Raw genomic sequence first — 57,671 nt, 5'->3', positions numbered from 1 at the left:
GATAAAAAGCTGCTACATTAGCGTCATTGAAATTGATGGAATAAGCGTAATGTTGCCTGCCGAAAAAGCTAAAGTCACCATTATTCTGGCGAATCTAGGTACGCCTGATGCGCCAACTGTGCCCGCAGTGCGTCGTTTTCTGCAACAGTTTTTGTCAGATCAGCGGGTGATTGAAATCCCGAAACCGATATGGCAAATCATTCTACGTTTGTTCATTTTGCCATTTCGACCAAAGCGTGTGGCGCATGCCTATGAAATGGTTTGGGGCAATGATTCGCCCATGCGTGAAATTTTATTTGAGCAAGTCGCCGCAGTAAAACAGCATCTCACAGCAAAATATCCAGAATTTGAACTAAATGTGATTCCGGCCATGACTTATGGTAATCCGGGGATTTCTGCCGCTTTAGCGCAATTGGCTGAGCAGCCACAAGACCACATCGTCCTGTTTCCACTATTCCCACAATATTCAGCAACATCGACTGCACCGCTATATGATGCGATCGCACAATGGATTCCGCAGCAACGCAATTTGCCGGGTTTGAGCATTATTCGTGACTATTACCAGCATCCTGTGTTTATACAGGCCTTGGCGCAAAGTGTGCGTGATTATCAAGCTAAACATGGTGTGCCAGATAAATTATTGATGTCATTCCACGGTATTCCACAGCCTTATGCCGATAAAGGTGATCCCTATGCAGATCGTTGCCGTGTGACGGGGCATTTGGTTGCACAAGCTTTGGGTTTAACTGCTGAACAGTATGAAATTAGTTTCCAATCGCGTTTTGGTAAGCAAGAGTGGGTGAAGCCTTATACCGATGCCACCTTAGAAGCATGGGGCAAACAAGGCGTGAAATCGGTACAGGTCATGAGCCCAGCATTTTCAGCGGATTGTTTGGAAACGCTAGAAGAGTTGGCGCTGCAAAATGCTGAAATTTTCCAAGCAGCAGGAGGTGGCGAATATGGTTATATTCCCGCATTAAACGCGCGGGATGATCATGTCGCATTGCTCAATTTATTACTTCAAGCTAATCTTGATGCCTTAAAGCAAACATTAGCCCATTCATCGCCTTGAGGTTTTCGCCCTATGTTGCAAGTTAAAATCGTTCCCGTCACGGCATTTCAACAAAACTGTTCCATTGTTTGGGACTCTGAGTCGAAAGAAGCGGTCTTGATTGATGCAGGGGGAGAGCCGGAAAAATTAAAAGCTGAAGTTGAAGCGCTCGGTTTAACGGTCAAAGCCTTGTGGTTGACACATGGCCATTTAGACCATGCAGGTGCGGTTGGCGCATTAACCCAAGCATGGAATGTTCCAGTGATTGGCCCGCATAAAGAAGATGCATTTTGGCTCGACATGATTCAAGACGTATCAGCCAAATATGGCTTTCCGATTCCTGAAAATGTCCATGTGACCCAATGGTTAGAAGGCGGCGAAACACTGAAACTGGGTGAAGAAGAGTTTGAAGTACGTTTTGCACCGGGGCATACACCAGGCCACGTTATGTTCTATAACGCTAAATATGGTGTGTTATGGACGGGTGATGTTTTATTTAAAGGTTCTATCGGCCGGACAGATTTTCCACGCGGTAACCATCAACAATTACTCGACTCCATTCAGCGTGAATGTTTTAGCTTGCCGGATGACACCCAGTTTATTTCAGGGCACGGTCCAATGAGTACCATTGGTTATGAAAAACAACATAACCCTTTCGTTGCTGGTAAAGCGGGTTAAGCAACAAGATTGAGAAAGCCAATAAAAAAAAGGAATCCACACGGATTCCTTTTTTATTTACCTAAATAACAGGTTTATGAACTTGAGTCCTTAGAATTGATCTTCTTCACGGCCACCATCAGCCTGAGGTGCATCTTGTGTCGGCAGACGATATTCATCATTGGCCCATGCACCGAGATCAATCAATTTACAACGATCTGAGCAAAACGGGCGATATTCATTATTTTCCCAAGTCGTCAATGCGCCGCAGCGTGGACAATTCATGGTGGTGGGCATGCTTAACTCCAGCAAAAACGGATGATTCAATTAGGCAAATACAGTCGCAGTTGTTAGACTTATGCCGTTCTGTTTAGTTTGATCTGTTTATGCCTATTCGTCAATTTCAAGCGCAGCGTATGCGAGCTCCCCGTGATTTTCAGCCGATTGATTCCACACCGATTTGTGTGGAAATTGGGGCTGGTAAAGGTAAACATGCATTATTATTTTCAGCCAATCACCCTGAATTTCAATTGATTGCTGTTGAGCGGACACGTGAAAAATTTGTGGCAATGCAAAAGCAGCATCAACTTGAAGGGCAAAGCAATTTAACTCCAATTCATGCTGATGCATTACCTTGGGTAGTACATGCCTTACATCCTGCGCAAGTACAGCAATTCTTTATTTTGTATCCAAACCCTGAACCGCATAATCCTGCACAGCGCTGGTTAAATATGCCATTTTTTGAATTTCTATTGTCGCGTTTGCAGCCGGGTGGTCAGATTACCTTGGCGAGTAATATTCCTGAATATATTGAGGAAGCACAGCAGCAGTTAATCGATGTTTGGAAGCTACCTTTTGTCAAAGAACGCATTGCAGAGACTTCAGCACGCACGCATTTTGAAATTAAATATCTAGAACGCGGTGAACTCTGTCAGCAGCTAATCATTACCAAGCCTGTAGATTACACCACACGTTTTGATGATTTTCAGCCGCTACAAGGTAAGCAACCCACCGAAGCATCTGCGGAATAATTGGGCATGACTCAGCGTATTGCAATCATTGGGGCAGGGCCTGCGGGATTGATGGCTGCGGAAGTGCTTAGCCAATTTGACTATGACATTCATGTTTATGAGCAAAAACCATCGGCAGCCCGTAAATTTTTAATGGCGGGCAAGACGGGGCTGAATATTTCGCATGCAGAACCCGTTGAACAATTTGTGCAGCGCTATGATCAAGTGGAATGGCTGAGTCCATGGGTTAAGCAGTGGGATGCAGCATGGATTCAACAATGGATGAAGGGGTTGGGCATTGAAACCTATATTGGTTCATCGGGTCGGGTCTTTCCTATTGAAATGAAAGCTGCGCCTTTACTGCGTTCATGGTTAAAACGTCTTAGTCTAGACGGGGTACAGTTTTATTATCGACATCAAGTTTTGGACTTACAGTCCAATCAGCTGACAATTCAAAACCTTGTTGATGGATCAAATCAAGCGCTTGGCTTTGATGCGATTATTATGGCGTGTGGGGCTGTGTCTTGGTCACGTTTAGGCAGTGATGGCGCATGGCAAAAATGGCTACAGCCTGAGAGCATTGAAGCTTTTCAGGCCAGTAATGCAGGCGTGGAACGCGTTTGGTCGAAGTTCATGCAGCCTGTGTTTGGACAGCCTTTAAAGCGAGTCAATGCATGGGTCGAGCAAGCCGAGCCGACCCAAGGCGATATCATCATTTCACACTATGGACTGGAAAGTGGATTGATCTACAAACAAGGTCGTGCGTTGCGTCAACAGGTGAAATCTGCTCAGCCCATGCAGCTGACTTTGGACTTATTGCCAGATCAAAGTGTTGAGCAATTGGCAAAGAAACTACAGCCTTCGAAGAAGCAGTCTTTAACCAATGTTTGGCGTAAAGCCGGTTTAGATTCGGCGAAAGCTGCGCTGGTCCGTGAACTGGTGGATAAATCTTTGTGGCATGAGCCGGCCTTACTAGCAGCGAAAATTAAACATTTAGATATTCACCTTGATGGATTTCGCCCGATAGATGAGGCGATTAGCTGCGCAGGTGGTGTGAAGCGTTCAGTCCTAAAAGATGGCTTACAATTGAAGAGCAATCCTTTTGTATTTGTCTGCGGGGAAATGTTGGATTGGGATGCACCTACTGGGGGCTATTTACTTACTGCATGCTTTGCAACGGGTCGTGCCGCAGGGCAAGGTGTACATCAGTATTTAGCTCATTCAGTTTAGGTTTTTTTTAACTGGATTGGGTTCCATTATTTTACCTAGGGCATCCATAAATTGTCACAAATGCGTTGGAGCAGTGTGCTATGTTGATGCTTCCCTAAAGCAAATGACATCAGAATAATGCGCATAGAACAACAATATACAGGCAGCTGTTTATGTGGTGCGGTCTGCTATGAAATTAATGGTCCGATTGGTGAGATCGTGCAATGTCATTGTTCTCGGTGTAGAAAAGCCAATGGTACAGCATTTGCGACCAATGCCCCGATTGCTAAAGCAGATTTTAAAATTGTGGCTGGTGAGCAGTTTCTGAAACAGTATGCGTCCACGGCCACCACGCAGCGCTGTTTTTGTAGTGAGTGTGGTTCGCCGATCATCAGTATTAAGGCTGAAACGCCTGATTATTACCGCCTACGTATAGGTACCTTAGATACGCCTCTGACGCAGAAACCGACCTGTCATATCTTTGTCGCATCCAAAGCAGAATGGGATGATATTGCAGGTGATTTACCACAATATGCTGAACGACCATAGCTTAAATCAAGATTGAGCAATCACTTCAAGGGCATGGATGTGCCCTTGAAGTTGAGTTTATGTTGTGTCTTTTAGCTCGTGTCACCTTCTCATTCATCCACGTTGAATTTCGGTAAATAGATTGCAACAGGGTGGATGATTAGGGTTGTCGAGTTTTTTGTAGTTCAGGATATTGTTCCTGCCAATGTCCCAATTGTTCTTGAGCATGAATAAACTGACCGAGACCTTTGACACTATCACTAGGATTTTTTAACTCACCATCGGCTGCTTGATTTTTCTCACGATAAATTTGTGATTGATTGTCCCAGTACTGATACATCAAGCCTTGAATATAACGGCCTTGCTCAGTTTTCATTTCGAGTTCTTTGAGCATATTCAGTGCTGACTGGATGTTGTCACGCTTACGCTGTGTAGCAAATTCATCAGTGAGTTTGCCTTCCTCACGCAGTTTCATCAGCTCATCTTCCATCTCATCGCTAATTTGACTAAAGCTCTCATCATATTGCGTCAGAAGCGTGAGGTCGTGTAGATCATCTGGGGTCTTGGCAAAGTTTTTAATAGGATCACTATTCAGTTCTTTCATGATTTGATCATCGGAACTGATTTCACTATTTTGTTCCACCGTTTTTGATGATTTTTCACATGCAGTGAGTCCTAGCACCGTACCCATGAGGAAGATGACACTGAGTTTCTTTAAAGAGATTGGCATGAGCATAATCGTGTCCTAATGTGTTTTTCTAAAGATATAGACATGCGTGATATACGGGAAATCAATGAAATCCTGTGCCGTCTTTTGGGTTGATTCAGCCACGATATTTTCAAATTGTTGTTTCAGTTTTTGTTGTTCATCCGTGCTTAACGCTGCAATAAAACTGGTGGACAATAATCGTTTGGAAACCACGTGTTCCACTGTACCATGATGCAATTGTTGAAAGGTGGTTTCGGCAATTAATTTAAATGTTTGCTGCTGCTCAAACACTTTTTGCCATTGCCCACTATGATAACGTGGTGTGTCACCTTCGAGTTCACTCAAGACATCAGCGAGTTGTTTGACCCAATTGACTTGGATATCACGCTGGTTCCAAATCAAAACAAGATCACCATTGGGAACCAAGATACGACTGATTTCATTGAGGGTTTCAGGGGTGGCAAACCAATGAAATGATTGGGCACAAAATACCGCTGCTACAGAATGATCATGCAGTGGAATCTGATCACTTTGGGCGGCTAAAGTTGCAATATGCGGATGTTTTTTCTGCAATTGTTGCAGCATTTCATGTACAGGTTCGATCGCGGTGATATTTTCACTGAGTGGGCGAATATACTCGAGAAATTTGCCTGTACCTGAACCTAAGTCCACCAGATGGGCTTGAGGGGCTAAAGCTAAATGTTGTTGTAGCCACGCACTGATTTCAATCGGGTAGTCAGGACGGGCTTGTTGATAGAGTTCAGCTGCAGAGCTAAAGCCTTGTTGTGCGGCAGGATGTATTGAATGTGTCATATTCTGCACTTTTTAATCTGTATGGCCTCTATAAAATAGCATATTCGGAACAAGATAAACTTTGAATGCAACAAGGAAGGAAAAGCGTGACGCAACAAGGACTGGAGCAAAGTACAATGGAAAAGCACATCATTTTTGAAGATGATCAAATTCGTGTCATTTTTCAGCCAGGCAGTTCTCGTGAGCTTATTTTCTCCTTCGGTGATTTGATTACCCGCGCCAAGGGCTTGAGCATTAATGCTGAGAAGTCTTTGCAAAAATATGATTTTAATGTGATCGGTGTGATGCCGAAACAAAAATCTTGGTTTCCAACAACGTCAATGCAACAGATGTATCAAGCCATCAAGCCGATCCTAGAGCAATTTGAGCTGCGAATTGCCTATGGTGGTTCCATGGGCGGCTATGCTGCCATTAAATATGCCAATTTATTTGGTTTTCAGCGCGTGGTCAGTATGGTGCCACAGTTCTCCATAGACCCTGAAGACATTGTCGATACACGCTATGGCATGTTCTTTCAACCTAATCTGCATGCCAATATGCGAGTACTTGCTGAAGATGTATCGACTACACGCGAATATATCGTGGTGTATGATCCTTATTGTCCAGAAGATCGCGCTCACTTTGAAAAACTACAGGCTTTAATTCCGCATGTGCATGTGTTGCATCTGCCGTTTACAGGGCATGATGCCATTGCGGTATTGGCGAGTTCAGAACTGTTAAATGATTTCTTGAGACATCCTTTTGATGCGCCGTATTTTTATCAAAAAATGCGTCGGGTTAAGAAAAACAGCAAATTCTATTATCGAAAAGTCATCGAAAATTTACTGACACGCCATCGTGATGCCTTGGGTGAAATTTTAAAAAGCAATTCGTTTCAGCTTGATCCACAATTTTTTGATGCCAAACAAAAACAAACCTTATTACGGGTATTGTTTAATAACAAACAAGTCAGTGAGCAAGATCTACAAAAGTTGGGGATCACGACCTTTTTGCCACAGGAAAATCGTAGCCTGCTACTCGACCAGTTTGAACATGGTTTAGTGTTTAATGTGATTAGCCAAAAAATTGAAAGCTATGCAGCTGGTGTAATTGCGCTGAATCACAAGTTTTTGATTCCTTTGCAGCCGAAGGGCACAGGTCTAGTTTACGTCCAAGTCCAAGATGAGCGTTACATGGTGGTGATGAATGACCGTCAGGTAATGAAATTGGTCTTAGCTCAAGATGAACTGGCGGCAGGTATGCATCCGATTTTAATGCAGAAATATGTGGGCTATTACACACTGAACTATAAAGAATTGCGTTTGAGTAGCGATGAATTTGGTCAAGTCTTCTTTGTGGAAAATGCCGATGCATCTTGCCAGTTTGTGGTGCAACCCGAACAAATTTAAGCTCGACATTGGGTTGAAAATCCAAAGCTTGCTAATTTGTAGGAAGAGATTATGATGAGAGAAAGGTAGTATAAAAAACAATCATACTACCTAAAACATCATAAGGAATATGAGGGTTATCAGTATGCATTCAACACAGATGCTTGCTGTATTATTCATCTTAGTGCTGACCATGGGTTCAGCCTATGCACAGGGGGTTAGTTCAAGCATACTGATTTTTAGCAGCAGTATGTTGTTACTTACGATACTGACCATTTATGTCATACTCAAAATTCGAAATTCACTGCAACATCATCTCGATAAACCCGCGAAATAGCGGGTTTTTTTATATGCTGTTCGATTGCACTTTGGTGCATCACAGGTTTTAATCATTCACAATCAAATCTTTATAATCGGCCAGAAGGGAAGCAGCCATGAAAGCGGTATTTCTAGATTATCAGTCTCTAGATAAACAGGACTTAGATTTTAGCGGACTAGAAGCACAGTTTGATGAATTGACACTCTATCCCGCAACAACGGCTGCAGAGGTTGCTCAGCGCATACAAGGGGCTGATGTGATTATCAGCAATAAAGTACACATCAATGCTGAGCACATGCAGCTCAATCCGCAATTAAAACTTATCTTAATTTCTGCCACTGGCACCAATAATGTTGACCTTGTACACGCACAGCAACAAGGCATCGTGGTGTGTAATTGCCAAGCTTATGGCACCGCTGCAGTCGCACAGCATACCTTGATGTTAATGTTGAACTTGGCGACATCATTTCGACAGTATGATCGGGCAGTCCAACAGGGAGATTGGCAAAAAGCAGATCAGTTCTGCTTACTAGATTTTCCAATTATTGAGCTGGCTGGTAAGACTTTGGGGATTGTCGGCTATGGCGAATTGGGTCAAGCCGTGGCCCATTTGGCTAAAGCTTTTGGCATGAAAATTATGATTGGTGCGCTACCGAATCGACCTATGTTGGCTGAGCGTGTGGCATTTTCTGAGATGCTAGCGCAGGTCGATTTTCTGAGTTTGCATTGTCCTTTAACTGATGAAACTCGTGATTTACTCAATTATGAAAGCTTGGCTCAAATGAAAGCATCGGCCTTTGTGATCAATTGTGCACGAGGTGGTGTGGTTAATGAATCGGCATTAGCCGAGGCATTAAAATTAGGGACGATCGCAGGCGCAGCAACCGATGTCTTGACGGTTGAGCCACCCAAGCAGGGCAATGTGCTGCTTGACCCAAGTATTCCAAATTTAATTATTACTCCACATAGTGCATGGGGCAGCGTCGATGCACGACAACGCATTGTGCAGCAATTGGTGGAAAATGTAGAGGCCTTTAAAGCGGGGATGGTCATTCGGCAGGTGAATTAAAACGAGTTTAAGGAACCTTATTTTTGAACAAAGCTCTATATAAATAGGGATGTCTATGCAGGTCGATCTTGCCAATAAAAAAAGTTTAAGAATATTTTGCATGCTGATTCTCTTTACCGCATGCATTACTTGGGCATGGTACAGTTATGTACTAAATATCAGTGAAAATTATTTATTCCAGAACCCCGATTTTGAAGTTCATAAATTTATGCCGACCTTACAAGTTATGCTGGTTTCGGTATTTTTTATTGCGCATTTCGTCTTAGCACTTATTGATTTTTTAAATCGCTATTGGTATTGGGGACTATGGCTGGTTGTAGTACCTATTATTGTGGGACAGGTCTATTTTTCTGTCTTTGGATTGGTTGCGCATATTGATCGTTTATCAGTCTGGGTTGACTATCCATTTTGCCTGTTGATGCTTATTCAAATCTGTACAGCATCGTTTGTACGTAGGCGATATCTCAAACCTGCTCCTTAATGCTTAATTTAATAGCTAAATTTGAGTTGATGAAATTCACCTATTCGCTAGGTAGATCTTAGAGAATATGTAAAGGAAGCTTCTAGCATTTTTTCAAAAATTTAGCATTGAAATGATTTTTGATTTGCTCAAATTCAAGTTCAGTCTTGATATTGTTTGGCATCATGATTTGTAAATAACTTTTTTCAAGTTTAAAAGGCTCTTTGGTATTGGGTTCAGCGTAAAAGCCACCGTTTGGATAGGTCAGATATGTTTCATAGGCACGTATAATCTGACCTTTGTGAAAATAATAACTTGTTAGGCTTTGATAGGATTCACCAAAAACATAGAGGTTTATTTTGCATTGATCATCGAGTTGATACAGTGTCGCTTCATTGCCTTCAGTCGATTTGTATTCTTCATCATCTAGCATCTCTAAGGTTTGTAATAATTTACCTTCGGCATCATGGTTATATTGGTATGAATCGTACAATTGGGGAAAAATAGTCTGCAACTGTGGATAACTTTTCAACAATTGTGGAAAACGTTGTAAGCCAATCACAGAGCCAACGCAGAGCAGAATACCAAGCAAGATACCAAATAAAATTCGCATTTTTTTCTCATTAATTCATTGTTTTTATAGTCATAGGCCAAAGACCAAAAGCATTCAATTTTGGTTTTAAAAAAGCCCAACCAAAGTTGAGCTTTTAAATGTAGTGTTAAATTATAAATCAGTCACAGGATAGGTTGTAGACGTCGAACTCGAAGGATAGCTACTTTGAGGATATTGATTGTTATTTTGCCCCGCATTGTTGCTTGGAGCCGTATTAATCGTATTGCCTGAAGACGGTTCGCTCAATGACTGTTGGCTAATGGGCGCAGGTTGGCTGGTTTTGCCTGTGATACTTTCACGGGTTTGCTTCAATTTTTCATTGACGTTTTGGGTGGCTTGCTGTGCGCCCTGATCAACCTGTTGTACTGTATTTTGAGTAGCAGTTTTCGTATTGTCCCAAACTTGGTCGACCGAAGGCTTAATTTTAGAAATCCCGCGTTCAGTCATTTCACCAATATTTTTAGCAGCACCGACAACGCCTTCTTGGGCTTTATAGGCCCACACATGCAATAAATTTGGATTATCACCATAAGGGCTCACAGGCTTTTTCGCTTGTTGCTCAGTACTTTGCGCTGCTGTGTTTTCTTGTGCCCAAAGCATGGGTGTCGTGAATATTAAGCTTAGGCATAACGTTGCTTTTAATGAAATCTTCACAGCTTCACCTCTGAATTTTATAGATTTTCTATCTGATGAACGGTTTTAACGCATTATAGGAAAAATTGCAGCGAAAAAAACTTGCCGTAGCAAAATCAATACAGCAAATGACAGCTTTGTACACGTTTGTATTTTGCATAAGGTAAAAAAGGCCCACCGAAGGGTGAGCCTACTCTCTGGAGGAGAGGGGATGAAAGCCAGTTTATTTATTTGTGAGCACCTAAGCTGGCTTCATGTGAGCTATGGACTTCAGCTTGTGCGACAGGCGTTTGCAACTGTACATTGCTACTGCCACTCACATTGGCTTGTTGACCTTTTTGGAAATTCGCCTTGGTTTGTTGCCATTTTTCACTGGCAAATTGGCGACCTTCCTGAGCTTTTTCACCTAAATAGCTCTTGGTTTGATCAACTTTATTGTCGACATTGCTTTTACGTTCATCGAGTTTTGCTTTGTCTTTTGCAGCTTTTTCATCGAGCTGTGCTTTACGCTCATCAAGCTTAGCTTTATTTTGCTCAGCTTTGGCATCGATCTTGGCTTTCGCTGCATCTGATTTTTCATCTTTAGACTGTTTTAGGTCAGCCCATTTATTTTTAGCATCTTGCTTTTTGTCTGCACTGAATTCTTTGGTGTCTTGCCATTTTTCTTGGGTGAAGGTTTTGGTCTTATCGACGCCTTTCTCAATTTTGTCACCCGCTGTATGCGCAGACTGATTAATGTCTTGTTTTAGATTTTGCAGTACAGACGGTTGCTGTGTTTCAACTTTCGCATTGGCTTCTACTGCGGTGTTCGCAAATAGTGGAGTGGTTGCGAATAATGCTGCGGTGATCAGTGTTGTTTTAAATAAAGGTTTCATCTTTGCATTTGTCCTCTTTTATTGAACGCTGCTGTTGCACTCAGCATTAGCGCTTTTGGAGCAGAGGACATCTTAAGAGTAAAAAAAAGCAAAAAGTGGTTTTGTGCGATAAGTCACACAATGCGATAACAGCTCAGATACGCGGAAGTTTGAAGTGTGGAAACTTGGTTAAGTTAATGCAGTATTGTAATTTTATGAAAATACAGTGGCTTATGTGTGTTTTGCGCGTTGCTGTGGTGTGGTTCTAGTTACGATTTTCATGATTAAAAATTATGGGTTTGAACAGATTATGGTTCAAGATTCAACGAAAAATGAAACCATACCTCCATTTTGGAGATATGGTTTTTATTATTTATTCACATTGTGTAAGCGCATCTTTTGCAAAATGACCGCGTAATGCAAGGAAGTTCTTTTGTACATCCGCCGCATTTAAATCAAAATTGTGCGCTGAACTTGTACCATCTTTGGCAAAGGTTGCTGTACCACCTGAAATAAGGGTTAAGCCTTTAAATGACCACTGTTCAACCGATTTTGCTTCTTCTAAATTGCCTGTAAATTCAATCACGCATTTATCTACAAATTTAGTCAGTTTTGCTTTGTTATCTGTGGTATCTGGGTAGACATCAATGTTTTGAACTTCTTGTAATACACCTGTTTCAAGTTGCGGAATTGTTGGTGCAGATGTACATGCAGAAAGTGTTAGACCCGCAAGACCAGTCAAAAGGAATGCTTTCAATTTCATAAGTTTCATTCTTGTTGAGTGTTGTTGGATTGAGTATAGGGATTTGAGTAAAAATTGGCTATATTAAATTTTACTTTAGGCAATATCTTGATCCAATTCATCTTCGTCTACAGGGATGAGTTCTGATAAGGCTTCAACTATCTCAACAATGCTTTGATTAGCAGTATTTAGTGCGACTTTGTTTGCAAGGTTTGGGCTAAAACTAATTATTTGATCTTTTGATACTCCATGCCATATAGGCAAAATTCGTTTTGTGCCACTATCCATTTCTTGGGCTACTAAAGATTCAAATTCATAGCGTGTCCAGTTTTTTCTAATAAAAGCTTCGGATGCTACAACGATGGCAAACTTTGATTTAATTAATCCTTTATTAATTTCAGCTGTTAAGCTATCTCCAATTTTAAGTGTAATTTCGTCAAACCAGACTTTATATCCTACATCAATTAAAGCTTGATAAAGAGTACGAACAAATTCTTCTTTATCCTCAGATGCATGAGAGATAAAGAAATCATATTCTACATCGGGCAGGCTATCCTGATTTTGTACACCAGCATTTGAAATGACTTGGGTGATTGCTTTTTTATTTTGTATTTGTTGTAAGTTTAACTTTTTCTCTAAAGCCATTAATTTTTTGTTCTCATCTTCCTGCTCCTTAGATAATTTTTGTCTTGTTTTAAGAAGGTTTGTCTCCGCAATAGCCAATTTTTTTTGTAGTTCAGCTTTCTTTTGTTGACATTTAGCTACTTCGGACTGTTTTCGATTCATATCTGAAGTTTTGCTGCTGAGAGTGGTTAGGCTTATATTTTTAGAGTGTAAGGATTTTAGAATCTGATTAATTTTATCATTCAATGTCGCTTCTTTTTTATTTTCTTGGCTAATTTTTAAATTTAAGTCAGCAATTTCTTTTGTAAAGCGATTGATATTTTGAACTGTTAAATTACTAACCATTTGTATTCCTAATCTTCTTTTCAATTTTATAATTACATTAACATCTAACTTTCAGATTTTCAAAGTAAAAAAACCCGCTCTAAAGCGGGTTTTAAATTTAGTCAGCAATTAGTGCTGTAACACTGAAATATCAGCCACTTTCGTGAACAAGTCACGAAGTTGTGCAAGCATACGTAAACGGTTCGCTTTTAGGTCAGCATCATCGGCCATCACCATCACACCGTCAAAGAACGCATCGACTGGTGCACGAAGTGCAGCAAGTGCAGAAAGGGCAGCGGTGTAGTCCTTCGCAGCAAATAACGGCTCAACTACAGGTGTGATTTTTGCAAGTTCAGCGAACAATGCTTTTTCAGCATCTTCAATCAAGTTCGCTTCAACCACAGCGCCTTCAGGTGCAGCTTCTTTCGCAAGAATGTTTGCAACACGCTTGTTGGCAGCGGCAAGTGCAGCAGCTTCAGGTAAGTCACGGAAATGATTTACCGCATTTACACGTTTATCAAAATCAAGTGGTGATTTTGGAGAAAGCGCTTGAACAGCTTGAATCACATCGACAGCCACGCCTTGGTCTTCGTATTTAGCACGGTAACGACCTTCAAGGAATGCAACAGCATCCGCTAAAGTCTTATCGTGATCTTTCAATACATCGCCATAAGCAGCAAGTGCAAGTTTGATTAGATCTTCAATCGAAACGTCTAAATCATTTTCAGTCACAAGACGCAAGATACCAATGGCTGAACGGCGTAGTGCAAACGGGTCTTTAGAACCTGTAGGCGCCTGACCAATACCAAAAATACCTGTGAGCGTATCTAAACGGTCAGCAAGCGCAAGCGTAGTACCTGTTTTGGTTTTAGGTAAAAGGTCACCTGCAAATTTAGGTAAGTATTGTTCACCTAAAGATTCAGCGACTTCATCATTTTCGCCTTCAATACGTGCGTAGTAAGTACCGGCAATACCTTGAAGCTCAGGGAATTCACCCACCAACTCAGAGGTTAAGTCGCATTTTGCAAGGAGTGCAGCTTTTTCAGCATCTGTTGGGTTTGCACCAGTGATTGCAGAAAGTGCAACAGCCAAAGTCGCGATACGTTCAGACTTGTTCCATAGGGTACCCAATTCAGCTTGGAACACCATGTTTGCAAGTTTCTCTTTACGAGTTGCAAGCGGTTGCTTTTGGTCTTGTAAGAAGAAGAATTCAGCATCTGACAAACGTGGACGAACGACTTTTTCATTACCTTCAATAATTTGAGACGGATCTTTCGACTCAATGTTTGACACGGTAATGAAGTAAGGTTGAAGTTTATTGTCGCTATTCACTAAGCAGAAGTACTTTTGGTTGTCCTGCATCGTCGTGATGAGTGCTTCTTGAGGAACAGCAAGGAAGCGTTCTTCAAAGCTTGCACGAAGCGCAACTGGCCATTCAACCAATGCTGTTACTTCGTCACGTAAGTCCGCAGGGACAATCGCAATGGCATTCACTTCATCAGCCAAAGCTTTGACTTGTTGGTCGATGATGGCTTGGCGCTCTTCAAAGTTTGCAATCACTTTTGCAGTACGCAGAGCATCAAGATAAGCATCGGCATTTGCAAGTGTAATTGCTTCAGGAGCATGGAAACGGTGACCATAAGTCACGTTACCTGCTTGGTGATCCTGAATGGTTGCTTCAATCACATCGCTGTCTTTCAACAACACAACCCATTTTACAGGACGTACAAACTCAGTACGGCTTGCAGCAGAACGCATGCGTTTTGCAATTGGCAAGTTGTCTAAAGCGGCTTGTAAAATTTGTGGAAGTAAAACATCAAGGCTTTGACCTTTTACATCTTTTAAGTAGCACACTTTTTCAACTTTACCTGCTTGGAAAGTTGAAACTTGATCAACCGTAATGCCTTGACCGCGCATAAAACCTTCAAGTGCTTTAGTCGGTTTGCCTTCGGCATCAAACGCTGCTTGTTTAGCAGGGCCATCAAAACGTTTTTGTGTGTCGGCTTGCGCTGCATCAACATTCACAATTTTCAATGCAAGGCGACGTGGTGCTGCATAAGCTTCAATCGCATCAAATGCAAGACCTGCGTCTTTTAAGCCTTTTAACGTTTCTGCATGTAGCGCATCACGTAATTTTTTTAAGCTTTTTGGTGGAAGTTCTTCGCAGCCTAATTCGAACAATACTGTATGTTTAGACATTATTTGCTCTCCTTAGATTCTACTTTTGCTTCCGCTTCAACTTGTGCTTTAAGTTGAGCAAGGACTTCGTCACGTAAAGCTGGTTCTGCCATTGGGAAGCCCAGCTTCGCACGTGCAGCGACATAGCTCTGTGCAATCGCACGCGCCAATGTACGTACACGTAAAATATAACGCTGACGTTCAGTCACCGAAATTGCACCACGCGCGTCTAACAAGTTAAAGCTATGTGATGCTTTGATTACTTGTTCATAGGCAGGCAGAGGAAGTTCAGCTTCCATCAAGCGAGTTGCTTCAGCTTCGTAGAAATCAAATAGCTCAAACATTTTTTCAACGTTGGCATATTCAAAGTTATAGGTAGATTGCTCAACTTCGTTTTGGTGGAATACGTCACCGTAAGTTACTGTACCGAATTGACCTTTAGTCCAAACCAAGTCGTAAACTGAATCTACGCCTTGAAGGTACATTGCTAAACGTTCAAGACCGTAAGTGATTTCGCCAGTCACTGGGTAGCATTCAACGCCACCGACTTGTTGGAAGTAAGTGAACTGAGTCACTTCCATGCCGTTTAACCAAACTTCCCAACCTAAGCCCCATGCGCCAAGTGTTGGAGATTCCCAGTTGTCTTCTACGAAACGAATGTCGTGAACAAGGGTATCAATACCAATGGCTTTTAATGAATCTAGGTACAACTGTTGGATGTTGTCTGGGTTTGGTTTCAACACGACTTGGAATTGGTAGTAGTGTTGTAGGCGGTTTGGGTTCTCACCATAACGGCCATCTTTAGGACGACGAGAAGGCTGAACATAAGCAGCGTTCCAAGTTTCAGGGCCTAAAGCACGTAGGAAAGTTGCAGTGTGGAAAGTACCTGCACCCATTTCCATATCGTAAGGTTGAAGAATGACGCAGCCTTGTTCAGCCCAGTAGTTTTGTAAGGCAAGAATTAAGCCTTGGAAGGTATCAATATGCGATATGGCGCGACTCATGGTCATCCACTTAAAATTAGATAAAAATTGTGCTCAATTATAAGGATTTTGGGGGTGTGTGGCAAAGGGTTAATCATTCTTGAACCAAGCTTTGATGTTTTAATGATGCGCAGAATTTTATATTTTCCAATTGTACAGAATAAAAACGAAGTTACTTGTGGCATAAAGTGGATGAAGAAATTGAATGATGAGCGATAACAATGTTTAAGAAGTATTTTATTGTGATAAGTATGGTGCTATCTGCCTGTAGTACGACGCCTGTGGCTTTGCATTCAGATTCATCACTTCACGCTTCAAAAATTGCGACTATTACAAATTCTTGCAACGCGGAATGTAAGAAGGTGATTAAGCAGCAGCTCGTGGTCAGCTCAAAGTATCAAATGAGCGAAGGTCTTTTGCTTGAGGTCAATGGTCAGCAGGGGACGCGAAAAGTCACACGAGGAATGGCTTTTGACTCACCTATTCACGGACGGTTTACCACCGCTGTAGAACAGGGAAAAACTGAGCTCGTCATTGATCATAATTCACAGCTAGTTATCGCTCGTCCAGCTCGATTCACAGTTGATTTATTGGGTGGGCATAATTATGTGATTGGACGTATTCGAGTTGAACGAATCCCTTCGGCTTACTATGAATGGTTTCCTATCGTGTATGATGAAACAGCTCAGAAAATTATTTATGGCAGTGAAGATTTGATTGATCAAGATGAATAAGCTGACCGCCTAAATGTTCCTTTATTTTAGTGAGTACAGATATGAGCGCTGATAGATTTTTTATTTTAAGTATCAGTAAAACATGATGAGCCTTTTAGGCTCATTTCTTGGGATAAAACTACGCAAGTAAGCGGCGTATTCATCATTCAAAAGAATCAAAAGTAAAATTTATAAGATAAAGATGTAAGTTGAATACATCTTATTGCTTGCATGGCTTTATAATTGCCACATCTCGCAAAACAACAAACAAGGCATCTCGTGTTTCACGCAAAATCAGCTTGGCTCAATACGCTTAAACCCAACTTTAAAGTTCTGCCTTTAAAAGACCGCATCCTGTGTGGGGTAGGTGCTTTGCTGGGCCTGAGTATTTCTTCGCTGATCAGTTGGCTGGCGCTAGATGACTTAAATGCGTGGTATATCGCCCCGATGGGCGCATCGTCCGTACTGCTCTTTGCGGTACCTGCCAGCCCATTGGCACAGCCGTGGAATATGGTAGTCGGTAATAGTCTTGCGGCCTTGATTGGCGTGACGTGTGCGATGTTTATTCCTAATTTAACCGAAGCATTTAGTATCGCGGTTGCATTAGCGATCATCTTAATGATGACCACAGACTCATTGCATCCACCAAGTGGAGCCGTGGCGATTACAGCGGTATTGGGCGGAGAGGCAGTCCATGATTTAGGCTATGCCTTTCTTTTTTATCCAGTCCTTTTAAATTCGGTCCTCTTGATGGTGGTTGCTATCATTTATAACCGATTACTAGGCAAGCAGTATCCACAAAAAGCACAAGTCAATACTCGGACGACAGATCCAACACCGACACAAAAAGTGTCGATTCAGCCAGCGGATATTCAGCAAGTCTTAGAACAGCAAAGTCAGTTGCTTGATATTAGTGAATATGACTTACAAAAAATTATTTTAGAAGCACAGCAATTAGCCAGTCGTCGTGGCCTAAGCCAGTTTCATTGTCGTGACATCATGAGTCAGCAAGTGATTACCCTGCGTGCAGAAGATGATATTCAGTCAGCATTGGAAAAGTTTAAACAAGTCAATTTGATGAGTTTGCCTGTGGTGAGTGATTTGGATCGCTTGGTGGGAAATTTGGCTTTATATGATGTAGTGGAATGGTTTAAACGTGCCGCAGACCCCAAAGCCAGTTGGGAAAATCACGTTTATCAAATTATGAATCCCAAAGTGGTGACCGTGCAGCCGGATCAACCCATTCAAGATTTAGTGCCTTATTTTGTGGAAAGATCTTTTAATTATATTCCAGTCGTTGAGCAAAAACGGTTGGTGGGAATGATTAGCCGTGCCGATATGATTGCCGCCTTATATCAACAGCTAAATCAGCAAACAAAATCTTAAGCCTTAAACTTTGATTTAAATTCATCAGACTTAAATATGGCTTTGCCAATATATAGGCAAAAAAAAGCTACGGAATCTTGGGGGAGAAACCGTAGCGACTAAACTGGGTCAAAGGATTTTAACGTCTGTCATCATTCACAGTACGAATAGGGTCTGAATAGCCATTGGTACGGAAAAAGTTATCTTGTGCTTTAGGCATGACTAACCATAAAACCAAGTACACCAAAATACCGGGAAAGGCTGCGCTTAAGCATGATACAAAGATAAAAATAATACGCAGTAAATTTGCGTTCCAACCAAAACGTTCAGCAATACCCCCCATCACACCAGCAATCATGTTAGAGCGGTTTGAGCGATATAAACCAACATTGGCCATTCAGGTCTCCTTCAAAAAAAGAATAAATTTGAATATTTCCAAATTCATATTATAGAAATGGTGACAAGCTTTGCGATTTAAAGGGTGCAGAAAAAAAATTAAGTAAAGTTATGTAATTTGAAGAATTGGTTTGATTAGTTTGCCTTTAAAATAGCTTGATTATTAATTAAATATCAACGATAACAATGAGATATGATTAACATATATCGCAAATATATGTATACAGCGTTGATTTTTTGATTACAATATTAAGTCAGCAAGAACTGAAAAAACCAATGAATGATTGGTCTTGGCACATTATATGAAAACATCGGCTTCACCTTTTTTGATGAAATTTGCATATCTTTCAGTGTTTGCAGGAGTGTTCAGCCTCTCTTTTAGTGGTTGTAGTCCCACGTCTCAACCCGCAGCGGATAAGGGTGAAAGTTCAGCATCAGCTATCGCATCGGAAGTTCATGCGAAGCAAGATCATGGAAAAAAATTAACCCAAGTGGCAGGGCAGGCGACATTGCCGAATGACGATGACATAAAGTCAGCTCCTGTTCCTGAGCATGCCAAAATTTTTATTGGACGTTTTCATGCCAAAGTAAAATGCGATGACAGTTTTATTCCATGCCCAGAAGGCGATGCGGAGTTCATTCTTAACTTATTGCCAGATGGCACGGTACACCGCAGTATTATTCAAATTGGAAAAGTATTTGCTGAAAAAACCAATACGCCAGGCATTAATGTGAAATACCGTAAGGATACGTGGAGTGTCAATGAAGCACATACCGAGCTGGTGGTTCATCGAAAAGAAGGCGTGAATTTTTATTATCACGTGATTAATGAAAATAAAATCACTATGGATTTAGACAAAATTCGTCAAGGTGAAGTCGATCGAAATCAGGAATTATTTTCTAAAGGTTATCCTCAGCCTCAACATGCCTATACTTTGGTGAAAGACCCAAATTAAATACTGCGAATGAAGTAAATAAAATTATAAATTGCGTTTGAGTATCGGCGTGAAATTCGTAGTTCTTGGCTAATCGAATGCAACTAGCTTATAAAAAATTGAATTATTAATACGATATAGAATTGGTGGGTTGTGTGGGGTTCGAACCCACGACCAATAGATTAAGAGTCTACTGCTCTACCAACTGAGCTAACAACCCTGAGAAAATTTTAAAAGAGCATTTTAAAATTTTAGCAAGATAAACGAAGCGTGTAGTTTTGAATACTAGGGAATATTTGTTATCTAAAATTTTTCAGGTCAAATACTTCATCTAGCAAGACAAGAATGATACTTCGCAACATCGCTATAGCAAAATTTCGAGAATGGCGAATCAAAACCAATAATGGTGATGGTTTGTCTTGGTCGGAACCTGCAGGTTTCTTTTTCTTCAACTGCCGGAAGAAAGAAGCCCTAAGAAAGAATGGTGGGTCGTCCGCGACTCGAACGCGGGACCAATAGATTAAAAGTCTACTGCTCTACCAACTGAGCTAACGACCCTTAGGGGGTATGCACAAGATTGTAATCTAAAACTGGCATTTTAGAAAGATGGTGGGTCGTCCGCGACTCGAACGCGGGACCAATAGATTAAAAGTCTACTGCTCTACCAACTGAGCTAACGACCCATCTTGTGGTATCGAAGGAAATGGTGGGTCGTCCGCGACTCGAACGCGGGACCAATAGATTAAAAGTCTACTGCTCTACCAACTGAGCTAACGACCCATTTCGCTTGATGGTGCGTATTGTAGCAAGATCTGCTTCAAGCGCAAGTAAAAATTCATAAACTTGCTTGTGTTTGATTATAAATACAACAAAGTAGCTCATTTTAGCGGATATCTGTCGCTAAAATGAGCGCTATTTGCTTAAAAACGGTATTTATATGCCTGAATATTGGCATAAATTTCAGGAGTTAAATCACAGTAAGCAGTTGCATTTGGCAGCAATACCAATAAACGTTCATCAGTTTGCTTAGGATCAAAAGCTTGTTCTTTCAGCTTGTTTTTTTGGTATTTAAATGTGCCTGTGGTTTCGACTTTTTTCTGTACACGTAAAAATACTGGCACGGCATAAGCTGGTAAGCATTTTTTAAATTGCAGAACCATTTCACTACAATCTTGTTCGTTGAGTTCGGCACCATCGGTGAGCGTGATGGCAGCCATACCCGCACGGCCATTGGTATCTGGAATTTCTACGCCATAAACCACAGCTTCAGCAATTTTATCGTACTCACTCACCATGTTTTCAACTTCAGTGGTTGAAACGTTTTCACCTTTCCAGCGGAAAGTATCACCTAGACGGTCGACAAATTGTGCATGGCGGAAGCCAATGTCACGAACCAAGTCACCAGTGTTGAAGTATGAATCACCATGCTTAAATACATCTTTCATAATGACGGATTTGTTTTTTTCCGTGTCGGTATAGCCATCAAAAGGTGAGCGACGGGTAATTTTACCGATGAGTAAGCCGACTTCGCCTTTTTTCACTTTAATGCAGCGACCTTTAGCATCATGTACAGCTTCATTTTTTTCTTTATCAAACTGAATAATCGCATAAGGCGTTGGTGAAAAACCAACAGTGTTGTCAAAGTTAAACACATTACTAAAGCCGACGTTGCCTTCACTTGAAGCATAAAGTTCAAGGACTTCTTCGACTCCAAAGCGTTCTTTAAACTTATCCCAAATGTTTGGTCGCATGCCGTTACCAATCATTTTTTTCACACGATGGCCTTTTTCAAGGTCTGAATGTGGAGCATCCATCAAATAGCGGCAAAGTTCGCCCACATAGCCAATGGCTGACGCATCAAACTTTTGTACATCTTTCCAAAACGATGAGGTGGAAAACTTGCGACGCAGGGCAAGAGTGGCGCTACCGGCAATCACCCCACACCAACAAACTACAGTGCCTGTAGCGTGATAGAGCGGCAAAGTTACGTACATCACATCATCTTTATTTAGATTAAGGACGTGACCATATGTTCCATAAGCCAAAGTCCAACGGCTGTTGGTGAAAATCACCGCTTTAGGTAAGCCTGTTGTCCCAGAGGTGTAGATATAAAATAGGCCGTCTTTGCCTTTTACACTTGCAGTGGTGGGTGTGTTGAATTTTGGAAATTCATCAATCGCTTCTGCAAGGTTTAAGAAGCCTTTCGGTGCTTGACCGGCATCTACACGAGTGGCTTGATCTGCGAACCAATGTAAACGATCTGCAGCTACACTGAGATCACCACGAATCTCTTCTACGGCTTGGCGGCATTCTTCGCCCACAATTACCGCAATTGGGTTCACTAAGTTGATGCTGTGTGTCAGCACTTTGCCGACTTGTGAGGTGTTGACCAAGGCACTGGTGACGCCAATTTTGGCTAAAGCCACGATGGTTGCAACGAGTTCAGATCGGTTTTCGATCATCACCGCAATCACATCACCTTTTTTTGCACCGAGTGCAAGGTAATAGTGACCAATTTGATTGGCCCATTCATTGAGTTCGTTATAGGTATATTTTTGCTCTTCGAAATATAGCGCATAGCCTTTGGGATTACGCTTTACGGCTTTTTCAAATGCAATTCCTAAGCCTGCGGAAGTATTTGGGGTGCGTAAATAGGCTTGCTTTAGACCACTCAACAGGTTGGGTACTTTGCTAATGAACGCGGGAATTTTTGCTGCAACATCAGCAATCCCAATAAGGTCGTGTTGTGTAGTTTGGCTCATGTGAATCCTATTTATTTTTCGTAATCCGATACGGTCTATTTCTTTGCAATGAAATTTGCAGCAAATTCTACAATTGTCTTTTAATCGTTTCGATCTAGTGCAATCAACCTAATTTGACAAAAGTATCAAAAAAAAACCAGTCACCGAAATGACTGGATTTTTTTATTCACCTGCAAAATAGCAAATTACTGCTCAGTTGCGGTGTTTGCTTTTTTCGGTGGACGACCGCGAGGACGACGAGGGCGTGCAGGTTTTTCACCTTCAGTGGCCGAGTTCTCGTCTACAGGAACCTCAACTTTCTTTTCCGCTTCAACGGCTTGAGCTTTTTCTTCTACTGGTTTAGCAGGAGCTTTAGACACTTCTTCCGTCTTTTCAGGCTGCGCACTCACATCCAGTTCAGCTTGAACGGGTGTCGGTACTTCAGCTTGAACGGCTTCAGGTGCTTCAGTTTGACCTGCAACGTCGGATACATTGGCTTCAACTGTAGCAGCTTTAGCTTCTGCAACTACAGGCGCCTCAATAGCAGTGTCTGCGACAGGCGTAGCTTCCATCTCAGCATGTGCTTTTGCTTGGTCTTGTTTCGCTTGTTCAGCGGCAAGTTTAGCAAGGCGACGACGCTCACGTGGGTCATTAGCAACACGTTTATCTGACACAGGCTTTGGTGGTGTTAAATCCAACATTGGCGCTGGTTCAGCTTCAGGTGCAGCTTTTGTAACTTGAACATCACGAGTGACAGGCTTTTTCTCTACAGCTGCTTCAGCTGCAGGTGCAGACAAAGTCGCGGCATATTCTTCCGTGAATTTTTGCAATGCACGGTTGAATGTTGGAATTAAGCCAAATTGCTCAATCAGTACTGAGCAGTCTTCACCGTATACATGCTTAATCAAGCTGCTTACAGTGTATTGACCCAGTGTCGGCACTTGAGATGGCGAAATTTTCGGAGCCTGTGCTTGTTGAGCGCGAGCTGCACGTTGTTCGCGGCGGCGTTGACGTGGGTCATTGCTTGCACGAGACGGTTTTTGCTGCGCATGCTGTGGTTTATATCCTACTTCTTTTGTTTCAGTCGCAGGTTTTTCCACTTTTTCTGCTTCAACGACAGCGGCTTTTTGGACTACTGGGGTTTCTACAGGTTTTTCAACTGCTGGGGCAGTATTTAGCGCTACGATTTCGCTTTGAGCTTGATCAACATTTACTACAAGTGCTGTTGGCATCACGTCTTGACGTGGTGCATTAACAACTTCAACTTTAGGTTGACGTTGATTGCGGTTTTCAGGTTGTTGCTCAGTTGCAACTTCCTGAGCAATCGCTTGCTCGTTCAATACGCTTTGATCGCGGTGGCGATTTGGGCGATTTGGACGTTGTTGGTTGTTGCGGTCACGACGTGGAACAGACTGCGGTTGTTCATTGTTTTGAACATCGTGCTGTACTTGTTCATTGTTATGTTGACGGCGTGAGTTACGACGGTTTTCACGTTGGTCTTGACGGTTGTCTTGGCGCGGTTCTTGACGTTCAGAACGTTGCTCTTGGCGTTCGTTTTGACGTGCTTCGTTATTGCGCTGCTCTTGACGATCTTGACGTGAAGGTTGTAACACTTCTTCATGAACTTGATGCGGTTGAGCTTCTTGTTCACGTGGTTCTTTATGCTTAGTACGCTTTTTGTTGTGACGTTTTTCTTCACGGTCAGCTTTTTCTGAATGGCTGTCACGTTCTTGTTTGTGCACAACAGAAGAAGGCGCAAGGTAAGCATTATTGTCTACGACAACAACAGGCGCTGCCGATGCAGGGGTAATTTGACCAAACTGGCCACGGCTTGCAGCACCGCTATTTACCATTTGTTCAATTGCAGCAGCGGCATTGTTTGCAGTACGCGACTGGTCAACGGTTGCAGCTTGTTTTTGAACAAATAAGTTTTCTAACCATGCACATGGACTAGATGATGCTGCAGGAGCGGCAACTTGTGCAGGTGCTTGTTGAGCAGCAACGGGTTGTTGCTTATTCTTTTTGTGGCCTTTTTCTTGTTGTTGTACAGGTGCTTGTTGCTGAGCAGCAGCGGCCTGTTCTTCACCTAAATGCCACTCAGATGCTTCGTAACCTAATTCTTTTTCGCTAGAACGTGTCGCTTCAGTGCGCTCATAGCTTGTAGGTGCAAAACCTTCAGGGTTATACGAAATTTCGTAATGTGGTGTTTCTAGGTGAGGGTGTGGAAGTACAGTCACACGAACATTTGAAGTTTGTTCAAGATATACAAGGCTGTGACGCTTTTCATTCAATAAGAATGCAGCAATTTCAACAGGCACTTCAACTTGAACTTCACCATGACGTTCGCGTAGCGCAATTTCTTCCACTTTACGCATAATTGAAAGTGATAAAGAACGTAAGTCACGTACCATACCTGTACCATGACAGCGTGGGCACACATAACCAGTGGCTTCTTCAAGCGATGGGCGTAAGCGTTGACGGCTCATTTCCATCAAACCAAAGCGTGACAATTGACCGAATTGGATACGTGCACGGTCACTTTGTGTTGCTTCACGAAGTTTAGCTTCAACCATACGTTGGTTACGGTCTTTGGTCATGTCGATGAAGTCGATCACAACCAAACCACCGATATCACGTAAACGTAATTGGCGAGCGATTTCTTCAGCAGCTTCAAGGTTGGTATTGAGCGCTGTATCTTCTACGTCGCTACCACGTGTTGATTTTGCAGAGTTAATATCAATTGAAACCAATGCTTCAGTTTGGTCAATCACAATTGAACCACCAGAAGGAAGTTTTACTTCACGTTCATAGGCAGTTTGGATTTGACTTTCGATACCAAAATGAGCAAATAACGGTTCATTTAACGTATAGGTTTTTAATTTGTCGATTTGACGTGGCATCACCGCTTTAACAAAGTTATAGGCTTCGTTATACGCTTGCTCAGAGTCAATCAGAATTTCAGCAACATCATCACGTAAATAGTCACGAATTGCACGTGTAACCACACCGGCTTCTTGGTGAACCAACATTGGTGATGGACCAGAACTTGATGTGCTTTGGATTTGTGCCCAAAGGTCCAGCAAGTGTTGAAGGTCAAGTTGGAGTTCTTCTTGAGAACGACCAATACCTGCAGTACGTACAATCACGCTCATGCCACGAGGGACATTTAAAGACGCCAACATTTCTTTCAATTCTTCACGAACTGAACCTGAAATTTGACGGCTAATACCGCCACCTTTCGGGTTGTTTGGCATCAAGACCAAATAACGACCAGCAAGAGAGATAAATGTAGAAAGGGCAGCACCTTTATTACCACGCTCTTCTTTTTCCACTTGAACCAAAAGCTCAGTGCCTTCAGTGATCAATTCGCGGATGTTTGAAGTTTGGCGAGGATCTGCTTTGTAATAAGAATTAGCTATTTCGCGCATCGACAAGAAACCTTGACGACCTGCACCGTATTCAACAAATACAGCTTCTAAAGACGGCTCTACGCGAGTCACATGACCTTTATAGATATTCGATTTTTTTTGTTCACGGGTACGATTCTCTAAGTCAAAATCGTAAAGACGCTGACCAGTGACAAGTGCAACGCGAATTTCTTCGGCATGTGTTGCATTAATCAACATACGTTTCATGGGTGTAACACCTAATAGTGATACACAGAAGAACATCGCCTGACTCGTAGCGAGCATCAGATAGCATGGATCAAGTTGCACAGATCGAAAAACATCATCTGTGCATGTGTACCGACCTTCTTTGGGCGGGCAACGGTTTTTGATTCACGTATTGATGATGGCAATACGGCTTCAATCTTTTAAACGATTAAAGTCACCTGAACGCGTTTCACTGGCGGACAAACGGTGCATTGGATGTGAGTAACTTTCACTGTCACATTGCTCGAAGAGCATCCATTCATATCTGATAGAGCGTCTTGATACGGAATTATCATCGTACCTTTACAAACTGTGCAGATCCAATGCATCAAACGTTGTGGCCTGAACACGATTTCCAGGGAGCGACTGGTCTGATGTGTATCAGTTTACGTTTAAAAACCAACCTTGGTTGGCACATATTTTTTTGGGGCAAACTGTTTTATGTACCTACGGCACAATTAAACGCAACAGTTTGCAGTTTTGCCGATATAATAAGCCTTCGGCGTCGGCATAATTCTTTTGGGACCTTTCCGAGCTAAATGAGTAATTGCTTGAAAGTTCAATGACAGTAAATACTGAAATGAATCAACTTTTACTCAGTTACGGTGGTTTCCGTGCGCTGACTATATCAAACCTTGCATCATCTGCCTATGGGCTAAGCTTATGTTTCTTGCGAAAAGTATAGCTTAAATGATCAGTTTTTAATCAATTTTAGTATTTTTTTAGGTCACAGTAACTGTATGAATTCTACGCAAGAATGGCAAAGCGTCACCTGGTTTGAAGTGGACGAGCATCAGGCGGGTCAACGTATTGATAATTTCCTGTTTAGTCGTCTGAAAGGTGTGCCTAAAAGTCGCATTTATCGTCTGATTCGTGAAAGCCAAGTCCGCGTCAATAAAAAACGCGTCAAAGCGGAAACCAAACTCAATATTGGTGACCAAGTTCGAGTTGCTCCAATTCGTTATGAGCAAAAAGATGAGTCTGCGGTTCCCGTATCGGACAAAGTGGCACAAAGTTTACTGAGCCGTGTGGTGTATGAAGATGAAGGCTTAATGGTGGTAAACAAACCTTCTGGTATTGCTGTTCACGGCGGTAGTGGTGTGGCGTATGGCTTGATCGAAGGCTTACGTGCCGCAACAGGGAAGAAATACCTTGAGCTGATTCACCGAATTGACCGCGACACTTCTGGTTTGGTGATGATTTCAAAAAAACGTAGTGTGTTAAAAAGCCTGCAAGACATGTTACGTGAGCACAAAATCCAAAAAACTTATGCTGCTGTGGTGAAAGGCGTGGTGAGTCTGGATAAGCAGCTGATTGATCAGCCTTTGCATCGTTACGAACTGGCAAATGGCGAGCGTCGTGTTCGTGTATCACCTAAAGAAGGTAAAGAGTCGAAGACGCTGTGGAACGTGAAAGAACGTTTTATGCATGCCACATTGGTGTATGCGTCTCCACTTTCGGGCCGTACCCATCAGATCCGTGTACATGGTTTAAGTATTGGTCATCCATTGGTGGGCGATGAAAAATACGGTCATGAAACTGAATACCGTGGTCCAAAGCCACGTCGTTTATGTCTGCATGCTATGCGTTTAGAAATTCCGGGTTACCAAACCATTGAAGCGCCATTGCCAGAAGATATGCAAAGCCTTGTGGCGCAGCTACGCGCGCAAAAAGCTGACAAAGTGGTGAAGTCTTCCGAAGATGACGAGTAAGTTTTAAATATTAGACTTCTCCCCCTGAGCAGGACTGCTTCGTAAGTTTTCTTTCGCCCTCTCCTTTAAGGAGAAGGCCGGGGTGAGGTAAATAAATTGATGCACTCCAGAATCTGAATTACCAAACACTGAATCAAATCTAGGGAAACGTATGAACTCAGCTGTAAAACTAGTCATTTTCGATTGGGATGGCACTTTATTTGATTCTGTGGGTCAAATTGTAGCGAGTTTGAAATTTGCAGCAGATCAATATTCACAGCCGCTGACCGATGCTGATGCGAAAAGTATTATTGGTTTAGGTCTGCCGGAAGTCGCACAGCGGTTATTTCCGACGGTTCCTGAATTACACAGCGACATTTTGCAAAGTTATGCCGATCACTATGTGGCACATTCCAAAGGTGATATATGGTTTGAAGGTGTGGCTGATATGTTGCAGGAATTACGTGATGCCGGTCTACAATTGGCTGTTGCAACGGGGAAAAGCCGTAAAGGTCTAGACCGTGTTTTGGCTCAAACGCAAAGTCATGAGCTATTTTGTGCGACCCGAGCAGCCAGTGAAACCAAATCTAAGCCAGATCCGTTGATGTTGGCAGAAATTTTGGCGGAAACAGGGCTGCGTCCTGATCAAGCTATTATGGTCGGTGACACATCTTATGATTTAGAAATGGCCCTCAATATTCAGATGCCACGTGTAGGCGTGAGCTATGGAGTGCATACTGTAGAAACACTCCAGTGTTTTCAACCCTTACATATTGCACATAGCGTAGGTGATTTGACTGAATTTCTACTAGAACACGTGAAATTACGTCTAGCTGTATAGTTTTAGATACAAACGAGTAAAAAGGGTGAAATTTGTTTTCACCTTTTTTGTTACCAAATGAATAGTAATTCAAGCTCTACTTGTTGAAATGAGTAAATTCAATTATTTAAAAAAGTAATAACACTAGATTTTTCTACAATAACAAGCAGTCTTCTAGCAAATTTACCTTAAAAAGTTGAGCGCAACTATTTGGCCTTTTACCACAAGCTGGAATAGATTTTTTGTTTGAATTTTTGGTTTTATCTTATTGTTGTTTATTGATTTATTTTTAAATTTTCTAATTTATTTAACTAAATCATATGAAATTGAACACCTATGCGTAAAAGTTGGCCTGACGCTAAAATAATCTTTTAATCTTATCTTTTAGTCGTATAAGCCAAGTTTTTTAGTAGAGATTCAGATTTAAGGGCGAAAAAAATAGTGAATTTTATTTAATTATTTTGACTTAAGTTTTTGAATATTAATAATAAATAATGATTAATTTATAGCTAATAGCTATAGTCATAAATAAAATAAGTATTGGTATTCACTTTATAAAATCTCGATGCTAAATGCATCTAAACATAACGTGTAGTATGTCAAGTGAAATGCTTTAGGCGAATCCTGACATGACTTTCATCACTTTGATTTTGATGGTGATCGGGATGAAACACGTTGTGCATCCAATTTTTGCAGTTTAAGGAAACATTGATGTCGAATTCTGCTGTTGTTGAATCAGTTGCGCAAGCATTACGCGATGCGGAAGTAAATCAGGCTGCGATTGCACCGATCCGTCCACAACTTGGTGGTGAAAGTGCTGATGTAGATATTGCTTATGCCGTTCAAGAAGTGAATACCAAACGTGCGGTGGCAGAAGGTCGTCGCCTTGTAGGTCGTAAAATTGGCTTAACTTCAAAAGTTGTACAAGCGCAGTTAGGCGTTGATCAACCTGACTTCGGTATGTTGTTTGCTGACATGGCGTATGGCGATGGTGAAGAAATCCCTGCTGGTTTATTGATTCAGCCAAAAGTTGAAGCAGAAATTGCTTTGGTGATTAACCAAGATTTGACCAAAGAAAAACACACCTATGCAGACATTATTAGTGCAACAGAATATGCACTGCCTGCAATTGAAGTGGTCGATAGCCGTATTGAAAACTGGAAAATCTCGTTGATTGATACTGTGGCAGATAACGCATCTTCAGCAGGTTTTGTGCTGGGTTCTAAGCCTGTAAAACTTGCAGATCTTGACCTTGTAAATTGCAAAATGGTCATGACTCGTGGTGAAGAAGTGGTTTCACAAGGTGTGGGTAAAGCGTGTCTTTCTAACCCATTAAATGCAGCAGTGTGGTTGGCTGACGAAATGGTTCGTCGTGGTCGTCCATTGCTTGCAGGTGACATCGTATTGACCGGTGCCTTAGGCCCAATGGTTGTGGCAAATCCTGGTGATGAATTCAAAGTTGAAATTGAAGGCTTTGGTTCTGTGACTGCAGCATTTGCAGCGAAATAAGCTTGGGTTTTACGGAATTTTTAAGAGTACACATTCATGAAAAAGATTAAATGTGCATTGATCGGTCCAGGGAACATTGGTACTGACTTGCTTTACAAACTTCAACGCAGCGAATTTTTAGAACCAGTATGGATGGTTGGTATTGACCCGACGTCTGAAGGTTTGGCTCGCGCTGCTAAAATGGGTTTAAAAACCACTGCTGAAGGCGTAGATGGTTTACTTGCACACGTAATTGAAGACGACATTAAAATCGCATTTGATGCAACTTCTGCCTATGTTCATGCTGAAAACAGCCGTAAATTGAATGAACTTGGCGTGTTAATGATTGACTTAACACCTGCTGCAATCGGTCCATTCTGCGTACCACCAGTAAACTTAGAAGCGTTATTGGATGCCGGTGAAGTTCCGAACGTCAATATGGTGACATGTGGTGGTCAGGCAACGATTCCTATGGTTGCTGCGATTTCACGAGTTCAGCCTGTTGAATATGGCGAAATCATTGCAACAGTATCAACAAAATCTGTGGGTCCAGGTACACGTAAAAACATTGATGAATTTACTCGTACGACTGCTGGCGCTATTGAAAAAGTGGGTGGTGCGAAACAAGGTAAAGCGATCATCATCATTAACCCTGCTGAGCCACCACTGATGATGCGTGATACTGTTCACTGTCTTGTTGAAGGTGAACCAGATCAAGCAGCAATCACTGAATCTGTACATGCGATGATTCTTGAAGTTCAAAAATATGTACCAGGTTACAAACTTGTAAATGGTCCTGTATTTGACGGTAACCGTGTTTCAATCTTCTTAGAAGTTGAAGGTTTAGGTGATTATCTTCCTAAATATGCAGGTAACCTCGACATTATGACTGCGGCAGCTGCACGTACTGCAGAAATGTTTGCAGAACGCGTATTAAACACTGCTGAAGCTTAAGGAATACCAAAATGTCTAAGATTATTATTAATGATATGACTTTACGTGATGGTATGCATCCTATGCGCCATCAAACTACACCTGAACAAATGGTTGCCATTGCAACTGCTTTGGATGATGCAGGTGTACCTTTAATCGAAGTTACGCATGGTGACGGCTTAGGCGGTAACTCTGTGAACTATGGTTTTGCAGCAGCAACCGATGAAGAATACCTAAAAGCGGTGATTCCAAACCTGAAACAGGCGAAAGTATCTGCACTTTTACTTCCTGGTATTGGTACGGTTGACCATTTGAAAATGGCACATGATGTTGGTGTAGCAACCATTCGTGTTGCAACGCACTCAACTGAAGCTGACGTTTCTGAACAGCACATTACTGCTGCACGTAAACTTGGCATGGACACTGTGGGCTTCTTGATGATGGCGCACATGGCAACTCCTGAAAAACTTTTGGAAGAAGCCAGCAAAATGGTGTCATACGGTGCAAACTGTATTTATGTGACTGACTCTGCTGGTTATATGTTGCCTCAAGACGTGACTGACCGTGTAGGTATCTTACGTGCAAACTTGGGTTCAGAGATTGAACTTGGTTTCCATGGTCACCACAACTTAGGTATGGGCGTGGCAAATACGGTTGCTGCTGTTGAAGCTGGCGCGATTCGTGTCGATCTTGCATCTGCAGGTCTAGGTGCGGGTGCAGGTAACACACCACTTGAGTTATTCGTGGCTGTTGCGAACCGTATGCAAATGGAAACTGGCGTTGACTTGTTTAAAGTACAAGACATTGCTGAAGACCTTGTTATTCCAATGATGCACAACCCGATCCGTGCCGATCGTGATGCTGCGACTTTAGGTTATGCAGGTGTTTACTCTTCATTCTTGTTATTTGCTAAACGTGCTGAAGCGAAATATGGCGTGTCTGCTCGTGAAATTCTTCTTGAGCTTGGTCGTCGTGGTACGGTTGGTGGTCAAGAAGATATGATTGAAGACTTGGCATTGACCATGTCTAAAGCAAAAGAAGCCAATGCTTAATTTGCTTTAAGTCAAAAAGCGCCCCAAATGGGCGCTTTTTTTATGTCTGAAGTGGCTGTGTTGGTTTGAGATGGGCTTGAGATTACGTTGAGATTGATTTGAGGCATGAAAAGCGGATTGAAATAAGAAATGTCTTACGAACCAATGGCTGATTTCGAGCAGCCATAGTAGTAAAATTTAACTTTAAGTTATTGATGATTATATAAATTAAATATCATGTCATAGCTAAATTTTATAACTAAAATAAGGATAAATCTCAGTAAAAAACTTTGTTTAAACTTAAAAGCAATTAATACAGCGCATGTAATTGCAAAAAATAAAAAACTTTAAATTTTATGTTAGTAAAACATGGGGTTAATTTAATCAGTTGTTCTAAATGATAAAAAAGAGTTATTGTTTTAATCTCTAAGGAAAATAACCAGAAATAGCTTCCAAAGTTCAAGTCGTACAAAAGCCTGATAAACCTTAATACTGTAGTCGGATTTTTTTCCAAGGTATTGTTGAGCATGATGATGTCATAGCTTAATTTGATCACTGGGAATAAGCCATGCGTCGTCAAAATTTATGGATAGCAATTCTTGCTGCGACAGCAACATTAGGAACATCTGCAACTTATGCGGACTTTGTTGACGACAGCCAAGTACAATTGAAATTTAAAAACTTCTACTTAGACCGTCAAATTAAAGAAAATCCGGCGGGTAACTGGGGTTCATGGTCACAGGGTGTGACTTTGGATGTCAAGTCAGGGTATCAAGATATTGGTGCAGGTATTCAAGTGGGTGCTGACCTTTTGGTTCAACATGCATTTAAACTTAATGCACGTGATAAAAACCCAGACTGGATCTTGCCGCACGATGGTAAAGAATCAAAAGATAACTTTGGTAAAGTGGGCGTGACCCTTAAAGCCAAAGTATCTGAAACTGAGTTGAAAGTGGGTGAGTTATTACCAGTGTCTCCAGTGTTGGTTTTCGATCCATCACGTCAGTTAATGACGACTTATAGCGGTGCATGGTTAGAATCGAAAGAGATTAAAGATACTAAGTTAACTTTGGCATACATTGACGGGATCAATAACCGTTATGACAACCAATTCCGTGATTTATCAATGTTCGCTCCAGGTAAAAGATTACCAGATGGCACCATAGGTCATTATGATCTTGGGCCAACTTCTGATGGTATGTATATTGCGGGTATTGACCATCAATTTACACCTGAAATTGGTGGTAGCTATTGGTATGCCGATGTTCAAGACATTTACACACAGCAATATGTCGGCGCGAACTATAAAACTAAGTTAGGTGACAAAGCCAAACTGGATAGCCATATCCGTTATTTTGACAACTCAGATTCGGGTGACAAACTGTATGGCGAAATTGATAACCAAGCGTTATCGGTTGGTGCGAAAGTGAATTACGGTTCGCATACCTTTGGTTTGGGTTATCAACAAATGTTTGGTGATAATGCATTCCCAACACTGGGTGGATGGGTGCCGCAGCCGTACTTAGTCAACTGGGGTATAGCAACATTTACTGCAAAAAATGAAAAATCATGGGGCTTTACTTATGGCTATGATTTCTCAGAAATGGGTGTGAAAGGCTTAAATACAACTGCTGTTTATTTCACAGGTTCAGATGCAGAAATTGCTGGTCTTAAAGATCAGAAGTCAGATGAATTGAACTTAATTGTGAACTACACCGTGCCTGAAGGTAAGTTGAAGGGCTTAGGCTTCCAGGCAATGTATATCGATGCCGATTTCGATTACAAATCTGACTTGCAAGAGTACCGTGTCGCGACAACTTATACCTATAAGTTCTAATTTCTCAGGATAAAAAAGAGGGAAGTGGATTCATTGCTTCCCTTTTTATTCGCTGGGTTATTTAAAAAAGAAATACCTCAAAGATTTTATGGATATATTTTTGAGTTATATATTTAAAAAACAATAACTTAAATTATAGTCTATTTGTTGTTTATGATCGTAAATATGTATCAGTTAGCAGTGGCTGAACAGGTAATATGAGACTGTAAAAACCACAAAATCCAAAAGAGTCCCCCTTGTGTTTAAATCCGTTATGGATTGAAACATAAGCTCTACGCAATACGAGGAGCATGTATGAGCACTGTTCAGATTCCTGACTATACAACTGATTCATTCTTTGGTTTAGAAGATAAATGGATTGAAACTGCTGAAGGCGAATTAACGCATTACCACGAAGTGGGTGAAGGCACACCAATTCTATTTTTACACGGTTCAGGTACAGGTGTATCTGCTGCTGCAAACTGGTGGTTAAACCTTCCACAAATTGGTGAACAAGCACGTTGTATCGCTATCGATACTATTGGTTATGGTCAAACTGTTGTTGCACCGAATACTGCTTATGGTATCCGTGCTTGGGTTGATCACGCTGTACGTACGTTAGATGCCCTAGGTATTGAAAAAACTTGGTTAGTGGGTAACTCACTCGGTGGCTGGTTAGCATTCCAAATGGCTTTGGACTATCCAGAACGTGTATTGGGTATCGTTTCTATGGGTACAGGCGGTGCTAAACAAACTGCAGCACTTAAAGCACATGCAAACCCTGTATTAACCGAAGAAGGCATCAAGAAAACCTTGTCTATGTTTGTTGTAAACAAAGACTTGATCACAGACGAATTGGTAAAAGTACGTTTTGCATCTGCTGCAAATGACTATGCATCAAATCGTTTGATGGATGTTGTTGGCGCACGTGACCGTGACCGTTTCGAATTCCCATTAGATTTTGAAAAAATGAAAGACATTACTGTGCCAGTATTGTTGATTCACGGTGTACAAGACGTGGTGATTCCTGTATCTCGTACGTGGGATATTTTGAATACCGTTCCTCATGCTGATGCGCATATTTTCAGCCAATGTGGCCACTGGTCTCAAGTTGAAAAAGCAGAAGAATTCAACACCGTGATTAAAGATTATTTAAAAGCGCGTGGTGTGTAATTTCTTGTCACTGACATGAAATTCAAAAAAAGGATGGTTTTGCCATCCTTTTTTTTATATAAATCTTTTGAAAAAAATACTTTAAATGAGTATTATTCTCATTAATAGGTCGACAGTGTACGGTCTAAATCAGTAAAAAGGCATAAAATAAGCTCATCTAAATGGTTGGGGAAGGGGAATTATTTATTAGACTTAAGTTGTAAATCGGCTATTTTTAGCAATTTTTATCAATGTCTAAACTAAAATTTATAAGTTATTTTCCATCAAATCGATATGCATGATAGATAAAATGCGTCGATTAAAACATTTAAACGATTAAAAAAGCGACTTTTTAGCCATAAAAAAAGCACCATTATTTATTTCAAAAATAATGGTGCTATATCTATAAATTATGACTTGGCGAAAATTAACGCTGTTCGCGATTGATATCGAGATAAAAAACTTTGGTTAGCAGTTCAAGGAATTTATCTACAGCCACAGAACTCGCCGTTTTTCGGTAACTTACGTACAGGTCTAGATACGGTAATTCGACATCTAAAGGACGAATGACAGTATTGTTCATGGTCAATGGCGCGATGTATCCCGGTAGGATCGTGCAGCCTAAACCCATGCCGATGGAGTTAATGTTAAACAGGATATTGTCGGCTTTTTGCACGATATTAAATTGAACGCCATGGTTAGAAGCAAAGTCTAAAATGGCTTCATGCAATGTGCCTGATTGTTCGCGTGCAGGAATGATAAAATCAATACCATTCAATGCTTTAACTGGAATACGTTCGTACTTCGCTAAAGGGTGATCTTTGGGTAAAATAAAGATCAATGGTTCACGTAGTACAAACTGACTTTCAATTTCGTCGCTATGAAAGTTATTGCGAGTAAAAGTGATATCTAGTTCACCTTTTTGCAGTAATTTCATCTGATCGCGATTATTTAAACTAAGTAATTCAATTTTGAGTTCTGGGTTTTGAACACGCAGATTTGGCAAGACGTATGGGAAGATTTTCATCTCTGCGACAGGCACAAAACCAATCCGTAGCATCTGTTGTTTGGCTTGTGAAACCTGACGTGCCATCGCTACGGCCTTGTCTGCTTGAGCTAGTGTCAAACGTGCTTGTTCTAGAAATACGGCACCTTCTTCTGTGAGCTCAACTTTGCGTTTAGTCCGGTGCAACAATTTTACGCCGACATCTTCTTCAAGATCTTTAATTTGTTGGCTTAAAGAAGGTTGAGCAGTATAAAGTTTTAACGCAGCTTTACTGAAATTGAGTTCTTCAGCAACAGTAATGAAGTAGCGTAAGTGTCGTAATTCCATATAATCAACCCGTGGAGTAATCCAAAAAATGTCTTACTTAGAAGTTCGTTCAGTATAATCTATAAACAACTATTGCGTGAGGATTATTTTGCCATTCACGAAATAAATGGTGTTCTCGGTAATTTAAAAAAAATACTATAAAAAAAATCTACCGTAATAATCCATAAAATCTCTTAATTAAAACAAAATAAATATTTCCCGAATATCGCTCTAAAATCCATCATCGTTGAAAAGTTGAGTCTATTACTTTGTGCCTTATGGTCACAGGAGAGCTTTTCATGAGTGGAAAAATTGATGTGCGCGAAATCGATGCTTTAGTCGATGCACAAAATGGACGTATCACGCCATCTATCTATACCGATCCAGACATTTACGAACTTGAATTAGAACGTGTGTTCGGTCGTACATGGTTATTCCTATGCCATGAGAGCCAAATTCCTAAAGCCGGCGATTTCTTCAATACCTATATGGGTGAAGATCCAATCATCGTGGCACGTCAAAAAGATGGCTCAATCAAAGCATTCTTAAACCAATGTCGTCACCGCTCTATGCGTGTGAGCTTCGCGGACTGTGGTAATACACGTGCATTTACTTGCCCATACCACGGCTGGTCTTATGGCATTGATGGTTCTCTAAAAGATATCCCGCTTGAAGATCGTGCTTACCCACATGGTGCATGTAAAGAGCAATGGGGTCTGGTAGAAGTTAACCGCGTTAAATCATACAAAGGCTTAGTATTCGGCTGCTGGGATGAAACAACTCCAGATCTAGAAGAATACATGGGCGATATCGCTTGGTACCTGGACGGCGTTGTAGACCGTCGTGAAGGTGGTACTGTGATCGTTGGTGGTGTACACAAATGGGAAATCGACTGTAACTGGAAATTTGCAGCTGAACAGTTCGCTTCTGACCAATACCACGCGTTGTTCTCTCATGCATCTGCGATTCAGGTGCTTGGTGCTAAACCAGATGATGAATCTTCTAAGAAATTAGGTGCTGCACAAACTGCCCGTCCAGTTTGGGAAACTGCCAAAGACGCGATCCAATACGGTTCACGTGGTCACGGTTCAGGCTTCTTCTTCACTGAGAAACCAGACGCAAACGTATGGGTGGATGGTGAAGTAGCAAACTACTTCCGTGAAACGTATGAAGAAGTGAAAGAACGCCTAGGTGAAACTCGTGCACTGCGTCTTGCTGGTCACAACACCATGTTCCCAACACTATCTTGGTTGAACGGTACTGCAACGCTTCGTGTATGGCACCCACGTGGTCCAAACAAGACTGAAGTATGGGCATTCTGTATCTGTGATGCGGACGCGCCAGAAGATGTACAAGCAGCATTTGAACGTTCTGCAACACGTGCCTTCGGTCCTGCTGGTTTCCTAGAGCAAGATGACTCTGAGAACTGGATTGAAATTCAAAAAGTTTTACGTGGTTATAAAGCCCGTCAAAACAAATTAATTATGGAAATGGGTAAAGGTAACGAGAAAGTACGTGAAGATGGTATCCCTGGTATCACCAACTACATTTTCTCAGAAACAGCTGCACGTGGTATGTACCGTCGTTGGGCTGACCTATTGATTCATGAAAAATGGGAAGACGTTGAAGCTGCGGCTGACGAATATGAGAAGGAGCTTATGAAATGAGTCAAATTAGTTTAGAACTCCATCACCAAATTAGTCAGTTTCTTTATCGTGAAGCAAAATTGCTTGACGATTGGAAGTTCCGCGATTGGTTAGCTGTATTAGCTGAAGATATTTCTTATACGTTACGCACAACACCAAACGCGCAAACACGTGACCGTCGTCGTTCGATTGAGCCGCCAACAACTTGGGTATTTAACGATACTAAAGATTTGTTGGAACGCCGTGTAGCTCGTTTAGAGACAGGTATGGCTTGGGCTGAAGAACCTCCTTCACGTACAACACACATGGTTTCAAATGTGATTGTTGAAGCGACTGAAGTTGAAGGCGAATACGACGTTTACGTAACGTACTTGTTGTACCGTACCCAGAAAGAGAAAGATGTAACAATCTACTGTGGTAAGCGTCACGACAAGATCCGCAAAGTCGACACTGAGCAAGGTTTCGAAATCTTCAACCGTAAGATTACCCTTGATCAGGTTACTTACAACTCACATAACCTGAGCGTGTTCTTCTAATGAATAAGATTTTTGTTTGCCAAGTTGACGAATTAGACGAAGGCGAAGCATTGAAAGTAGATTGCGGCGTTAACGGTATCGATGCGCTTGCAGTATTCAACAACAATGGCGAATTTTTCGCGATGAACGACCGTTGTTCACATGGTAATGCTTCAATGTCTGAAGGTTACCTTGAAGATGATGGCACTGTTGAATGTCCACTTCATTCGGCTCGATTCTGTTTGAAAACTGGTCAAGCATTATGCTTACCAGCAACAGATCCTATCAAAACATTCCCTGTGATTGTTGAAGATGGTGCTTTATACGTAGAGATGGCAGGAGAGTAATCATGGGTTGGCTACAAGGCGAAGTTGCACTTATTACCGGTGGTGGTTCAGGCTTAGGCTGGGCATTGGTTGAACGTTTCTTAGAAGAAGGTGCACAAGTTGCTGTTCTTCAACGTTCTCAATCGAAAGTTGATGCATTGAAAGAACATTTTGGTGACCGCGTGCTTGCGATCGCAGGAGATGTAGCCAGCTATGAGGATAATGTTCGTGCAGTACAAGCAACTGTAGAACATTATGGCAAACTTGACTGTTTCGTCGGAAACGCAGGTATCTGGGATCATTACGCAGATATCGTCAATACATCGGGTGAACAGCTGGAAAAAGCTTTTGATGAGATTATGGGTATTAACACCAAATCTCTCATCTTAGGTGCCAAAGCTGCACTTGATGCATTGATAGCTTCGGAAGGTTCTATCATATTTACTTTGTCTAACTCAGCACTGTATTCGGCAGGCGGAGGCCCTGTATACACAGCGTCTAAGCATGCTGGCGTTGGGATCATGAAAGAATTAGCCTACGAGCTTGCGCCTAAAGTACGAGTGAACGCTGTTGCTCCGTCGGGTATGAATGTAAACATCAAAGGCGCTGCGTCTTTAGGCCAAGAAAACCTCGGTCTACTCGATGCACGTGATCCTGAGAAGATTGCACGCGGCATGCCGCTCAATTTCTTACCCGAACCTGAAGATATGACTGGTTCATACGTGTTATTGGCTTCTCGTCAAAACAACCGCCCATTAACTGGTGTTTTAATTAATGCTGAATGTGGTCTGGGTATCCGTGGTTTACGTCAACCACGTGCTGGCTTCTTTGACGAGATTTAATTCGCCAAATACGTAAAGGACTTACTCGGCAGCCGTCTTGGCTGCCTTCCGTTTAGGAGTCACCCATGGCCGTTAAACTTATTTGTGCATCGCACAGTCCCCTAATGGAATTCGCCTCTCCGCAAGAGAAATACAAAGAGGAAAAAGTTCGCGAAACTTTTGCCAAACTTGCTAAAGAAGTTGAAGACTATAATCCAACATTGATCATTACTTTTGGTCCAGACCATTTCAATGGTTTCTTCTATGACCTCATGCCATCTTTCTGCGTCGGTATTCGTGCCAAAGCAGCAGGTGATTGGGATTATGGTAAAGACAATGACCACATTAATGTGCCTGAAGAAACAGCAATTAGTCTGGTTCGTCGCGTATTGGATGAAGGTGTCGATGTTGCATACTCTTATCGTATGCAGGCAGACCACGGTGTGACTCAACCATTACATTTCCTTTGTGGTGGCAAGCTTGATCGTTATCCAACGATTCCAATTTTTATCAATGGTGCAGCTGCACCGATGCCAACAACCAAGCGTACAGTCGCTTTGGGTCGTGCAGTCGGTCAGTTCATTAAATCATTGAACTTAGAGAATGAACGTGTACTTGTTTTGGGTACAGGTGGTTTGTCTCATGATCCACCAACGCCGCAAATGGGTTCAGTTCCACCAGAAGTGGAAGAGTTCCTGATTGCAGGTCGTAATCCAACTGAAGAGGCACGTAATACACGTCAAGGCAAAATCATTGCTGTCGGTCAAAAACTCGCAGCGGGTGATACTTCTGTCGCAGTGCCTTTAAACCCAGAATGGGATCGTGCATTGCTTGATACTTTCGCCAAAGCTGACTTTGCTGCCATTGAAGCGATGACTGAAGCTGAAATTCGTGTTGAAGGCGGTCGTGGTGGTCAAGAAGTTCGTTCTTGGATGGCTGCTTTTGCTGCACTACATGAAGTGGGCGAATACGACATGACAACACATTGCTACGAAGATATTAGTGAGTGGATTGCGGGCTTCGGCATCGTATCTGCAGAATTGAAATAAGGAACAAACCCATGAGCCAAAATGGTATCGAAACCATCGTTATTGTTGGAGCTGGTCAAGCTGGTGCTAGCGCCATTTTAGAACTCCGTGCGAACAAGTATGAAGGCAAAATCATTTTGGTGGGTGATGAAACACATCTTCCTTATGAACGTCCGCCTTTGTCTAAAGACGTAATTCTAAAACCTGAAGAGACCAAAATCGAAATTCTGTCAGAAGAAAAATTGGCAGAACTCGGTGTTGAACATATTCGTGGCAATGGCGCTGTGAAAATCCATAGCGATGCAAAAACAGTTGAACTGAAAAATGGCGAAATTGTTGCATTTGACAAGTTGCTTCTAGCAACCGGTGGTGCAGCACGCCGTTTACCGAATTTCGATGCTTTGGGTAAACACGTTTATACCTTACGTAACCTTGAAGATTCACAAGCATTGGTGCCTGTATTACAAGCGGGTCGCCGTATTGTATTGATCGGCGGTGGTGTGATTGGTCTTGAGCTTGCTTCTTCAGCACGTTCTAAAGACTGTATCGTGACCGTGATTGAAATGGGTCCAATGGTGATGGGGCGTTCATCTCCACGCGTATTGAGCGAATTCTTATTGGCTCAACAACGTCTTGCAGGTGTAGATGTTCGTCTTTCGACTTCTATTGCTGACTGTAAGCTTGATGGTGAAGAAGTGGTGATCACGCTTGAAGGCGGTGAAGAACTTCGTGCAGATGCTGTAGTTTACGGTATTGGCATTGTGCCAAATGCACAGCTTGCTGTTGAAGCAGGTTTAGACGTTGATTTTGCCATTAAAGTGAATGATAACTGCCAAACTTCACATCCAGATATTTATGCAGCGGGTGATGTTGCGACTCAGCTTCGTGACTGTGGTAACCACCGTCGTGTCGAAACTTGGGAAAATGCGAACTTGCAAGCAGGTATCTTTGCTCGTCATGTAATGGGTGTTGAACATCCAACCCCAAATCCAGCGTGGTTCTGGACAGATCAATTGAATATCAACTATCAATTTGTGGGTGATATGGCTGCAAGCGAATGGATTGCACGTGGCGAAGTAAATCCTGAATTAGCTGCAGAATCATCATTTGTTTTGTTTGGTGTTACTGACGGTGTAATCGTGGGTGGTATCACTGTGAATGCTGCGAAAGAGATGCGTCATTTGAAAAAATTGATTAGCAAGAATGCAGCGTTTGAAGCGGATAAATATTTAGATTTAAGCCAAGATTTACGTAAACTTGTAAAGTAAGCTGAATGTCTAAGAGGAGCAGACTTGCGGTAACGTAGGTCTGTTTTTTTATGTCTTTAGTTTTAGCATCGCACTTATAAAGCTATTTTGTAGTCCATGTATATAGTTTTAGCTTATATAGATCTATTCAACGGTTTTAATCCTCCCCAGCCCTCCTTTTTCAAAGGAGGGAGTAGTCTTTGTGAAGAATGGATTTCGTTTGGATGATTCCCCCTCTTTTTTTAAAGAGGGGTTAGGGGAGATTATTGATCGTTTGAGGAGAAGTCCATATACCCCAAACGATCGGTGGCATTCATACCGCCTCCAATTTAGTTGATAAAGGGGAGAACAATAATTGGTCTTAAACTTTATTAGTTACTGGTCTTACGAGTAGTTCCAGATCTGAATAGTGGGTTTCAGGTTAAGTCGTTAGAACAATCAAATTTGAGAATGAAATGAAATCTTCACTGCCGCTGACGGCAAGTATATATGCTCTTTTGGTACTGATTTGGGCGACGACGCCGCTCGCGATTGTGTGGAGTGTGCAGGAAATACATCCGATGTGGGTGTTGATTATCCGTTACTTCGGCGCATCTATTATTGCGCTGTTTCTGTTGAAATTGATGCGTGATCCTTTGCCGTTTGATGAAACCTCATTAAAAAGTTATGTGGCAGGGAGTTTGAATTTGATTGGCGCACAGTTATTTATTTATCTGGCAGCCAATTATCTCACCTCTGGTTTAATGGCACTGATTTTTGGTTTTTCACCCTTAATTGCCGGTTTGATTGGGCATGTAATTTTAAAAACACATAAATTGGTCGCTTTGCAGTGGTTGGGCATGGCGGTTGCAGTGGGAGGTCTAACTTTTGTCTTTGCAGATTCTGCTGATAGCAAAGTCAATCCAATTGGCGTTGTACTGATGCTAATCAGCATGGTGTCGTATATTAGTTCGATTTTTTGGGTGAAGCAGATTAATGCACCGTTAAAACCGATGTCTCAGGCAACAGGTTCTCTGATTGTTTCTGCCTTGGGTTCGGTACTCATCATTCCTTTTATCTGGCAGCATTTTCCAACCGAATTGCCAAGCGACCGTGCGATGATTGGATTTGTCTTTACCATGATCATGTCATCTATTGTGGCAATGCTGTGTTACTTCTGGCTGATCAAACGTTTGGCGGCATCAACGGTGTCACTCAGTAATGTGATGACACCTGTCATAGCATTGGTTTTGGGAGCGACGTTGAACAGTGAATATATTAGCTCCAATGCCTTTGTTGGAATCGTGGTCGTGATGTTTGGTATTGTGATGTACTTTTGGAAAGAGTGGCGCGAGCAATATTTTAATAAAGTACGTTGAACCGTGTACATCTACAGAATTATACGGAAGCTGCGGCTTCCTTTTTTGTTCTATACCTTTGCGCTAAAGAGCGTGTTTCACATGGAACATGATGGCATTGTCGAAACAATCGACAGTTGGTGTAAAAACAACAAAATAACAAACAACAGCTACAGTCAGTTTGAGTACTATGGAATGAGCTATAAAATCAAATAGATCTGTTTGATAAAAATAAATTTAGGACAATTTTAAATGTCTGAATCTAACAAAATCGTGGTATATGCAGCGCTCTTCGGCAATTTAGCGATTGCACTGGTGAAGTTTGTCGCTGCCTATATCACGAATAGTTCGGCCATGTTGAGTGAAGCTATTCACTCTGTGGTTGATACTTTAAATGAAATCTTACTGCTCTACGGTATGAAAAAATCGCAGCAGCCAGCAAATGCACGCCATCCGTTTGGCTATGGGCGGGAGCTGTATTTTTGGGCTTTTATTGTGGCGTTGATGGTCTTTGCTTTGGGTGCGATCGTGTCGATTTATCAAGGGGTTAGTCATATTTATCATCCCGAAGAAATGCAAAATCCGATGATTAACTATATTGTATTAGGTATTGCGATTTTGTGTGAAGGGACCTCTTGGTTTGTGGCATTGAAAGCATTTCGTAAAATCAAAGGGAAACAGGGCTATTTTGAAGCATTTCGACGCAGTAAAGATCCGACGACATTTACCGTGTTATTTGAAGACTCAGCAGCGCTGATTGGTCTGTTTATTGCCCTGATCGGTATCTATTTATCACACGCGCTGAATATGCCAATGCTTGATGGTCTGGCATCAATTCTAATTGGGGTTGTACTCGCTATTTCAGCAATTTTACTTGCACGTGAGACTAAAGGATTGCTCATGGGAGAAACTGCTGACCCACAATTGAGGCATAATGTCTTGATGGTTGCAGAGCAAGATCCAGCAGTGCATTCTGCCAATGGGGTGTTAACAGAGCAGATGGGTGCACATCAAGTTTTGGCATCTTTGAGTCTTGAATTTAAAGATAATTTAACGTCAGATGATATAGAAGCTTGTGTCAACAGAATTGAAGCACAAATTAAACAGCTTCATCCTGAAATTGTGGCACTCTTTGTCAAGCCTCAATCTCGGAAGGTTTGGCTTGAGCGCATGAAAGGTCGTCTTGATCAATAGGTCTGCGAGGTTAAATACTTTGCAAGGTTTGTCAGCATAGTGAATGAATTTTAAATACACATGAATCAAAAAACTCAATCAGCACAGTTTCAAATCAGAACTAAAAGCTGTATGAAACATACGTGGACGAAGCCTGTATTTGATTATCTGGCAACTGACCATTTTAATGGGGAAAAATTCTTTAATACCCTTCGAAATCCAGATGCGTTTACGCGTAAAGATATGCTGAAATGGATCATGACGCGTAAAAGCGATACATGGAAAGTAGATCGTGAGCAAGAATACCAACAGTTTTTTGCTTCTTCGCGTAGCATTCCGCACAATCGGCCATTGGCTAAAATGGATGATTGGTTGGTTTGGTTTGTCGGACATGCGACGGTTTTGATTCAAATTGGGCCATATAATTTTTTGACCGATCCTGTATGGGCGGAGTATGCAGGCCCACGTCAAGGGACTGGACCACGACGTGCTTGTCCTGCAGGAATTGCCTTAGAAGAATTACCTACAATTCATGGGGTTTTACTGAGCCATAATCATTATGATCATATGGATTTAGCAACCTTGAATTGGTTACATGAACAATTTGCTATGCCGATTTATACTGGTTTAGGCAATGCTTATTATTTACCCACACATTTCAATGTCATTGAACTTGATTGGTGGCAATCAGAAATGTTTGAAGATTTGCGTATCGTTTATACGCCTGCACAGCATGGTTCAGGTCGTGGTTGGCGAGATCAAAATCATGCCTTATGGGGAGGTTTTTCCATCGTGCATAGTACAGGACATTTCTTCTTTGCTGGAGATACGGGCTATGCCGCACATTTCAAACAAATCCATACACGCTTAGGTGCACCCCGAGTAGCGTTATTACCGATTGGAGCTTATGAGCCACGTCGTTTAATGAAATATTTGCACATGAATCCCGAAGAAGCTTTTCAGGCGCATAAAGATTTACAGTCAAAATGTTCATTGGCAATGCATTATCGGACTTTTCAGTTGACTGATGAAGCTAGAGACCAACCAGAACATGACTTACATCATGCAATGCGAAAAACATCAAAGTTAATGAATCCATTTTTAACCATGCATGAAGGCAAAAAATTGATTGTTTAAGGATTAATAGAAGGTAATTGGAATATTTAATGCCAAGAAAAAACCACCTTAAAAGGTGGTTTTTTTATTCAAAGATAAAACTTAAAGCAAGCCAGGATTACCTTGAGCTGGATCAGTTGCACGAGCAGCTTGCGCATCCGCTACAGTTAAGCCTAATGCTTTTGCAACACCTTCACCATAAGCTGGATCACATGCGTAACAGTTACGGATATGACGATATTTGATGAAGTCGAGTGCATCGCCCATTGCGCCAGCAGTGTTATTAAACAATGCTTGTTTTTGTTCATCATTCATTAAGTTGAATAATGCACGTGGTTGACTGAAATAGTCGCTGTCATCTTCGCGGTAATCCCACAAGTCAGCATCACCAGTAATTTTCAATGGTGGTTCTTTGTATTGTGGTTGCTCTTGCCATTGGCTGAAGCTGTTTGGTTCATAATGCGGTGTTGCACCATAGTTACCATCCATACGGCCTTGACCATCACGACGGTTGGAATGAACAGGGCAACGTGGTGCATTTACAGGAATTTGGTAATGGTTTACACCCACGCGATAACGTGCAGCATCAGCATAGTTGAATAAACGCGCTTGCAGCATACGGTCAGGTGAGAAGCTAATGCCCGGCACCAAGTTACTTGGTGCAAAAGCGGCTTGTTCAACATCTTGGAAATAGTTTTCAGGGTTACGGTTGAGTTCGAATTCACCCACTTCAATCAACGGATAGTCGCCTTTAGGCCATACTTTGGTTAAATCAAATGGGTGATAAGGTACTTTTTCTGCATCAAGTTCAGGCATGATTTGAACGTACATTTTCCATTTTGGAAAATCGCCGCGTTCAATTGCATTGAACAGATCGGTTTGTGAGCTTTCACGGTCTTTGGCAATAATCGCTTCAGCTTCAGCATCGGTTAAGTTTTTGATGCCTTGTTGAGTGCGCATGTGGAATTTAACCCAGAAGCGTTCATTATTGGCATTAATAAAACTGAAAGTATGACTGCCAAAACCATGCATATGACGGTAACCATCTGGAATACCGCGGTCAGACATCACAATCGTAACTTGGTGTAGAGCTTCAGGTAGTAAAGTCCAAAAATCCCAGTTATTTGTTGCACTACGCTTATTGGTTTTAGGATCGCGTTTTACTGCTTTGTTTAAGTCAGGGAATTTACGAGCATCACGTAGGAAGAAGACAGGGGTGTTATTACCAACTAAATCCCAGTTACCTTCTTCAGTATAGAATTTAAGGGCAAAACCACGAATATCGCGTTCTGCATCTGCAGCACCACGCTCACCCGCTACGGTAGAGAAACGAGCAAAAAGTTCAGTTTTTTTACCAACTTCTGAGAAAATTTTAGCGCGGGTATATTGGGTAATATCGTTAGTCACGGTAAACGTACCGAAAGCACCAGAACCTTTGGCATGCATACGACGCTCTGGAATTACTTCACGAACGAAATTACCGAGTTTTTCATTAAGCCATAGGTCTTGGGCAAGCAAAGGACCACGTGCACCTGCCGTCATACTGTTCTGATTATCTACAACAGGAGCACCAGCATCAGTTGTTAGGTGGGTGACAGGACATTTTTTAACGTCGTCGCTCATTGAGTATCTCCATTATTATAATCATGTATGAAAGTTGGGAGTTATAACCTTTCAATTGATAACACGCTCAACAGCACATGACCTTAACCGTTTTGTTAATTCATTTTAAAGTGACAATGTGACAACAGTTTTTCTCTCATTCTAAAATTTTTCAAGCAGCAATCAATCGAAGATAAGTCATAAAACTGTAGCCGTTAAAAGCTTAAAAATCTTTATATACTTATTGACTCTAAAGCTTTCTGTGGCTTTTGACAAATGGAAAAATAGTTTTGAATAAATGGTTAATTCGATGAATCAAGTTATTGAATTTATATTATTTATTTATATATTTTGTTTTAATATTTTATCGATGAATTAAACTCAAATATATCGCTATGATAGGTAGAACAGGACGAAATATTTAAACCCATAATTTTATTATGGATTTCAGTTTTCAGATATTTTTTTTTGGCAGATTATAGTTAATGAAAGACTTTTTTATGTTGTTAATATTGGAGAGCTTTTTTAACATTAAAAACATTATTTAATACTTAAAATAAGCTAAAAATACAGCTGAAGAAATATTGGCAAGTGGTCTAAGTTGTTTTAGAAAATTGTAAATAAATTTTTTATGGGGTGATGCTAGTTGGCACACCTATCTTTATTGTTGTCAGGTCAGCTGTTGTCACTCCAGCTTGAATCGATTCCTACATCATATCAACATACTAGGCAACCTTACGTGATCGCATATCGTAGTTGAGGGGGTTAATGGCGAACCCATTTTGACCTCGGGATATATTTTACGCCCAAAAGGATAAGCACTTAAACAAGACTGGACCGTATTGGCATGAGCACATGGCACGACTGTGTGGCTGATACAAGTGCTCCTTCAAGTGATTATACAATGGGCCTGTATATAGTTTGCAACTAGTCATAGATGGTGCAATCGACAGTTGTTTGAGGCATGGCTATGTAGTGGTTGCAACAGATTATAAGGACTGGGTAAGCCAAAACTGCACCCTCATATGAATGTAGTCAGTTAAGTTTATAATTTGGTGCATTCTGTGCGTGCATTGCATTCTTGGAAGCCGAGGCAATTTAGTAAAGACTGGATGCTGATGGGGCGTAGTCAAGGTGGTGCAGCTGCTATTGCGGTTGCAGCTCAGGAGCAAAAAGATGCGCTTGAATTGAATCTTAAAGCTGCAATACCCTTGGCACCGGGTGGTTATCAATATGAATGTATTGCTGAATACGTAGAAACCAATCCAAATCCAGATACCAATGTAGCGGCATTTTTCCCCAGCGTGTTGTTGGGAGCAGCCGAAGCAGATCGATCAATGTAGATCAACAGGTTAGTCCAGATATGCAGTCTTTACTATATCAGGCCCGTAAACGTTGTCTATCAGAAATAAAAAATTTGTTAAAACAAGCACCTCAGTCAATCTTTTAAAAAATTCAGACTTAAGGCCATCCCTAAGCTATTTAAAATGGCAGTCGATTGAATATAAGACCCTAACCGTAACACTGATGTTTGTTTAAGGCGCCGCAGACCATTTGTAGATCACCTTGGTACTCAAAGTTATTACCAGAAAGTGTGCAAATAAAAAATTGCCAGCAGTTTATCAGGCGATCCCAAATGGCTATCATCGGGGGGCATTAGGCCATAGTCCAAAATATACGGCTGAATTTTTAAAGAGCTTACAACTGGCCAGCATTCCAAAGGCGTATAAATGAGATAAGTAAGCTGGCAATAAAAGCTTAACTTCTAAAGCACTTTTATTGAAGGATGAACCAAGTGATGAATGATTTTCTTCTACCGTAAAAATGAATTTCCTAAATATCTAAAATAACTGGTTTAAGAGCCGGTTTTTTTGTAAATAACATGACTTTATTTTATTCACCGATGCATTTGAAACGTCATTAGACTTGTCCGCGAAGTCTAATCGCGCAACATATGAATTATATCTCGCTTTAATTCATCCCATTCAGTAAAGTTGGGTACGATCAACAAGCTTTGCGACACAAAGCCATAACACACTCTTTGTATATTTAAAGCCATTGGCTTGAGCTTTTCCTCGTTATTTATAAAAGGCTTAAGCATGTGTTGCCACATTTGCACCATCATGACATAACTTTTACGGTAACTTTCAATATCTGAAATCTGCCGTTCCAATAAAAACACCTGTGACCATAAAAACTGCTGCGCTTGAATTTGCTCAATTTGGAAGTGGATGATTTGCTTTAAATACTCTTGAAGATCCAAATCTGTGGATAACTTCATCAGCGATTGTGCATAAGTTTTCATCTGTTCGGCATTGTGCTTCACATGTAAATGAATGGTTAGCGCAATCAAATCTTCCTTCTTGGAAAAATATTCATAAAATGTCCCTAAGCCAACGCCTGCAAGGTCGGTAATTTCACGAATGGTAATTTTGTCGGCAGGGCGCTCATGCAAAAGCCGAACAAAACTTTCCTGCAATGCCTCTTGCGTGAGCTTTGCACGTGATTGACGCGGCTTACGCCGTATCTGAATGGCTGAATTCTTCATATTGTTAAGCGCTGAAAACCGAACGTCTATGCTTTAAATTTTCTCTATACTGAAATGAAAAGCAAACAAGAACAAGTGGAAAATATAGACGATGAATACATTAGAACAGCCATGGATGACGCATCAAATCAGTAACCAATTTGATGAACTAGAAAACTACAATCTATTTTCAAGCGATACGGTTTTACATGAAATCTTAAAACGCTGCAGCAGCCATGATCAGCCGACTTTATGCGAAATGGGCAAAGTGGCAGGTTCGAGTGAATACTTTCAGCATGGGGCTTTAGCCAACAAACATACCCCAATTTTACATGCCTTCGATGCGCGAGGCCGCCGTACTGACTTTATCGAGTTTCATCCTTCATGGCATAAATGGATGGGACTCAACCGCCAGTTTGATACCCATGCACATCCATTTAATCAGCCAAATTCCAAGACAAAATGGGTGGAGTGGGCAGCACGTTTTTATTTAGCAGGTCAGGTCGAGTGCGGCAATTTATGTCCAAATTCAATGACACTCGGCAGTATTCCACTCATTCAGCGTGAACCTGAACTGTGGGCCAAAATTGGAGAGAAACTACTATCGACTGAATATGATGAACGCGATGTACCGATTGCGCAGAAAATGTCGATTTGGCTCGGTATGGGCATGACTGAAAAGCAGGGCGGTTCGGATGTACGTGCTAATGAAACTATAGCTGTGCCTGTGGCAGAAACAGGACGAGGCAAAGCTTATTTACTCACGGGGCATAAATGGTTTTTCTCTGCACCGATGTGTGATGCGCATTTGGTGGTGGCAAAAACCGAACAAGATGGCTTGGCTTGTTTCTTTGTGCCACGTTGGTTGGAAGATGGCACGAAGAATAATATTCAGGTGCAACGCCTAAAAGAAAAAGTCGGTAACCGCAGTAATTCAAGCTCGGAAGTCGAATTCAAAAATGCGTGGGGCATTATGATTGGTGAGGCAGGGCGTGGCATTCCAACCATTATTGAAATGGCGAATTATACCCGTCTGACCTGTTCGGTCGGTTCGAGCGCCATGCTGCGTCAAGCTTTGGTGCAATGCATTGCCTATACCCGTCAGCGTCAGGCTTTTGGTAAACATTTGATTGAACAACCCTTAATGCGTGCAGTTTTGGCAGATTTGGCTTTAGAGAGTGAAGCAGCGACGCAGCTCAGTTTCCATTTGGCGCAGTGCTATGAATCAGATGATGCCTTGTCTGTGGCATGGAAACGCATTATGACCCCAGCAGCTAAGTTTTGGATTTGTAAACGTGCAGTCGAACTAACTGGTGAGATGATGGAAGTTTTTGGCGGCAATGGCTATGTTGATAACGGCATCATGGCGCGCATTTTTAAAGAAGCACCTGTGAATACCATTTGGGAAGGTTCAGGCAATGTTATGTGCCTAGATGTGCTGCGCGCGATTGGGCGTGATCCTAAATCTATTGAGGTGCTGTTTAAAGATTTGGCCAGTACAGCAAGTACAGATGAAAGCTTGCAAACAGAATTGCAGGACTTGTTCAGGTTGTTCCATCAATCGCCTGAAGATTTACAATTTATGGGGCGCAGTTTGGTCAGTCGTTTAACGGTACTTGCACAAGCGGTGTTATTGAAACGCTATGCGCCTGATTATGTAGCAAATGGTTTTATTCAAAGCCGTTATAGTGCGAAACATGGGCAAGTGGTGGGGATGTTGGATGCCAAAATGGTCGATGTAGAGCGTTTGTTGGAACGGGCTTTCGCAAGTTAAATACAATGTATTTCCCTCTCTTAATGGGAGAGGGTTTTGGAGATGGGAATAATGTGGGAAAACAATTTTTTATGGACATGGGACTAACTACGCTGTATCAAAAAGCCATAGGAAAGTGCTTGAAAAAATCTAAAAATAGACCAATATATGCACTACAGCACGAGGGTGCTGTATAGGCAAAAAGGTGAATGTAAATGGCAAAGAAAAAAGTCCTGCCTGAAGTTGAAGTTCGCAACTTTGTGGCAAAACACATGAATGATTTTAACAAAAGCCAAACTTTTGTAGATCGAAAGAAAAATGCAAAACGTGGCTATGCAAAGCACAAAAAAGGGGGATATTCGAATGATTATCTCCCTTTTTATTTCAGTGTGTTTTCTCAGTTTGTAGTCTACTAAACGATTCGGCTTCAGCATCTGCTTAAACAAAGTTCACATCATATTCCATACGTTTTACTGTTCGCTTCGCAATCTCTAGGCCATGCAATTTGGCCACAATATAAAGAGATGCATTGATTCCCGAAGAAATCCCCGCATCATCTAAGACTTCAACTTCGTTGAATAATAAGATACCGACGTTCATTCAGATAGTTCCATGCGGTATTTAAAGGATTGGATTTGAATTGAAATGTAAAGCCTTAAAACAGAGCTTATTTTGAAAATAAGTCTTCAAACATTTTGTTGAATGTGGATTTTTGTTGTGGTCTAGACGCTGTGCTTTGATGTTTTGAGGCGTCATTAGGTTGTTGGAGTACGTGTTCCATTTGACTGGTCAATTGCTCAAACCAAGTGGAGTCAGTATGTTGCATGTGATTTAGCTGTTTGACGCGCTGTGCAGCCAGTACCGATGGATCATTTTTCCCTAAGCGGCGCTGCTGTGACGCAGTAATTTCTATACCGAGTAAGGGGGGAATAAGAGAGCGGCTGACCGGAGCTTTGGATTTTGTTGGCTTGGTTGGGCGTATATTGACTTGTTGTGCTTGGGACGGTCTAGGTCGAGTTGAGGATGCTTTTTCAATCGGTGTATCGTGTTGCAGCTCTAACATTTTTTGTTTGAGTTGCGGATGGATCTTTGTCATATAAAAGGCAATGGCGACAAAAGCCAGAAAAAATAAAAAATCCATCATCACCTCATTTTATTATTTTACATGAGTGTTCTTAAGCACTCACGATTCGGGTTGCCGATTTCACCATATCACCAAGACCATGAGTCTTGAAGTAGTACTCCATCATGCTTTTCACCATCAGTGGATTATTCATGCTCAAAGCACGATCCAAGAGCTCTTTTGCATCTGGCATCGGCACATGGCAGATGGCTTTACGGACTTTGAGGATATTACTCGAACTCATCGATAGGGTATTAAAGCCCATCGCCATCAGTAAAATAGCTGTGAGTGGATCACCGGCCATTTCTCCACAAATACTAATCGGCTTGTCGTATTTATGACATTCTTGCACCAAGCGAGTCAGCGCACGAAGTACGGCTGGGTGTGAGTGTGAATAGACATTGGCAACTCGTGGGTTATTTCGGTCAACCGCAAGTAAGTATTGGGTTAAATCGTTAGATCCGACCGAGAAGAAGTCAACCAATTCAGCAAACTCATCGATCTGTAACAGCACACTCGGCACTTCGACCATGATGCCGATTTTGGGTTTGGTAATTTTCACCTGTTCTTCTTCTTGCACCGCTTGCCAGTCACGATCGAGCAAATACAACGCTTCTTCGACTTCGCTGACACTGGTCACCATCGGCAGCAATATATGCAAGTTGTTCAGGCCAATACTGGCTTTGAGCATGGCACGAATTTGGGCTGAAAAAATCTCAGGATGATCGAGAGTAAAGCGAATTCCACGCCAACCCAGTGCTGAGTTTTCTTCTTCAATCGAGAAATAAGGAAGGTCTTTATCTGCACCAATATCGAGGGTACGCATCACCACTGGTTTATTGGCAAAATGACTGAGCTGTTGACGATAAATAGCGCGCTGTTCTTCTTCACCGGGGAAGCGATCACGCAGCATAAATGGAATTTCAGAACGGTATAGACCGACACCTTTGGCGCCACGTTGTACACCGCGAACCACATCGATCATCAAGCCAGTATTTACAAACAATCGAACCGCAACACCGTCAGGGGTGATGGCATCTTTGGTTTCGTATTGCTTCAGATCTTTAGCAATTTGCTCTTCTTCTTTTTGAATCTCTTTATAACGTGTGCGTAAACGACGAGGTGGATTGATGAATACACGACCTTGATGTGCATCGACAATCATTTCGACATCATCGAGGGTATTAATTGGTAGTTCAGTCACACCGACTACGGTTGGAATACCGAGGGCACGTGCCACAATCACCATGTGTGAGTTCATGGCACCTTCAGTGGTTACAATCGCCGCGATTTTATCGACAGGGAGTTCAACCAAGGCAGCCGTAGAAATTTCCTCACCAATTAAAATGCTTTCATCGGTGATTTCACGGTGACTGGCATCTGCTTCTTGCAAAAAGGCCAAGATACGACGCCCTAGATCTTTTAAGTCTGAAACACGTTCGCGGAGATAGTCATCTTCCATCTGTGCAAACAGCGCAATGTGTTTATCAATAACAATGCGTACCGAACCTTGTGCCCAGTTACCGTCACGAATTTCACTTTTGATTTCCGCGGGAAGGGCATTGGCATCGAGCATCCGTAAAAACACGCTAAATAATGCGCGTTCTTCGGCCATAAGGGCATCTTGCATCTTTTCATCGAGGGACAGAATTTCTTGACGAACTGCGTCTATGGCATTGTCGAGTAATTCGAGTTCTTCACTGATGTCATCGGCTTCACGATCAGGGACTGAAGCCAAGTCAGCAGGTGGATATAAGATGACTGCACGACCTAGAGCAATGCCGCCTGAACCTGAAATGCCTTGGAAGGTTTTATAGGCTGGGAGGTTGTTCGGTTTACGAAAGACTTCGATATTCCCGACGGCATGTGCATGGGCAATCACCCCTGAAAGCTGAGCGCATAGGGTCACGAGGAAGGATTCGGCAGCTTCGCTAAAGTCTTGAGGTTCTTTGTTTTGAACCACCAAGACACCCATAACTTTACGGCGATACATCACCGGAACACCCAGGAAGGAATTGTAAATTTCTTCCCCCGTTTCTGGCAGATACATAAAGCGTTCATGCTTCGGTGCGTTATCAAGGTTGACGATTTCTTCACGTTGTCCCACTAAGCCAACCAAACCTTCACTGGTATGCAAAGAGACATGCCCAACGGCTTCAGGGTTTAAACCCTTAGAAGCCATCAGTAAATAACGATGGTTTCGTTCATCAAGCAAGTAGATTGAGCAGACATCCACATGCATGGCTTCTGCCACTTGATTGACCATTATGTCTAAAGATTCATGCAAACTGGCTGACGCATTAATCTCTTGGACTATGCGTCTTAATGTATCCAGCTGCATGTTCGACATCGTGTCTGCTCCAAAATTTATTCTGCTTTATTTATAACAACACTCATCCTAAAAATCTGCATCCATTCTGCAAATTTTTACGGCTTTTGTGGAAGCTGACTGCAAAGTTCCACCATGGCTTTACGATATACATCGCGTTTAAAATTCACCACTTGTCCTAGTGGGTACCAATAGCTGACCCATTGCCATTGATCAAACTCAGGTGGATCTGACAAATCAAGCTGAATATGCTGTGCTGAAGCTGTCAGTTTCAATAAAAACCACTTTTGCTTTTGACCAATACAAACGGGGGCTGAATCGGTACGTATATACCGATGTGGCAAACGATAGCGCAACCACCCTTGGGTTTGTGCTATCACCTGGACGTGTTCGGGCAGTAAGCCAACTTCTTCTCTCAGCTCACGGTAAAGTGCCTGTTCGGGGGTTTCTCCATGTTGGATACCTCCTTGTGGAAATTGCCAGGCATTGTGACCAATGCGCTTTGCCCATAAAACTTGTCCAATGTCGTTTGCCAAAATGATCCCGACGTTGGGTCGGAAACCTTCTGAATCGATCATTTGGCTACCTAAATATTGTGTAATTTATGACTTTGCTCACGGGGACGTTTATTTCTGTGTCCATCTCGAAAAAGCAAAGTGTAAAAATGTTAAAATTGTTATGATCTTAACGAATTTCTATCGACTAGCGGAGATAGATTTACAATTTTTTTCTTAAATTTCAGCTTTTACGAGTATTTTCATGAAATTGGCACTGTTTGACCTTGATCACACCTTATTAAATACCGACTCAGACCATTCTTGGGGGGAGTTTTTGGTCAATGAAGGCTTGGTTGATCCAATTCGTCATCGTGCCATGAATGACAAATTTTATGATGATTATAAAAAAGGCCAGCTTGACCCGATTGCCTATAACGAATTTGTATTTGAGTTTTTAACCCAACATGACAATGCCTACTTAACTGAGTTACATCAGTTGTTTATGAAAAAAGTTATTCGTGCGCAAATGCGTCCAGAGGGCTATGCTGCCATTCAGCGCCATCAAGATGCCGGGCATCAATTGGTCGGGATCACCGCAACGTCTGATTTTATTACCGCACCGATTTTTCGTGAATTCGGCATTACTGAAATCATTGCGACCAATGCCGAAGTTGCGAATGGTAAATATACAGGTAAAGTAATTAATACTCCGTGCTATCAAAAGGGCAAATTAGTCCGTTTGAATCAATGGTTAGAAGGTCGTGATGTGACAGAGTCCTGGGCCTATTCAGATTCAATCAATGATCGATTCTTATTGGAATATGCGGATCATGCAATTGCAGTTAATCCAGATGATCGTTTAGAGGTCCTAGCAAAAGAACAAGGTTGGGACATTCAAGACTGGTCAATTCAAGCCTAAAGATGAACAGGAAAAAAAGCATCTTGAGATGCTTTTTTATTTGATGTTCTTTTGATTAACCCTCGACTCACTTATTTGAACTATCGCTCCGTATGCAGACAGAAGCTTCTTTTAAACATTTAATTCAAATCTTTATTGGGCCACGTGCTCAATCTTATTTAAATTTCATTGAACAACAAGTTGGACAGAACAATGGTCTGAGTTGGGCAGGGCTAATTTTTGGACCCTATTGGTTACTCTATCGAAAGATGTACCGCTATTTCTTCTTATTCTTTGCGGTTGGTTTTTTGATTAGCATGTTGGCACTCATCATCGGTGTGCCTGAACAAGTCTTGATGGGGCTGTCATTGATTCCTAACCTCATACTCGCTGGGATCGGAAAGCGGCTTTATAGCGATTTTGCTGTGCAAAAGACCAAAGCCTATATGCAGCAGCCGAAATATAGTGAACAGGTGTTTGCTGAAGAAGGAGGAGTGAACTGGGGGCTGCCTTTATTGTTGGTATTTATTCAATCTGTCGTGATGATTATGCTCAGTTTGCCTTTTATTCAATTTTCACCGCTATAGAATTCTGTAATTGAGTGCGTGTTCGTTCCGTGTTATATCCTTAAAACAGAAATTTTGTATCCATAAACAATAAGTTTTAACACGGAGAATGACAATGAGTGTACGTCCACGCATGACTCATCTATTTGAACAACTGGGTTTAGATTCGAGTGAAGACGCGATTGCTTTATTTATCGTGACGCATCAACTCAGTGCCCAAACTAAAATTACCGAAGCAGATTATTGGACAGATGCTCAGCGCCAGTTCTTGGCCGAAAAAATTAAGTCAGATGGTGAGTGGGCGATTATTGTCGATCAATTGAATGAATCATTACATGAAGATTCATTGACGAAGTAAAACTGACGGGTTTTTCTTTGTTTTTTAATGGGATCGGCTGAAATAGGTGATCCCATTTTTACTGAAAAACTGATGTTACGTACGTAAAAGTTATTTCGTGTTTTTAAAATGATTTTTAAATCTATTCAACGAAGTCTTACATCTAGGAATTGAATAAATTGATTGGCCTTTGGCTGGAGGTACTTTTGTTTCGGCAAAAGTACCCAAAACCATTGTCATCCGCAAAACTCGTTCACTACCGTCTAATTATTCAAAGTATCGCAAAAACATTTTTGATGAGAAGTAGTCCTATCTCAAACACTTGCGGATGACCTTGCCGCGTATCGTTCTTATATTTGAATCAAATTGCACTTCTGATGTTACTGTATAACATCAGTGAAAAGAGGTTGAACTTTCATAATAAGTAAGAGCATCTATTGCTGACCTTGAGCAAAGCTACAAATATTGATGGCAGATTTGAAGGTCACTGCATTGTCTATGATGACTATTCAACAAGGACTGTTCAACACTTGGCTAATCAAGTCATTCGCTTTTTCTAGATGCTTAAACAGATGAATATAAAAAGCCACCATAGCGGTGGCTTGATTAATAATTGAATTTTGTAGGCAAAAAAATGAATT

At 41.7% G+C, this 57,671-nt stretch carries 55 protein-coding genes, 4 tRNA genes and 1 pseudogene (1 of these 60 only partly in view); 35 read left to right on the top strand and 25 right to left on the bottom strand.

All coding sequences use genetic code 11. From position 1 onward, the window contains the following. Positions 1 to 49 precede the first annotated feature (49 nt). Together hemH and FTT99_RS11085 are read left to right on the top strand one after the other, a co-directional pair. Entirely contained in the window at positions 50 to 1,072 is a 1,023-nt protein-coding gene (gene hemH / locus FTT99_RS11090; protein ID WP_180131484.1) for a ferrochelatase, read from the top strand. 12 nt (positions 1,073 to 1,084) lie between these two features. Further along, positions 1,085 to 1,729 carry an MBL fold metallo-hydrolase gene (locus FTT99_RS11085; protein ID WP_180078086.1) on the top strand — a complete coding sequence of 215 codons (645 nt, stop codon included), beginning with the start codon at positions 1,085 to 1,087 and terminating at the stop codon, positions 1,727 to 1,729. A 90-nt stretch (positions 1,730 to 1,819) separates the two neighbouring features. Here FTT99_RS11085 and FTT99_RS11080 read toward each other — a convergent pair whose 3' ends face one another. Beyond that, on the bottom strand, positions 1,820 to 2,005 hold the full coding sequence (locus FTT99_RS11080; protein WP_078189771.1) for a DNA gyrase inhibitor YacG: 186 nt from the start codon (positions 2,003 to 2,005) through the stop codon (positions 1,820 to 1,822). 83 nt (positions 2,006 to 2,088) lie between these two features. On the opposite strand from FTT99_RS11080, the gene FTT99_RS11075 reads away from it, so the two are divergent. The 3 genes from FTT99_RS11075 (at position 2,089) to FTT99_RS11065 (ending at position 4,476) form a co-directional block, all read left to right on the top strand. Continuing rightward, positions 2,089 to 2,739 (top strand): SAM-dependent methyltransferase, encoded by a 651-nt coding sequence (locus tag FTT99_RS11075; protein ID WP_180026647.1) that lies wholly within the window; start codon positions 2,089 to 2,091, stop codon positions 2,737 to 2,739. A 6-nt stretch (positions 2,740 to 2,745) separates the two neighbouring features. Further along, complete coding sequence (locus FTT99_RS11070; protein WP_180131481.1) at positions 2,746 to 3,948, top strand: TIGR03862 family flavoprotein; 1,203 nt, start codon at positions 2,746 to 2,748, stop codon at positions 3,946 to 3,948. Between the two features lie 117 nt (positions 3,949 to 4,065). Beyond that, entirely contained in the window at positions 4,066 to 4,476 is a 411-nt protein-coding gene (locus tag FTT99_RS11065; protein WP_180131478.1) for a GFA family protein, read from the top strand. A 139-nt stretch (positions 4,477 to 4,615) separates the two neighbouring features. Here FTT99_RS11065 and FTT99_RS11060 read toward each other — a convergent pair whose 3' ends face one another. Both FTT99_RS11060 and FTT99_RS11055 read right to left on the bottom strand, forming a co-directional pair. Further along, positions 4,616 to 5,185 carry a hypothetical protein gene (locus FTT99_RS11060; RefSeq protein WP_180131499.1) on the bottom strand — a complete coding sequence of 190 codons (570 nt, stop codon included), beginning with the start codon at positions 5,183 to 5,185 and terminating at the stop codon, positions 4,616 to 4,618. Positions 5,186 to 5,200: 15 nt separating this feature from the next. Continuing rightward, positions 5,201 to 5,977, bottom strand: coding sequence for a class I SAM-dependent methyltransferase (locus FTT99_RS11055; protein ID WP_180105938.1), 777 nt, complete (start codon positions 5,975 to 5,977; stop codon positions 5,201 to 5,203). 116 nt (positions 5,978 to 6,093) lie between these two features. Between FTT99_RS11055 and FTT99_RS11050 the strand changes: the two genes are divergently transcribed. The 4 genes from FTT99_RS11050 (at position 6,094) to FTT99_RS11035 (ending at position 9,213) form a co-directional block, all read left to right on the top strand. Beyond that, a complete protein-coding gene (locus FTT99_RS11050; protein ID WP_180131497.1) occupies positions 6,094 to 7,365 on the top strand; it encodes an alpha/beta fold hydrolase in 1,272 nt (423 codons plus the stop codon). A gap of 124 nt (positions 7,366 to 7,489) precedes the next feature. Next, a complete protein-coding gene (locus FTT99_RS11045) occupies positions 7,490 to 7,681 on the top strand; it encodes a hypothetical protein (protein WP_078189765.1) in 192 nt (63 codons plus the stop codon). Between the two features lie 97 nt (positions 7,682 to 7,778). Next, positions 7,779 to 8,732, top strand: a complete 954-nt coding sequence (locus FTT99_RS11040; RefSeq protein WP_180131475.1) for a 2-hydroxyacid dehydrogenase — start codon at positions 7,779 to 7,781, stop codon at positions 8,730 to 8,732. 100 nt (positions 8,733 to 8,832) lie between these two features. Beyond that, on the top strand, positions 8,833 to 9,213 hold the full coding sequence (locus FTT99_RS11035) for a hypothetical protein (protein ID WP_180131473.1): 381 nt from the start codon (positions 8,833 to 8,835) through the stop codon (positions 9,211 to 9,213). An 82-nt stretch (positions 9,214 to 9,295) separates the two neighbouring features. Here FTT99_RS11035 and FTT99_RS11030 read toward each other — a convergent pair whose 3' ends face one another. The 7 genes from FTT99_RS11030 to glyQ form a co-directional block, all read right to left on the bottom strand. Further along, entirely contained in the window at positions 9,296 to 9,805 is a 510-nt protein-coding gene (locus FTT99_RS11030) for a hypothetical protein (protein WP_180101472.1), read from the bottom strand. Positions 9,806 to 9,916: 111 nt separating this feature from the next. Next, positions 9,917 to 10,405, bottom strand: a complete 489-nt coding sequence (locus FTT99_RS11025) for a hypothetical protein (protein WP_180131495.1) — start codon at positions 10,403 to 10,405, stop codon at positions 9,917 to 9,919. A gap of 260 nt (positions 10,406 to 10,665) precedes the next feature. Beyond that, positions 10,666 to 11,313: a hypothetical protein gene (locus FTT99_RS11020; protein ID WP_180131471.1), complete on the bottom strand. Its 648-nt coding sequence runs from the start codon at positions 11,311 to 11,313 to the stop codon at positions 10,666 to 10,668. A 352-nt stretch (positions 11,314 to 11,665) separates the two neighbouring features. Next, positions 11,666 to 12,055 (bottom strand): hypothetical protein, encoded by a 390-nt coding sequence (locus tag FTT99_RS11015; RefSeq protein ID WP_078189759.1) that lies wholly within the window; start codon positions 12,053 to 12,055, stop codon positions 11,666 to 11,668. 75 nt (positions 12,056 to 12,130) lie between these two features. Continuing rightward, positions 12,131 to 13,003: a toll/interleukin-1 receptor domain-containing protein gene (locus FTT99_RS11010; protein WP_180034981.1), complete on the bottom strand. Its 873-nt coding sequence runs from the start codon at positions 13,001 to 13,003 to the stop codon at positions 12,131 to 12,133. A gap of 108 nt (positions 13,004 to 13,111) precedes the next feature. After that, entirely contained in the window at positions 13,112 to 15,181 is a 2,070-nt protein-coding gene (gene glyS / locus FTT99_RS11005) for a glycine--tRNA ligase subunit beta (protein ID WP_180131469.1), read from the bottom strand. Further along, positions 15,181 to 16,164 carry a glycine--tRNA ligase subunit alpha gene (gene glyQ, locus FTT99_RS11000; RefSeq protein WP_067666981.1) on the bottom strand — a complete coding sequence of 328 codons (984 nt, stop codon included), beginning with the start codon at positions 16,162 to 16,164 and terminating at the stop codon, positions 15,181 to 15,183. The genes glyS and glyQ overlap by 1 nt, the downstream gene beginning before the upstream one ends. Positions 16,165 to 16,364: 200 nt before the next feature. Between glyQ and FTT99_RS10995 the strand changes: the two genes are divergently transcribed. Both FTT99_RS10995 and FTT99_RS10990 read left to right on the top strand, forming a co-directional pair. After that, positions 16,365 to 16,877: a hypothetical protein gene (locus FTT99_RS10995; protein WP_180131463.1), complete on the top strand. Its 513-nt coding sequence runs from the start codon at positions 16,365 to 16,367 to the stop codon at positions 16,875 to 16,877. 258 nt (positions 16,878 to 17,135) lie between these two features. Next, positions 17,136 to 18,242, top strand: coding sequence for an HPP family protein (locus FTT99_RS10990; RefSeq protein ID WP_180034978.1), 1,107 nt, complete (start codon positions 17,136 to 17,138; stop codon positions 18,240 to 18,242). Between the two features lie 118 nt (positions 18,243 to 18,360). On the opposite strand, the gene FTT99_RS10985 is transcribed toward FTT99_RS10990, so the two are convergent. Then, entirely contained in the window at positions 18,361 to 18,618 is a 258-nt protein-coding gene (locus FTT99_RS10985) for a PspC domain-containing protein (RefSeq protein ID WP_078189754.1), read from the bottom strand. 301 nt (positions 18,619 to 18,919) lie between these two features. On the opposite strand from FTT99_RS10985, the gene FTT99_RS10980 reads away from it, so the two are divergent. Continuing rightward, entirely contained in the window at positions 18,920 to 19,573 is a 654-nt protein-coding gene (locus FTT99_RS10980) for a hypothetical protein (RefSeq protein WP_180131462.1), read from the top strand. 123 nt (positions 19,574 to 19,696) lie between these two features. Here the strand turns inward: FTT99_RS10980 and FTT99_RS10975 are convergent. The 6 genes from FTT99_RS10975 to FTT99_RS10950 form a co-directional block, all read right to left on the bottom strand. Further along, positions 19,697 to 19,772: transfer RNA gene (locus FTT99_RS10975), tRNA-Lys, on the bottom strand. A gap of 262 nt (positions 19,773 to 20,034) precedes the next feature. Beyond that, a tRNA-Lys gene (locus tag FTT99_RS10970) sits at positions 20,035 to 20,110 on the bottom strand. 49 nt (positions 20,111 to 20,159) lie between these two features. Next, positions 20,160 to 20,235 (bottom strand) — tRNA-Lys (locus FTT99_RS10965). A gap of 21 nt (positions 20,236 to 20,256) precedes the next feature. Next, a tRNA-Lys gene (locus tag FTT99_RS10960) sits at positions 20,257 to 20,332 on the bottom strand. 140 nt (positions 20,333 to 20,472) lie between these two features. Then, complete coding sequence (locus FTT99_RS10955) at positions 20,473 to 22,314, bottom strand: long-chain-acyl-CoA synthetase (RefSeq protein ID WP_078192782.1); 1,842 nt, start codon at positions 22,312 to 22,314, stop codon at positions 20,473 to 20,475. Between the two features lie 185 nt (positions 22,315 to 22,499). Continuing rightward, entirely contained in the window at positions 22,500 to 25,928 is a 3,429-nt protein-coding gene (locus tag FTT99_RS10950) for an Rne/Rng family ribonuclease (protein ID WP_180128290.1), read from the bottom strand. A gap of 394 nt (positions 25,929 to 26,322) precedes the next feature. On the opposite strand from FTT99_RS10950, the pseudogene FTT99_RS16630 reads away from it, so the two are divergent. The 8 genes and pseudogenes from FTT99_RS16630 (at position 26,323) to FTT99_RS10915 (ending at position 34,898) form a co-directional block, all read left to right on the top strand. Continuing rightward, positions 26,323 to 26,631 (top strand): annotated as a pseudogene (locus FTT99_RS16630) (hypothetical protein). A 55-nt stretch (positions 26,632 to 26,686) separates the two neighbouring features. Continuing rightward, a complete protein-coding gene (locus tag FTT99_RS10945; protein ID WP_078189751.1) occupies positions 26,687 to 27,658 on the top strand; it encodes an RluA family pseudouridine synthase in 972 nt (323 codons plus the stop codon). Positions 27,659 to 27,809: 151 nt separating this feature from the next. Continuing rightward, positions 27,810 to 28,478: an HAD-IA family hydrolase gene (locus FTT99_RS10940; protein ID WP_180024490.1), complete on the top strand. Its 669-nt coding sequence runs from the start codon at positions 27,810 to 27,812 to the stop codon at positions 28,476 to 28,478. A gap of 690 nt (positions 28,479 to 29,168) precedes the next feature. Next, positions 29,169 to 29,966: a 2-keto-4-pentenoate hydratase gene (mhpD, locus tag FTT99_RS10935; protein WP_078189749.1), complete on the top strand. Its 798-nt coding sequence runs from the start codon at positions 29,169 to 29,171 to the stop codon at positions 29,964 to 29,966. 36 nt (positions 29,967 to 30,002) lie between these two features. Further along, entirely contained in the window at positions 30,003 to 30,899 is an 897-nt protein-coding gene (locus tag FTT99_RS10930; protein WP_078192779.1) for an acetaldehyde dehydrogenase (acetylating), read from the top strand. A gap of 11 nt (positions 30,900 to 30,910) precedes the next feature. Next, positions 30,911 to 31,930 (top strand): 4-hydroxy-2-oxovalerate aldolase, encoded by a 1,020-nt coding sequence (dmpG, locus tag FTT99_RS10925; protein ID WP_180107112.1) that lies wholly within the window; start codon positions 30,911 to 30,913, stop codon positions 31,928 to 31,930. Positions 31,931 to 32,477: 547 nt separating this feature from the next. After that, entirely contained in the window at positions 32,478 to 33,746 is a 1,269-nt protein-coding gene (locus FTT99_RS10920; RefSeq protein ID WP_180131458.1) for an OprD family outer membrane porin, read from the top strand. A 294-nt stretch (positions 33,747 to 34,040) separates the two neighbouring features. Next, positions 34,041 to 34,898, top strand: coding sequence for an alpha/beta fold hydrolase (locus FTT99_RS10915; RefSeq protein WP_078192776.1), 858 nt, complete (start codon positions 34,041 to 34,043; stop codon positions 34,896 to 34,898). Between the two features lie 406 nt (positions 34,899 to 35,304). Here FTT99_RS10915 and hcaR read toward each other — a convergent pair whose 3' ends face one another. Next, positions 35,305 to 36,210, bottom strand: coding sequence for a DNA-binding transcriptional regulator HcaR (hcaR, locus tag FTT99_RS10910; protein WP_078192775.1), 906 nt, complete (start codon positions 36,208 to 36,210; stop codon positions 35,305 to 35,307). A gap of 278 nt (positions 36,211 to 36,488) precedes the next feature. On the opposite strand from hcaR, the gene hcaE reads away from it, so the two are divergent. From hcaE to FTT99_RS10865, 9 genes are all read left to right on the top strand, one after another. Next, positions 36,489 to 37,856 carry a 3-phenylpropionate/cinnamic acid dioxygenase subunit alpha gene (hcaE, locus tag FTT99_RS10905; protein ID WP_078192774.1) on the top strand — a complete coding sequence of 456 codons (1,368 nt, stop codon included), beginning with the start codon at positions 36,489 to 36,491 and terminating at the stop codon, positions 37,854 to 37,856. Then, positions 37,853 to 38,371, top strand: a complete 519-nt coding sequence (gene hcaF / locus FTT99_RS10900; RefSeq protein WP_067763936.1) for a 3-phenylpropionate/cinnamic acid dioxygenase subunit beta — start codon at positions 37,853 to 37,855, stop codon at positions 38,369 to 38,371. Before hcaE ends, hcaF begins: the two co-directional genes overlap by 4 nt. After that, positions 38,371 to 38,697, top strand: a complete 327-nt coding sequence (gene hcaC / locus FTT99_RS10895) for a 3-phenylpropionate/cinnamic acid dioxygenase ferredoxin subunit (protein WP_067763933.1) — start codon at positions 38,371 to 38,373, stop codon at positions 38,695 to 38,697. Before hcaF ends, hcaC begins: the two co-directional genes overlap by 1 nt. A 2-nt stretch (positions 38,698 to 38,699) precedes the next feature. Further along, positions 38,700 to 39,518 (top strand): 3-phenylpropionate-dihydrodiol/cinnamic acid-dihydrodiol dehydrogenase, encoded by an 819-nt coding sequence (gene hcaB, locus FTT99_RS10890; RefSeq protein ID WP_078192772.1) that lies wholly within the window; start codon positions 38,700 to 38,702, stop codon positions 39,516 to 39,518. Positions 39,519 to 39,583: 65 nt separating this feature from the next. After that, complete coding sequence (locus FTT99_RS10885; RefSeq protein WP_180007135.1) at positions 39,584 to 40,546, top strand: 3-carboxyethylcatechol 2,3-dioxygenase; 963 nt, start codon at positions 39,584 to 39,586, stop codon at positions 40,544 to 40,546. Between the two features lie 11 nt (positions 40,547 to 40,557). Next, positions 40,558 to 41,793 (top strand): 3-phenylpropionate/cinnamic acid dioxygenase ferredoxin--NAD(+) reductase subunit, encoded by a 1,236-nt coding sequence (gene hcaD / locus FTT99_RS10880; protein ID WP_180131457.1) that lies wholly within the window; start codon positions 40,558 to 40,560, stop codon positions 41,791 to 41,793. 434 nt (positions 41,794 to 42,227) lie between these two features. Beyond that, positions 42,228 to 43,130, top strand: coding sequence for a DMT family transporter (locus tag FTT99_RS10875; protein ID WP_180132166.1), 903 nt, complete (start codon positions 42,228 to 42,230; stop codon positions 43,128 to 43,130). A 231-nt stretch (positions 43,131 to 43,361) separates the two neighbouring features. After that, positions 43,362 to 44,303, top strand: a complete 942-nt coding sequence (locus FTT99_RS10870; protein WP_180034972.1) for a cation diffusion facilitator family transporter — start codon at positions 43,362 to 43,364, stop codon at positions 44,301 to 44,303. 60 nt (positions 44,304 to 44,363) lie between these two features. Next, positions 44,364 to 45,419 carry an MBL fold metallo-hydrolase gene (locus FTT99_RS10865; RefSeq protein WP_180078123.1) on the top strand — a complete coding sequence of 352 codons (1,056 nt, stop codon included), beginning with the start codon at positions 44,364 to 44,366 and terminating at the stop codon, positions 45,417 to 45,419. Between the two features lie 81 nt (positions 45,420 to 45,500). Here FTT99_RS10865 and FTT99_RS10860 read toward each other — a convergent pair whose 3' ends face one another. Next, on the bottom strand, positions 45,501 to 47,021 hold the full coding sequence (locus FTT99_RS10860; RefSeq protein ID WP_111884100.1) for a catalase: 1,521 nt from the start codon (positions 47,019 to 47,021) through the stop codon (positions 45,501 to 45,503). 1,043 nt (positions 47,022 to 48,064) lie between these two features. On the opposite strand from FTT99_RS10860, the gene FTT99_RS10855 reads away from it, so the two are divergent. After that, positions 48,065 to 48,343: a hypothetical protein gene (locus FTT99_RS10855; protein ID WP_180128305.1), complete on the top strand. Its 279-nt coding sequence runs from the start codon at positions 48,065 to 48,067 to the stop codon at positions 48,341 to 48,343. A 596-nt stretch (positions 48,344 to 48,939) separates the two neighbouring features. Here the strand turns inward: FTT99_RS10855 and FTT99_RS10850 are convergent. After that, the gene (locus tag FTT99_RS10850) at positions 48,940 to 49,548 is read right to left on the bottom strand and encodes a TetR/AcrR family transcriptional regulator (protein ID WP_180131726.1); all 609 of its coding nucleotides are present in this window, start codon (positions 49,546 to 49,548) and stop codon (positions 48,940 to 48,942) included. A 91-nt stretch (positions 49,549 to 49,639) separates the two neighbouring features. Here FTT99_RS10850 and FTT99_RS10845 point away from each other — a divergent pair, with 91 nt between their 5' ends. After that, the gene (locus FTT99_RS10845) at positions 49,640 to 51,301 is read left to right on the top strand and encodes an acyl-CoA dehydrogenase family protein (RefSeq protein ID WP_180066270.1); all 1,662 of its coding nucleotides are present in this window, start codon (positions 49,640 to 49,642) and stop codon (positions 51,299 to 51,301) included. Between the two features lie 194 nt (positions 51,302 to 51,495). Next, complete coding sequence (locus tag FTT99_RS10840) at positions 51,496 to 51,696, top strand: hypothetical protein (RefSeq protein ID WP_180042069.1); 201 nt, start codon at positions 51,496 to 51,498, stop codon at positions 51,694 to 51,696. 22 nt (positions 51,697 to 51,718) lie between these two features. On the opposite strand, the gene FTT99_RS10835 is transcribed toward FTT99_RS10840, so the two are convergent. The 4 genes from FTT99_RS10835 to FTT99_RS10820 form a co-directional block, all read right to left on the bottom strand. Next, positions 51,719 to 51,880 carry a hypothetical protein gene (locus FTT99_RS10835; protein ID WP_180109040.1) on the bottom strand — a complete coding sequence of 54 codons (162 nt, stop codon included), beginning with the start codon at positions 51,878 to 51,880 and terminating at the stop codon, positions 51,719 to 51,721. A 67-nt stretch (positions 51,881 to 51,947) separates the two neighbouring features. Continuing rightward, positions 51,948 to 52,376: a hypothetical protein gene (locus FTT99_RS10830; RefSeq protein WP_180161438.1), complete on the bottom strand. Its 429-nt coding sequence runs from the start codon at positions 52,374 to 52,376 to the stop codon at positions 51,948 to 51,950. A 79-nt stretch (positions 52,377 to 52,455) separates the two neighbouring features. Then, entirely contained in the window at positions 52,456 to 54,753 is a 2,298-nt protein-coding gene (gene ptsP, locus FTT99_RS10825; protein WP_180005299.1) for a phosphoenolpyruvate--protein phosphotransferase, read from the bottom strand. Between the two features lie 77 nt (positions 54,754 to 54,830). Next, the gene (locus tag FTT99_RS10820; RefSeq protein ID WP_078192761.1) at positions 54,831 to 55,310 is read right to left on the bottom strand and encodes an RNA pyrophosphohydrolase; all 480 of its coding nucleotides are present in this window, start codon (positions 55,308 to 55,310) and stop codon (positions 54,831 to 54,833) included. A gap of 181 nt (positions 55,311 to 55,491) precedes the next feature. Here FTT99_RS10820 and FTT99_RS10815 point away from each other — a divergent pair, with 181 nt between their 5' ends. The 3 genes from FTT99_RS10815 to FTT99_RS10805 all read left to right on the top strand — a co-directional run bounded on the left by FTT99_RS10815 (position 55,492) and on the right by FTT99_RS10805 (position 57,051). Next, complete coding sequence (locus FTT99_RS10815) at positions 55,492 to 56,148, top strand: HAD family phosphatase (protein ID WP_180131718.1); 657 nt, start codon at positions 55,492 to 55,494, stop codon at positions 56,146 to 56,148. 92 nt (positions 56,149 to 56,240) lie between these two features. Continuing rightward, a complete protein-coding gene (locus FTT99_RS10810) occupies positions 56,241 to 56,714 on the top strand; it encodes a DUF2628 domain-containing protein (protein ID WP_180062911.1) in 474 nt (157 codons plus the stop codon). Between the two features lie 94 nt (positions 56,715 to 56,808). Then, positions 56,809 to 57,051, top strand: a complete 243-nt coding sequence (locus FTT99_RS10805) for a DUF2789 family protein (protein WP_078189726.1) — start codon at positions 56,809 to 56,811, stop codon at positions 57,049 to 57,051. 618 nt (positions 57,052 to 57,669) lie between these two features. Here FTT99_RS10805 and FTT99_RS10800 read toward each other — a convergent pair. After that, positions 57,670 to 57,671: a 2-nt sliver of a LysR family transcriptional regulator gene (locus FTT99_RS10800; protein ID WP_078189725.1), read on the bottom strand. It continues 862 nt past the right edge of the window; just 2 of its 864 coding nucleotides fall inside the window; its start codon lies beyond the right edge, outside the window; only part of the stop codon is in view: it crosses the right edge, with 2 bases visible at positions 57,670 to 57,671.

The organism is Acinetobacter sp. YH12040 (genome assembly GCF_013420005.1).
In the GTDB taxonomy this organism is placed as follows: domain Bacteria; phylum Pseudomonadota; class Gammaproteobacteria; order Pseudomonadales; family Moraxellaceae; genus Acinetobacter; species Acinetobacter amyesii.
Note: the sequence above shows the minus strand (reverse complement) of the source record. Positions and strands in the feature narration are given on the sequence as shown.

Coding starts and splice junctions, on each gene's coding strand:
- hcaF (WP_067763936.1), top strand. CDS start 37,853: ATGAGTCAAATTAGTTTAGAACTCCATCACCAAATTAGTCAGTTTCTT.
- FTT99_RS10815 (WP_180131718.1), top strand. CDS start 55,492: ATGAAATTGGCACTGTTTGACCTTGATCACACCTTATTAAATACCGAC.
- FTT99_RS10850 (WP_180131726.1), bottom strand. CDS start 49,548: ATGAAGAATTCAGCCATTCAGATACGGCGTAAGCCGCGTCAATCACGT.
- ptsP (WP_180005299.1), bottom strand. CDS start 54,753: ATGTCGAACATGCAGCTGGATACATTAAGACGCATAGTCCAAGAGATT.
- FTT99_RS10805 (WP_078189726.1), top strand. CDS start 56,809: ATGAGTGTACGTCCACGCATGACTCATCTATTTGAACAACTGGGTTTA.
- FTT99_RS10955 (WP_078192782.1), bottom strand. CDS start 22,314: ATGAGCCAAACTACACAACACGACCTTATTGGGATTGCTGATGTTGCA.
- FTT99_RS10870 (WP_180034972.1), top strand. CDS start 43,362: ATGTCTGAATCTAACAAAATCGTGGTATATGCAGCGCTCTTCGGCAAT.
- mhpD (WP_078189749.1), top strand. CDS start 29,169: ATGTCGAATTCTGCTGTTGTTGAATCAGTTGCGCAAGCATTACGCGAT.
- glyQ (WP_067666981.1), bottom strand. CDS start 16,164: ATGAGTCGCGCCATATCGCATATTGATACCTTCCAAGGCTTAATTCTT.
- FTT99_RS10845 (WP_180066270.1), top strand. CDS start 49,640: ATGAATACATTAGAACAGCCATGGATGACGCATCAAATCAGTAACCAA.
- FTT99_RS10930 (WP_078192779.1), top strand. CDS start 30,003: ATGAAAAAGATTAAATGTGCATTGATCGGTCCAGGGAACATTGGTACT.
- FTT99_RS11060 (WP_180131499.1), bottom strand. CDS start 5,185: ATGCCAATCTCTTTAAAGAAACTCAGTGTCATCTTCCTCATGGGTACG.
- hcaD (WP_180131457.1), top strand. CDS start 40,558: ATGAGCCAAAATGGTATCGAAACCATCGTTATTGTTGGAGCTGGTCAA.
- hcaC (WP_067763933.1), top strand. CDS start 38,371: ATGAATAAGATTTTTGTTTGCCAAGTTGACGAATTAGACGAAGGCGAA.
- FTT99_RS10840 (WP_180042069.1), top strand. CDS start 51,496: ATGGCAAAGAAAAAAGTCCTGCCTGAAGTTGAAGTTCGCAACTTTGTG.
- FTT99_RS11015 (WP_078189759.1), bottom strand. CDS start 12,055: ATGAAATTGAAAGCATTCCTTTTGACTGGTCTTGCGGGTCTAACACTT.
- FTT99_RS10885 (WP_180007135.1), top strand. CDS start 39,584: ATGGCCGTTAAACTTATTTGTGCATCGCACAGTCCCCTAATGGAATTC.
- FTT99_RS11035 (WP_180131473.1), top strand. CDS start 8,833: ATGCTGATTCTCTTTACCGCATGCATTACTTGGGCATGGTACAGTTAT.
- FTT99_RS11025 (WP_180131495.1), bottom strand. CDS start 10,405: ATGCTTTGGGCACAAGAAAACACAGCAGCGCAAAGTACTGAGCAACAA.
- FTT99_RS10875 (WP_180132166.1), top strand. CDS start 42,228: ATGAAATCTTCACTGCCGCTGACGGCAAGTATATATGCTCTTTTGGTA.
- FTT99_RS11070 (WP_180131481.1), top strand. CDS start 2,746: ATGACTCAGCGTATTGCAATCATTGGGGCAGGGCCTGCGGGATTGATG.
- FTT99_RS10830 (WP_180161438.1), bottom strand. CDS start 52,376: ATGACAAAGATCCATCCGCAACTCAAACAAAAAATGTTAGAGCTGCAA.
- FTT99_RS11045 (WP_078189765.1), top strand. CDS start 7,490: ATGCATTCAACACAGATGCTTGCTGTATTATTCATCTTAGTGCTGACC.
- FTT99_RS10940 (WP_180024490.1), top strand. CDS start 27,810: ATGAACTCAGCTGTAAAACTAGTCATTTTCGATTGGGATGGCACTTTA.
- hcaE (WP_078192774.1), top strand. CDS start 36,489: ATGAGTGGAAAAATTGATGTGCGCGAAATCGATGCTTTAGTCGATGCA.
- FTT99_RS11080 (WP_078189771.1), bottom strand. CDS start 2,005: ATGCCCACCACCATGAATTGTCCACGCTGCGGCGCATTGACGACTTGG.
- FTT99_RS10810 (WP_180062911.1), top strand. CDS start 56,241: ATGCAGACAGAAGCTTCTTTTAAACATTTAATTCAAATCTTTATTGGG.
- FTT99_RS10835 (WP_180109040.1), bottom strand. CDS start 51,880: ATGAACGTCGGTATCTTATTATTCAACGAAGTTGAAGTCTTAGATGAT.
- FTT99_RS11040 (WP_180131475.1), top strand. CDS start 7,779: ATGAAAGCGGTATTTCTAGATTATCAGTCTCTAGATAAACAGGACTTA.
- hcaR (WP_078192775.1), bottom strand. CDS start 36,210: ATGGAATTACGACACTTACGCTACTTCATTACTGTTGCTGAAGAACTC.
- dmpG (WP_180107112.1), top strand. CDS start 30,911: ATGTCTAAGATTATTATTAATGATATGACTTTACGTGATGGTATGCAT.
- FTT99_RS10920 (WP_180131458.1), top strand. CDS start 32,478: ATGCGTCGTCAAAATTTATGGATAGCAATTCTTGCTGCGACAGCAACA.
- glyS (WP_180131469.1), bottom strand. CDS start 15,181: ATGTCTAAACATACAGTATTGTTCGAATTAGGCTGCGAAGAACTTCCA.
- FTT99_RS10985 (WP_078189754.1), bottom strand. CDS start 18,618: ATGGCCAATGTTGGTTTATATCGCTCAAACCGCTCTAACATGATTGCT.
- FTT99_RS10915 (WP_078192776.1), top strand. CDS start 34,041: ATGAGCACTGTTCAGATTCCTGACTATACAACTGATTCATTCTTTGGT.
- FTT99_RS10820 (WP_078192761.1), bottom strand. CDS start 55,310: ATGATCGATTCAGAAGGTTTCCGACCCAACGTCGGGATCATTTTGGCA.
- FTT99_RS11010 (WP_180034981.1), bottom strand. CDS start 13,003: ATGGTTAGTAATTTAACAGTTCAAAATATCAATCGCTTTACAAAAGAA.
- hcaB (WP_078192772.1), top strand. CDS start 38,700: ATGGGTTGGCTACAAGGCGAAGTTGCACTTATTACCGGTGGTGGTTCA.
- FTT99_RS11085 (WP_180078086.1), top strand. CDS start 1,085: ATGTTGCAAGTTAAAATCGTTCCCGTCACGGCATTTCAACAAAACTGT.
- FTT99_RS10865 (WP_180078123.1), top strand. CDS start 44,364: ATGAATCAAAAAACTCAATCAGCACAGTTTCAAATCAGAACTAAAAGC.
- FTT99_RS10995 (WP_180131463.1), top strand. CDS start 16,365: ATGTTTAAGAAGTATTTTATTGTGATAAGTATGGTGCTATCTGCCTGT.
- FTT99_RS11030 (WP_180101472.1), bottom strand. CDS start 9,805: ATGCGAATTTTATTTGGTATCTTGCTTGGTATTCTGCTCTGCGTTGGC.
- FTT99_RS11065 (WP_180131478.1), top strand. CDS start 4,066: ATGCGCATAGAACAACAATATACAGGCAGCTGTTTATGTGGTGCGGTC.
- FTT99_RS10860 (WP_111884100.1), bottom strand. CDS start 47,021: ATGAGCGACGACGTTAAAAAATGTCCTGTCACCCACCTAACAACTGAT.
- hemH (WP_180131484.1), top strand. CDS start 50: ATGTTGCCTGCCGAAAAAGCTAAAGTCACCATTATTCTGGCGAATCTA.
- FTT99_RS10980 (WP_180131462.1), top strand. CDS start 18,920: ATGAAAACATCGGCTTCACCTTTTTTGATGAAATTTGCATATCTTTCA.
- FTT99_RS10945 (WP_078189751.1), top strand. CDS start 26,687: ATGAATTCTACGCAAGAATGGCAAAGCGTCACCTGGTTTGAAGTGGAC.
- FTT99_RS11020 (WP_180131471.1), bottom strand. CDS start 11,313: ATGAAACCTTTATTTAAAACAACACTGATCACCGCAGCATTATTCGCA.
- FTT99_RS11055 (WP_180105938.1), bottom strand. CDS start 5,977: ATGACACATTCAATACATCCTGCCGCACAACAAGGCTTTAGCTCTGCA.
- FTT99_RS11050 (WP_180131497.1), top strand. CDS start 6,094: ATGGAAAAGCACATCATTTTTGAAGATGATCAAATTCGTGTCATTTTT.
- FTT99_RS10950 (WP_180128290.1), bottom strand. CDS start 25,928: ATGAAACGTATGTTGATTAATGCAACACATGCCGAAGAAATTCGCGTT.